Origin of the sequence: Micromonospora sp. NPDC048835 (assembly GCF_040649995.1) — a bacterium.
In the GTDB taxonomy this organism is placed as follows: domain Bacteria; phylum Actinomycetota; class Actinomycetes; order Mycobacteriales; family Micromonosporaceae; genus Micromonospora.
In genome coordinates this window covers 224423-280901 of record NZ_JBEZGM010000002.1, presented here as the reverse complement: position 1 = coordinate 280901, position 56479 = coordinate 224423, and the positions used below count along the sequence as shown (strand labels likewise).

General features: G+C 71.2%; 49 protein-coding genes, 2 tRNA genes and 1 riboswitch (2 of these 52 cut by a window edge). Of the genes, 33 read left to right on the top strand and 18 right to left on the bottom strand.

Annotation, left to right across the window (positions count from 1 at the left end; all coding sequences use genetic code 11):
• On the top strand, positions 1-918 hold the 3' portion of the coding sequence (locus tag AB0C15_RS03770) for an FAD-dependent oxidoreductase (RefSeq protein WP_357348343.1). Its footprint begins 240 nt before the window's first position; 918 of the gene's 1158 nt are visible here — the last part of the coding sequence; its start codon lies off the left edge, out of view; it ends in the stop codon at positions 916-918.
• Here AB0C15_RS03770 and AB0C15_RS03765 read toward each other — a convergent pair.
• A complete protein-coding gene (locus tag AB0C15_RS03765) occupies positions 915-2144 on the bottom strand; it encodes an MFS transporter (protein WP_357348341.1) in 1230 nt (409 codons plus the stop codon). The two genes, AB0C15_RS03770 and AB0C15_RS03765, sit on opposite strands and share 4 nt — an antisense overlap.
• Before the next feature lie 116 nt (positions 2145-2260).
• Between AB0C15_RS03765 and AB0C15_RS03760 the strand changes: the two genes are divergently transcribed.
• The 5 genes from AB0C15_RS03760 to AB0C15_RS03740 all read left to right on the top strand — a co-directional run bounded on the left by AB0C15_RS03760 (position 2261) and on the right by AB0C15_RS03740 (position 10190).
• The gene (locus AB0C15_RS03760) at positions 2261-4048 is read left to right on the top strand and encodes an HSP90 family protein (protein WP_357348339.1); all 1788 of its coding nucleotides are present in this window, start codon (positions 2261-2263) and stop codon (positions 4046-4048) included.
• A gap of 2 nt (positions 4049-4050) precedes the next feature.
• Positions 4051-6924, top strand: a complete 2874-nt coding sequence (locus AB0C15_RS03755) for a tetratricopeptide repeat protein (protein WP_357348337.1) — start codon at positions 4051-4053, stop codon at positions 6922-6924.
• Between the two features lie 102 nt (positions 6925-7026).
• Positions 7027-7626 carry a TetR/AcrR family transcriptional regulator gene (locus AB0C15_RS03750; protein WP_357348335.1) on the top strand — a complete coding sequence of 200 codons (600 nt, stop codon included), beginning with the start codon at positions 7027-7029 and terminating at the stop codon, positions 7624-7626.
• A 71-nt stretch (positions 7627-7697) separates the two neighbouring features.
• Positions 7698-9065: a biotin carboxylase N-terminal domain-containing protein gene (locus AB0C15_RS03745; RefSeq protein WP_357348333.1), complete on the top strand. Its 1368-nt coding sequence runs from the start codon at positions 7698-7700 to the stop codon at positions 9063-9065.
• A 204-nt stretch (positions 9066-9269) separates the two neighbouring features.
• Positions 9270-10190 (top strand): hydroxymethylglutaryl-CoA lyase, encoded by a 921-nt coding sequence (locus AB0C15_RS03740; protein ID WP_357348331.1) that lies wholly within the window; start codon positions 9270-9272, stop codon positions 10188-10190.
• 54 nt (positions 10191-10244) lie between these two features.
• On the opposite strand, the gene AB0C15_RS03735 is transcribed toward AB0C15_RS03740, so the two are convergent.
• Positions 10245-10805 carry a snapalysin family zinc-dependent metalloprotease gene (locus tag AB0C15_RS03735; protein WP_357348329.1) on the bottom strand — a complete coding sequence of 187 codons (561 nt, stop codon included), beginning with the start codon at positions 10803-10805 and terminating at the stop codon, positions 10245-10247.
• Positions 10806-10974: 169 nt separating this feature from the next.
• On the opposite strand from AB0C15_RS03735, the gene AB0C15_RS03730 reads away from it, so the two are divergent.
• From AB0C15_RS03730 to AB0C15_RS03720, 3 genes are all read left to right on the top strand, one after another.
• Entirely contained in the window at positions 10975-12507 is a 1533-nt protein-coding gene (locus tag AB0C15_RS03730) for an acyl-CoA carboxylase subunit beta (protein ID WP_357348327.1), read from the top strand.
• 77 nt (positions 12508-12584) lie between these two features.
• The gene (locus AB0C15_RS03725; RefSeq protein ID WP_357348325.1) at positions 12585-13733 is read left to right on the top strand and encodes an acyl-CoA dehydrogenase family protein; all 1149 of its coding nucleotides are present in this window, start codon (positions 12585-12587) and stop codon (positions 13731-13733) included.
• A 133-nt stretch (positions 13734-13866) separates the two neighbouring features.
• Positions 13867-16515: a helix-turn-helix domain-containing protein gene (locus AB0C15_RS03720; protein WP_357348323.1), complete on the top strand. Its 2649-nt coding sequence runs from the start codon at positions 13867-13869 to the stop codon at positions 16513-16515.
• 246 nt (positions 16516-16761) lie between these two features.
• Here the strand turns inward: AB0C15_RS03720 and AB0C15_RS03715 are convergent, their stop codons facing one another.
• Positions 16762-17280: a MarR family transcriptional regulator gene (locus AB0C15_RS03715; protein WP_357348321.1), complete on the bottom strand. Its 519-nt coding sequence runs from the start codon at positions 17278-17280 to the stop codon at positions 16762-16764.
• A gap of 99 nt (positions 17281-17379) precedes the next feature.
• Between AB0C15_RS03715 and AB0C15_RS03710 the strand changes: the two genes are divergently transcribed.
• The gene (locus tag AB0C15_RS03710) at positions 17380-17961 is read left to right on the top strand and encodes a YceI family protein (RefSeq protein WP_357348319.1); all 582 of its coding nucleotides are present in this window, start codon (positions 17380-17382) and stop codon (positions 17959-17961) included.
• Between the two features lie 312 nt (positions 17962-18273).
• Positions 18274-19752 (top strand): glutamate--cysteine ligase, encoded by a 1479-nt coding sequence (locus tag AB0C15_RS03705; RefSeq protein WP_357348317.1) that lies wholly within the window; start codon positions 18274-18276, stop codon positions 19750-19752.
• Positions 19753-19957: 205 nt separating this feature from the next.
• On the opposite strand, the gene AB0C15_RS03700 is transcribed toward AB0C15_RS03705, so the two are convergent.
• Positions 19958-21451: a hypothetical protein gene (locus AB0C15_RS03700; RefSeq protein WP_357348315.1), complete on the bottom strand. Its 1494-nt coding sequence runs from the start codon at positions 21449-21451 to the stop codon at positions 19958-19960.
• Between the two features lie 122 nt (positions 21452-21573).
• Between AB0C15_RS03700 and AB0C15_RS03695 the strand changes: the two genes are divergently transcribed.
• Both AB0C15_RS03695 and AB0C15_RS03690 read left to right on the top strand, forming a co-directional pair.
• Entirely contained in the window at positions 21574-22260 is a 687-nt protein-coding gene (locus AB0C15_RS03695; protein WP_357348313.1) for a PASTA domain-containing protein, read from the top strand.
• A gap of 160 nt (positions 22261-22420) precedes the next feature.
• Positions 22421-23275, top strand: a complete 855-nt coding sequence (locus tag AB0C15_RS03690; protein WP_357348311.1) for a PASTA domain-containing protein — start codon at positions 22421-22423, stop codon at positions 23273-23275.
• An 8-nt stretch (positions 23276-23283) separates the two neighbouring features.
• Here AB0C15_RS03690 and AB0C15_RS03685 read toward each other — a convergent pair whose 3' ends face one another.
• From AB0C15_RS03685 to AB0C15_RS03675, 3 genes are all read right to left on the bottom strand, one after another.
• A complete protein-coding gene (locus AB0C15_RS03685) occupies positions 23284-23748 on the bottom strand; it encodes a hypothetical protein (RefSeq protein WP_357348309.1) in 465 nt (154 codons plus the stop codon).
• A gap of 97 nt (positions 23749-23845) precedes the next feature.
• On the bottom strand, positions 23846-24130 hold the full coding sequence (locus AB0C15_RS03680) for a hypothetical protein (protein ID WP_124775688.1): 285 nt from the start codon (positions 24128-24130) through the stop codon (positions 23846-23848).
• 619 nt (positions 24131-24749) lie between these two features.
• Positions 24750-24938: a hypothetical protein gene (locus AB0C15_RS03675; protein ID WP_357348703.1), complete on the bottom strand. Its 189-nt coding sequence runs from the start codon at positions 24936-24938 to the stop codon at positions 24750-24752.
• Between AB0C15_RS03675 and AB0C15_RS03670 the strand changes: the two genes are divergently transcribed.
• The 3 genes from AB0C15_RS03670 to AB0C15_RS03660 all read left to right on the top strand — a co-directional run bounded on the left by AB0C15_RS03670 (position 24847) and on the right by AB0C15_RS03660 (position 26438).
• A complete protein-coding gene (locus AB0C15_RS03670) occupies positions 24847-25638 on the top strand; it encodes a helix-turn-helix transcriptional regulator (RefSeq protein WP_357348307.1) in 792 nt (263 codons plus the stop codon). The genes AB0C15_RS03675 and AB0C15_RS03670 overlap by 92 nt on opposite strands.
• Positions 25608-25829: a DUF397 domain-containing protein gene (locus AB0C15_RS03665; RefSeq protein ID WP_357348305.1), complete on the top strand. Its 222-nt coding sequence runs from the start codon at positions 25608-25610 to the stop codon at positions 25827-25829. The genes AB0C15_RS03670 and AB0C15_RS03665 overlap by 31 nt, the downstream gene beginning before the upstream one ends.
• A gap of 210 nt (positions 25830-26039) precedes the next feature.
• The gene (locus AB0C15_RS03660; RefSeq protein WP_357348303.1) at positions 26040-26438 is read left to right on the top strand and encodes a hypothetical protein; all 399 of its coding nucleotides are present in this window, start codon (positions 26040-26042) and stop codon (positions 26436-26438) included.
• Here the strand turns inward: AB0C15_RS03660 and AB0C15_RS03655 are convergent.
• Positions 26406-27005 (bottom strand): hypothetical protein, encoded by a 600-nt coding sequence (locus AB0C15_RS03655; RefSeq protein ID WP_357348301.1) that lies wholly within the window; start codon positions 27003-27005, stop codon positions 26406-26408. The two genes, AB0C15_RS03660 and AB0C15_RS03655, sit on opposite strands and share 33 nt — an antisense overlap.
• A gap of 217 nt (positions 27006-27222) precedes the next feature.
• On the opposite strand from AB0C15_RS03655, the gene AB0C15_RS03650 reads away from it, so the two are divergent.
• A complete protein-coding gene (locus AB0C15_RS03650) occupies positions 27223-28779 on the top strand; it encodes a S8 family serine peptidase (RefSeq protein ID WP_357348299.1) in 1557 nt (518 codons plus the stop codon).
• Positions 28780-28847: 68 nt separating this feature from the next.
• On the opposite strand, the gene AB0C15_RS03645 is transcribed toward AB0C15_RS03650, so the two are convergent.
• The 3 genes from AB0C15_RS03645 to AB0C15_RS03635 all read right to left on the bottom strand — a co-directional run bounded on the left by AB0C15_RS03645 (position 28848) and on the right by AB0C15_RS03635 (position 30916).
• Positions 28848-29654: a WecB/TagA/CpsF family glycosyltransferase gene (locus AB0C15_RS03645; protein WP_357348297.1), complete on the bottom strand. Its 807-nt coding sequence runs from the start codon at positions 29652-29654 to the stop codon at positions 28848-28850.
• Complete coding sequence (locus tag AB0C15_RS03640) at positions 29651-30766, bottom strand: NAD-dependent epimerase/dehydratase family protein (protein WP_357348295.1); 1116 nt, start codon at positions 30764-30766, stop codon at positions 29651-29653. Before AB0C15_RS03640 ends, AB0C15_RS03645 begins: the two co-directional genes overlap by 4 nt.
• 64 nt (positions 30767-30830) lie before the next feature.
• Positions 30831-30916: transfer RNA gene (locus AB0C15_RS03635), tRNA-Leu, on the bottom strand.
• 207 nt (positions 30917-31123) lie between these two features.
• Here AB0C15_RS03635 and AB0C15_RS03630 point away from each other — a divergent pair.
• From AB0C15_RS03630 to AB0C15_RS03595, 8 genes are read left to right on the top strand one after another with little or no spacing between them, the layout of a single operon-like run.
• Positions 31124-31912 (top strand): DUF3662 and FHA domain-containing protein, encoded by a 789-nt coding sequence (locus AB0C15_RS03630; RefSeq protein WP_007454122.1) that lies wholly within the window; start codon positions 31124-31126, stop codon positions 31910-31912.
• A 6-nt stretch (positions 31913-31918) separates the two neighbouring features.
• Entirely contained in the window at positions 31919-32404 is a 486-nt protein-coding gene (locus AB0C15_RS03625) for an FHA domain-containing protein (RefSeq protein ID WP_030331975.1), read from the top strand.
• Positions 32401-33882, top strand: a complete 1482-nt coding sequence (locus tag AB0C15_RS03620) for a protein phosphatase 2C domain-containing protein (RefSeq protein ID WP_357348293.1) — start codon at positions 32401-32403, stop codon at positions 33880-33882. The genes AB0C15_RS03625 and AB0C15_RS03620 overlap by 4 nt, the downstream gene beginning before the upstream one ends.
• Before the next feature lie 30 nt (positions 33883-33912).
• Complete coding sequence (locus AB0C15_RS03615; RefSeq protein WP_357348291.1) at positions 33913-35406, top strand: FtsW/RodA/SpoVE family cell cycle protein; 1494 nt, start codon at positions 33913-33915, stop codon at positions 35404-35406.
• Positions 35403-36908: a penicillin-binding protein 2 gene (locus tag AB0C15_RS03610; protein ID WP_357348289.1), complete on the top strand. Its 1506-nt coding sequence runs from the start codon at positions 35403-35405 to the stop codon at positions 36906-36908. Before AB0C15_RS03615 ends, AB0C15_RS03610 begins: the two co-directional genes overlap by 4 nt.
• A 1-nt stretch (position 36909) precedes the next feature.
• Positions 36910-38319 (top strand): protein kinase, encoded by a 1410-nt coding sequence (locus tag AB0C15_RS03605; protein ID WP_357348287.1) that lies wholly within the window; start codon positions 36910-36912, stop codon positions 38317-38319.
• The gene (pknB, locus tag AB0C15_RS03600) at positions 38316-40130 is read left to right on the top strand and encodes a Stk1 family PASTA domain-containing Ser/Thr kinase (RefSeq protein ID WP_357348285.1); all 1815 of its coding nucleotides are present in this window, start codon (positions 38316-38318) and stop codon (positions 40128-40130) included. The genes AB0C15_RS03605 and pknB overlap by 4 nt, the downstream gene beginning before the upstream one ends.
• A 15-nt stretch (positions 40131-40145) precedes the next feature.
• On the top strand, positions 40146-40841 hold the full coding sequence (locus AB0C15_RS03595) for an ElyC/SanA/YdcF family protein (RefSeq protein WP_357348283.1): 696 nt from the start codon (positions 40146-40148) through the stop codon (positions 40839-40841).
• A 40-nt stretch (positions 40842-40881) separates the two neighbouring features.
• On the opposite strand, the gene AB0C15_RS03590 is transcribed toward AB0C15_RS03595, so the two are convergent.
• From AB0C15_RS03590 to AB0C15_RS03575, 4 genes are read right to left on the bottom strand one after another with little or no spacing between them, the layout of a single operon-like run.
• Positions 40882-41532: an aminodeoxychorismate/anthranilate synthase component II gene (locus AB0C15_RS03590; RefSeq protein ID WP_357348281.1), complete on the bottom strand. Its 651-nt coding sequence runs from the start codon at positions 41530-41532 to the stop codon at positions 40882-40884.
• 2 nt (positions 41533-41534) lie between these two features.
• Positions 41535-41813 (bottom strand): hypothetical protein, encoded by a 279-nt coding sequence (locus tag AB0C15_RS03585; RefSeq protein WP_357348279.1) that lies wholly within the window; start codon positions 41811-41813, stop codon positions 41535-41537.
• 4 nt (positions 41814-41817) lie between these two features.
• Positions 41818-43392 (bottom strand): class E sortase, encoded by a 1575-nt coding sequence (locus AB0C15_RS03580; RefSeq protein ID WP_357348276.1) that lies wholly within the window; start codon positions 43390-43392, stop codon positions 41818-41820.
• On the bottom strand, positions 43389-44189 hold the full coding sequence (locus AB0C15_RS03575) for a DUF881 domain-containing protein (RefSeq protein ID WP_357348274.1): 801 nt from the start codon (positions 44187-44189) through the stop codon (positions 43389-43391). The genes AB0C15_RS03580 and AB0C15_RS03575 overlap by 4 nt, the downstream gene beginning before the upstream one ends.
• A 221-nt stretch (positions 44190-44410) precedes the next feature.
• Here AB0C15_RS03575 and AB0C15_RS03570 point away from each other — a divergent pair, with 221 nt between their 5' ends.
• The 5 genes from AB0C15_RS03570 (at position 44411) to AB0C15_RS03550 (ending at position 50690) form a co-directional block, all read left to right on the top strand.
• Positions 44411-44674, top strand: coding sequence for a cell division protein CrgA (locus tag AB0C15_RS03570; RefSeq protein ID WP_030331997.1), 264 nt, complete (start codon positions 44411-44413; stop codon positions 44672-44674).
• 211 nt (positions 44675-44885) lie between these two features.
• Positions 44886-47084 (top strand): (Fe-S)-binding protein, encoded by a 2199-nt coding sequence (locus tag AB0C15_RS03565; RefSeq protein WP_357348272.1) that lies wholly within the window; start codon positions 44886-44888, stop codon positions 47082-47084.
• Between the two features lie 105 nt (positions 47085-47189).
• Complete coding sequence (locus AB0C15_RS03560; RefSeq protein ID WP_357348270.1) at positions 47190-48515, top strand: hemolysin family protein; 1326 nt, start codon at positions 47190-47192, stop codon at positions 48513-48515.
• Positions 48508-49512, top strand: a complete 1005-nt coding sequence (locus AB0C15_RS03555; RefSeq protein ID WP_357348268.1) for a hemolysin family protein — start codon at positions 48508-48510, stop codon at positions 49510-49512. The genes AB0C15_RS03560 and AB0C15_RS03555 overlap by 8 nt, the downstream gene beginning before the upstream one ends.
• A 164-nt stretch (positions 49513-49676) precedes the next feature.
• A complete protein-coding gene (locus AB0C15_RS03550) occupies positions 49677-50690 on the top strand; it encodes an NlpC/P60 family protein (protein ID WP_357348267.1) in 1014 nt (337 codons plus the stop codon).
• Positions 50691-50746: 56 nt separating this feature from the next.
• On the opposite strand, the gene AB0C15_RS03545 is transcribed toward AB0C15_RS03550, so the two are convergent.
• Positions 50747-52726, bottom strand: a complete 1980-nt coding sequence (locus tag AB0C15_RS03545) for a peptidoglycan recognition family protein (protein ID WP_357348265.1) — start codon at positions 52724-52726, stop codon at positions 50747-50749.
• A gap of 235 nt (positions 52727-52961) precedes the next feature.
• Positions 52962-53097: riboswitch (cyclic di-AMP (ydaO/yuaA leader) on the top strand.
• Between the two features lie 13 nt (positions 53098-53110).
• Between AB0C15_RS03545 and AB0C15_RS03540 the strand changes: the two genes are divergently transcribed.
• On the top strand, positions 53111-54151 hold the full coding sequence (locus tag AB0C15_RS03540) for an NlpC/P60 family protein (protein WP_357348262.1): 1041 nt from the start codon (positions 53111-53113) through the stop codon (positions 54149-54151).
• Between the two features lie 59 nt (positions 54152-54210).
• Here AB0C15_RS03540 and dcd read toward each other — a convergent pair whose 3' ends face one another.
• Positions 54211-54789 carry a dCTP deaminase gene (gene dcd / locus AB0C15_RS03535; RefSeq protein WP_030332009.1) on the bottom strand — a complete coding sequence of 193 codons (579 nt, stop codon included), beginning with the start codon at positions 54787-54789 and terminating at the stop codon, positions 54211-54213.
• A gap of 96 nt (positions 54790-54885) precedes the next feature.
• Between dcd and AB0C15_RS03530 the strand changes: the two genes are divergently transcribed.
• Positions 54886-55443, top strand: a complete 558-nt coding sequence (locus AB0C15_RS03530; RefSeq protein WP_357348261.1) for a pyridoxamine 5'-phosphate oxidase family protein — start codon at positions 54886-54888, stop codon at positions 55441-55443.
• Positions 55444-55705: 262 nt separating this feature from the next.
• A tRNA-Gly gene (locus AB0C15_RS03525) sits at positions 55706-55779 on the top strand.
• A gap of 145 nt (positions 55780-55924) precedes the next feature.
• Here AB0C15_RS03525 and AB0C15_RS03520 read toward each other — a convergent pair.
• Positions 55925-56479: the 3' portion of an LD-carboxypeptidase gene (locus tag AB0C15_RS03520; RefSeq protein ID WP_357348680.1), read on the bottom strand. 384 nt of this gene lie beyond the right edge of the window; only the last 555 of its 939 coding nucleotides appear in the window; its start codon lies off the right edge, out of view; it ends in the stop codon at positions 55925-55927.

Below are 56479 nucleotides of genomic sequence, written 5' to 3'. Positions count from 1 at the left end.
CGGGACCGGGTGCTGCTTTCGGTGCCGTTCCACGAGTTGCCGTCCCGCTTCCCCTACGCGCTGCTGGTCTCCCAGGCGGTCACCGAGGCCGTGCTCACCGAGGCGCTGGCCGACCTCGGTGTCCAGGTACGACGGTCCCGCCAGCTCACCGGGCTGAGCCGCGCCGGGAACGGGCTGCTCGCCCAGGTGGACGGGTCGACGCTGCACGCCCGGTTCGTCGTCGGCGCGGACGGGCTGCACAGCACCGTGCGACAGTTGGCCGGCATCGGCTTCACCGGCAGCAGCGACGAGGAGTCCTTCGTGCTCGCCGACGTACGGGTACGCAGCGTGCTGCCCCGCGACGAGGCGGCGCTCTTCCTCGCCCGCCCCGGGCCGCTGGTCTGGGCGCCACTCCCCGACGGGGTGGTCCGGTTGGTCGCCGCCGTGCAGACCGCCCCGGCCGACCCGGACGCGGCGTACCTCCAGGCGTTGCTGGACGAACGCGGCCCGGCGCGACGGCCCGACCGGATCACCGAGGTGCTCTGGGGCTCCCGGTTCCGGGTGCACCACCGGATCGCCGACACCTTCCGAGCCGGGCCGGTGCTGCTGGCCGGCGACGCCGGGCACGTGCACAGCCCGGCCGGTGGGCAGGGCATGAACCTCGGCATCTGCGACGCGGTAGCGCTCGGCACCGCCGTTGCGGACGTGCTCGACGGTGGCCCGGAGACGCTGCTCGACGACTACACGGCCCGACAACGGCCGATGGCCGAGGACGTGCTGAGCTTCGCCGCCGGACTGACCAGGCTGGCCGGTGTCTCACCGGCCAGACGACCAGCCCGGGACGTGATGCTCCGGCTGCTCGGCGCCGTGCCACCGGCCCGTCGGCGGATCGCGCTGCGCCTGTCCGGGCTGTCGCACCGGGAGCGAACGCCGAGCTAGGCCACCCCGCTGCCGCTGGACACACCGGCACGGGCTGGCCGCAGGGTCCACCATGCGGCCAGGGTGACAAGCGCGAACGTGCCCGCCGCCGCGACCGCCACCGGCACCGTGCCGTACGCCCCGGCGGCCAGCCCGGCCAGCACCGCCCCGAGCGGTGCGGTGAGCAGACCGACCATCCGCTGGGCGGCACCAACCCGGCCCAGCAGATCACTCGGCACGTGCCGCTGTCCGTACGACGCGCAGAGGCTGTTCCACACCACGGTGCCGGCGGCGAAGACGGCGAGCGCAACCCCGCCCGGCACCGGATGCCGGGCCAGCGCGAAGCCGGCAAGCGCCACGGTCTCCACGGCCAGCACCGCGCGCAGCGCCGGCACCGTGCCGAGCCAACCGGCGAGCCGCCCCGCCCCGAGCGCCCCCGCCACGCCCCCGACGACTGCGGCGGCGGCGAACAGCCCGTACCCGGCCGGCGGCACCCGCAGCACGTCAAGCGCGTAGAGCACGAGCACCGCCATGATCCCGCTGATCGCCAGGTTGCTCGCGGCGGCGAGCACGGTGACCCGCCACAGGGTCCGGTGCGCCCGCAGCCAACGCAACCCCTCGACCATCTCGCTCCGCACCGAACCGCGCCGCCGCGCCGTCCCGGGGCCGACGGCGGGAGGTGGGCTGAGGGCCAGCACGAGCAGGGCGGCCGCCGCGAAGGTGACCGCGTCGAGCGCGAACGGGAGGGCCGCGGCAACTGCGAACAGGACACCTGCGGCGGGTGCCCCGAGGAAGCCACCGGCCACCGCCGACCCCGCCTGGAGCCGGCCGTTCGCCCGGGGCAACGCGTCCGGCGGCACCAGTGTGGGAAGCAGCGCGAACGAGGCGGAGTCGAAGAGAGTGCCGAGCGCGGCGAGCAGGAACGCCACCACGAGCAACACCAGGACACCAACCCGGTCGAGCGCGACCGCCACGGCCAGCGCCGCCACCACCGCGGCGCGTACCCCGTCCACCAGGGCCATCGTCCGCCGACGGTCCCAGCGGTCCGCGTACACCCCGCCGAGCAGGCCGAACAGCAACGGCGGTAGCTGACCGGCCACGGTGACCGCCGCGATCACCCGGGGATCGCGGGTCACGGTCGCGGCCAACAGGGCCAGTGCCGGGGTACGCAGCGCGTCCCCGAACCGGGACGCGACGGCGGCGGACCACAGCAGCCGAAAGTCCCGGCCCAGAGCGGAGGAGGTCATGCCGGCGACCGTGCCGGCTCGACCGGGTCGAGGGTCAAGCCGCCGGCAGCGGGACCCCGCCTGTCGGTGATCATCGGTACGGTGGGCGCCGGCACCAGAACGGGGAGAGAGCAGGCGTGGACCACACATTCCAGGTCGACCTACGTGGCGTGGTCGACCTGCTCAGTCATCACCTCTACGGCAGTCCGCGGGTCTACGTCCGCGAGCTGCTCCAGAACGCGGTGGACGCGATCACCGCCCGGCGCGGGATCGAGCCGGACGCGCCGGCGCTGGTCCGCATCGACCCCCCGGACCGCACCGGCGACGGCACCCTGCGGGTGCACGACACCGGCATCGGCCTGACCGAGGCGCAGGTGCACGAGCTGCTGGCCACCATCGGTCGCAGTTCGAAGCGCGACGAACTGGGCTTCTCCCGGCACGAGTTCCTCGGCCAGTTCGGCATCGGTCTGCTCTCCTGCTTCCTGGTGGCCGACGAGATCCAGGTGCTCACCCGGCACGGCGATCACCCCACCGTGCGCTGGACCGGGTACGCCGACGGCCGCTACGCGGTGACCGTGGCCCCGCCCGAGGCGGCCCGCGCCGAACCGGGCACCACCGTCACGTTGGTGCCCCGCCGCGACGCGGACCAGTGGTTCACCACCCCGACCGTGACCGACCTGGCCCGGCTCTTCGGTGCGCTGCTGCCGGTCACCGTCCGCGTCGGCGATGTCGTCACCACCACCGGGGAACCGCCCTGGCCGACCACGCCGGGTGCACCGCTGGACCGCGCGGCGTTGATCCGGTACGCCCGGGAGACGCTCGGCGTGGACCCGTTCGACGTCGTGCCGCTGGCCGTGCCGGAGGCCGGGCTGACCGGCGTAGCCGTCATCCTGCCGACCCCGGTGAACCCGGCGGCCCGAGCCGGGCACCGCGTCTACCTCAAGCGGATGCTGCTCACCGAGAACGCCGACGGGCTGCTGCCGGAGTGGGCGTTCTTCGCGCACTGCGTGGTGGACGCGACCGAGCTGCGCCCGACCGCGAGCCGGGAGGCCCTCTACGAGGACACTCTGCTGACCGCGACCCGAGAGGCGCTCGGCGACCAGGTGCGCGGCTGGTTGGTCCGGCTGGCACGGCACGACCCGCACCGGCTGGCCGAGTTCCTCCGCGTGCACCACCTCGGCGTGAAGGCCCTGGCGCTGCACGACGACGAGATGCTCCGACTTGTCGACAGGTGGTGGCCCATGGACACCAACGTCGGCACGCTCACCCTCGCCGAGTTCCGCGAGCGCTACGGCGTGGTCCGCTACGCGGCGAGTCTCGACGAGTTCCGTCAGCTCGCCGCGGTGGCCGCCGCGCAGGACCTGGCGGTGGTAAACGCCGGCTACACGTACGACACCGAGCTGATCGAGCGGCTGCCGGTGGTGGACCGCTCGGTGCTCATCGAACGGTTGGAGCCGAGCGACCTCACCACCCGCTTCGAAGCGCTCGACCCGCAGGTGGAGTTGGCGCTGCGACAGTTCCTCGCGGCGGCGCAGCGAGCCGTCGAGCGTTCCGGCTGCGAGGTGGTCATCCGGGCGTACGACCCGGTCTCGCTGCCCGCGCTCTACCTGGTCAGCCGGTCGGCGGCGTTCAACGACCAGTTGACGGCCAGCCGGGACCGGGCCGACGAGCTGTGGGGTGGGGTGCTCGACGCGCTCGCCGCCACCGCCCCACCGGACCGTCCCCAGTTGGTGCTCAACCACCGCAACCCGCTGGTACGACGAGTGGCCATGCTCAGCGACCCGGAGCTGGTCGGCCTCGCCATCGAGGCGCTGTACGGGCAGGCGCTGCTGCTCGGCCACCACCCGATCCGCGCGGCCGACGCCGCGCTGCTCAACGATTCCTTCCTCGGCCTGCTCGGCCGGGCTGTCCCGGGACGGGAGTGAGCATGACCGACGAGGATCTCTGGCGGGTGCTGCGCGGCATCACCGACATGCCGTACGGGGCGGGGCAGATCGCCGCCCTGGAGCAGTTGCTGCGCCGGGTGGACGCCTCCGACGACCGGCACCTCGCGTTCGCCAGCCGGATGCAGGCCACCATCGGCTACATCTACGGTGGTGAGCCGGCGAAGTCCTTCGTGACGTTCTCCTGGTGCCTGTCCGAGTTCGACCGGGACCCGCAGCCCTACCACGAGCGCCACCTGCACCAGTTGCTGTGGCACTTCAAGTACATGGCCTCCGGCCTGCTGAAGTTCCCCGAGGTCCCGCTGGACCGCACGTACGCGGTGCTCGACGACATGGAGCGGCGCTACCGGGCCGGCGGGCACAGCCTGCAGGTCGTCTACAAGCACCGTTTCCGGGTCGCCGACCATGTGGGCGACGCCGAGACCGCAGCCCACTGGTACCGGCTCTGGCAGACCACCCCCCGTGACCAACTCTCCGACTGCGCCGGCTGTGATCCGACGAGCCAGGTGGGCTATCTCGCCGACACCGGGCGGGACGCCGAGGCGGTGGCGCTCGCCGAGCCGGTGCTCGCCGGTCGCCTCACCTGCATCGAGCAGCCGCAGGCGATCCTCACCGCGCTGCTCCTGCCGTACCTGCGCAGCGGCCGGGCCGAGGACGCGCGGGACGCGCACCGGGAGGCGTACCGCCGGCTGCGCGGCAACCTCGCCGACCTGTGGGACATCGGCGACCACATCGAGTTCTGCACGCTCACCGGCAACGAGGCACGGGCCGTCGAGCTTGTCGAACGGCACCTGGACTGGCTGGACCGTCCGCCGTCGCCGGCCGCCGCCATGCACTTCGCGGCGACCGCCGCGGCGGCGCTGCGCCAGGCCGGCACGTCGACCCTCTATCGCCGGGCCGCGGAGGGTCGGCCGGCGGCCGAGGTGACGGCGGCGTCGTTGGCGGACGAGCTGACCGAGACCGCCGCCGGTCTGGCCGCCCGCTTCGACGCCCGTAACGGCACCTCCCACCAGTCGGAGTGGATCGGCCGCCGGTTGGCGGTGCGGGCGAGCGGTGAGCACGTCCCGTTGTCGGCGAGCGTGCGCCGCCGGGCGACCCGCCCGACCCGTCCGGCCGGGGACGAGCCGGTCGTCGAGTCGGGCCGGGCCGCGCAGCCGCGAGTCGACCCGGGTGGACGACCCGCCGTGCCGCTGCCGGCCGACGCCAGCCCGGACGACCTGCTGGACCTCGCGGAGCAGAGCTGGGGTCGGCACGACCGCGCCACCTTCCGGGCGGCGCTCGTCGCGTTCGACGATCGGTTCGGCTCCGCCGAGCTGCCCGCCCGCACATCCGCGCACCGGCTCGCGCTGCGGGCAGCGGAGCGTGGCGACGAGGACGACATCGAGGGTGCCGTCAAGCTGAGTCGGGCGGCGTTGGAGCTGTACCAGGAGGCGGGCGAGGAGGTGCCCGCCCAGACGGTCGCCGGGCGGCTCGGCGTGCTGTTGACCCGGTCCGACGAGGACGGCGAGGAAGGGCTGCTGCTGGTCCGCGAGGCGGCCGAGGTGCTGGACCGGCTCGGCGACACCCAGCAGCGGGCGGCCGGACACGACCGGGTGGCGTTGGCGCTGCTGCACCGCGAGCGGTGGGCGGACGCCCTCGCCGCGCTGGACCGGATACCTGCCGAAGCGGGCGGTGATCGGCACCTGGCGGCCCGGGTCGCGCTGCACCGAGGGCACGTGTTGGAGCAACTGGACCGGTTCGACGAGGCCCGTACCGCCGTCGACGAGGCCCGCCGGATCGGTCGGGAGCTGGGCGTCGACGAGGTGGTCACGGGCGCCTGCCTGGCGTACGCGCGGCTTGTCGACGATCCGGCGGACGCCGTGGCCGCCTGCGACGAGGCGTTGACGGTGGCACCTGCGGACGCGGAGCTGCCCATCCGGGTCGCCCGCGCCCGGGCGCTGCTCTCGGCCGGGCAGGCCGTCGACGCGGTGGACGACTTCGTCGAGGCGGTGACGCTGTGCGTGGAGCGGGGCGCCGAGGGGGACGCGTTCCTGCGTTGGGAGCTGGCGAACGCGTACCGGGTGGTGGGCCGGCTCGCCGAAGCCGCCGAGGTCGCCGAGGAGGCGGTGCTCGGTCTGGACCGGCTGGGCGCACAGGCGGAAGCCGACCGTTGTCGACACCTGCTGGCCGGTGTCTACGCCGGGCTTGGCGAGATCGACCCGGCGTTGGCCCTGCTGGAGCAGCTGGCCCGCAATCTGGACGGGCCGGACAACCTCCCGCACCGGGCGCAGGTGCTCGAGGAGGCCGGCGGCGTCCTCTACGACGCCGACCGGGACGCGGCGGCCGGCGAGCGGTTCGCCGCCGCGGCTGAGGCGTACCGGCTCGGCGACCTGCCGCTTGACGAACTGCGTGCCCGCCGGCGGGAGGCGTACGCCTGGTTCTGGGCCGACGACCGCGACGCGGCGTTGCGCGCCGTCGCGGTGGTGGACGGGTTGGCGGCGAAGCTGGCCGGGCAGGCCGAACCGGCGGTGACGTACGAGCTGGCGCTGGCGGCCGAGACCGGCGCGCGGGTGCTCATCGGGGAGGACCGGCTGGACGAGGCGTTGGGCCGGCTCACCGGGGTGCCGGAGCGGTTTCGGTCGATCGAGGCGTTCGGTGAGGCCGCCCAGGTGGAGGCCCTCGCCGGTGAGCTGCTGGTGCGCCTGGAACGGCCGGCCGAGGCCGAACCGCTGCTGCGCCGCGTACTCGGTGGGATGCCGGCCGGCTCGCGGCAGGTCCGTCAGACGGCCTGGCTGCTGGCGCGGGTGCTGGACCTGCTCGATCGGCCGGCGGAGGCCACCGCACTACGGTCGGAGCACGACCTGGACGAGGACGACTGACCGTCGCGGGCCGCCCCTGGCCAGGTCAGGGGCGGCCCCGGTCGGCGGCGGACGGAACTGACCGGCAACCAACGCGGGCCTCTCGCGGTCTAGGCTTGCCCGGTGACGGTGGAGCAGCAGGCACGGGGTACGGCGGGTGCGGGCCGGCGCAGGTCCCGCAAGGACGAGATCCTGGAGATCGCGGTCGGTCTGTTCGCGGCGCGTGGCTACCACGGCGTGTCGATGGACGACATCGGCGCGGCCGCCGGGGTCACCGGTCCGGCGCTCTACCACCACTTCGCCGGCAAGGAGGCCATGCTTGCCGCCGCGTTGATCCCGGTGAGTGAGGGGTTGCTGGCCGGTGGGCGGGAACGGGCCGCCGGGCGCTCGGACGACCCGCGCGGCGTGCTGGAGTCGCTTATCGACTTCCACGTCGAGTTCGCGCTGGCCAACCCGGCGGTCATCGCGTTGCACCTGCACGAGCTTGACCGCCTGCCCGAGGAGCCGCGTCGGCGGATCCGTCGCCTGCAACGGCTCTACGTCGAGGAGTGGGTGACGGTGCTCACAGCGCTGCACCCGGGCATGCCCGACGGCGAGGCGCGGGTGCTGGCGCACGCCGCGTTCGGCCTGATGAACTCGACCCCGTTCCTCGGTGGTGAGGTGGACCGGCGACGCCGCGCCGAGCTGCTGCGCGGCGCGACACTGGCCGCGCTGCTCGCCTGAGCCGACTCGTCAGAAGCGTGTCGGTCGTGATTTCCTGACGGCGTCCCACCATCCGGACGCCGGGAGGAAAAATGATCGAGTCACTGCTTGTCGCCAATCGGGGCGAGATCGCACGCCGGATCATCCGGACCGCCAAGCGGCTCGGGATCCGCGCGATCGCGGTGCACTCGGAGGCCGACGCCGATCTGCCGTTCGTCGCCGAGGCGGACGAGGCTGTCCTGATCGGCCCACCGAATCCGGCGCTGAGCTACCGCAACACGGAGGCGATCCTCGCCGCTGCGAAGGCGACAGGTGCACAGGCCATCCACCCCGGGTACGGCTTCCTGTCGGAGAACGCGGAGTTCGCCCGTACCGTCGAGTCGAGCGGCCTGATCTGGGTCGGGCCCGGCGCGGACGCGATCACCGCGATGGGCGACAAGATCAATGCACGGAACCTGATGGCGGCGGCCGGCGTTCCGGTCGCGCCCGGCACCAGCGACCCGGCCGCCGACCTGGACGCGGCGGTCACGGCCGCCGCCGAGATCGGCTACCCGGTGATGGTCAAGGCCGCCGCCGGTGGCGGCGGCATGGGCATGGGCGTGGCCGTCGACGAAGCCGCGCTGCGCACCGAGTACGACAAGGTGCGCGCGTTCGCCGAGCGGATGTTCGGGGACGGCTCGGTGCTGATCGAGCGGTACTTTCCCCGGGTACGACACGTCGAGGTGCAGATCCTCGGCCTGGCCGACGGTCGGGTGGTGGCGCTCGGCGAACGGGAGTGTTCGGTGCAGCGCCGCAACCAGAAGCTTGTCGAGGAGTCCCCGTCGCCGGCGGTCTCGCCGGAGCTGCGGTCCCGCCTCCTGGCCGCGGCGGTGCGGGCCGGCGAGGCGGTCGACTATCGCAACGCGGGCACGGTGGAGTGTCTGTTGGTCCCGCGTCAGCGGGACGCTGCCGGCGCTGCTCCCGGTTCCGAAGACTTCTTCTTCCTGGAGATGAACACGCGGTTGCAGGTGGAGCACCCGGTGACCGAGTACGTCTACGGCATCGATCTGGTCGAGGAGCAGCTACGGGTGGCCTCCGGGTTGGCGCCGACGTTCGACCCGGACGCGTTGACCCCCCGTGGCCACGCCATCGAGATGCGGATCAACGCGGAGGACCCGAAGCGCTTCCTGCCCGGCCCGGGTGTGATCAGGACGTGGGTGGAGCCGACGGGTGAGGGCGTCCGGGTGGACTCGGGCTACACCGAGGGCAACACGGTCACCCCGTTCTACGACAGTCTGCTGGCCAAGCTGATCGTCAGCGGCGACACCCGCGAGCAGGTGCTCGACCGCGCCCGGGATGCGGTCGCCGCCTTCCAGATCGAGGGTCCGAAGAACAACGTTCCCTTCTTCGCCGAGCTGCTGACCAACGAGGAGTTCCGCTCCGGCGCCTACGACACGGGCATCGTCTCCCGGATGCGCTGACCGGCGTCCCGCCGCCGGTCTGGTGGCTTGGCGGCCCGGCGGTCTGGCGGCCTGGCAAGGCAGACTGGTTCACCCGCCCTTTGCTCTGCTGCCCTATACGCGCCAGCGGTCGTCCTGGATGACGGACAGTGACTGGTGCATATTCGGCAGCAGAGCAAAGGGGCCAACACCCTGTCCCGATCCGACGTCACAGCGAGGTGACCGATGAGTCAACTGCCAGATTTCGTCTCGATCCGTGAGGTGGGGCCACGGGACGGGTTGCAGAACGAGGACCCGATCCCGACCGATGCCAAGGTCCGGCTGCTCGACGCCCTCTCCGGCACCGGCGTACGCCGGATCGAGGCAGTGTCGTTCGTGCACCCGAAGGCGATTCCGCAGATGGCCGACGCCGACGAGGTGTGGCAGCGGGCGGTCAAGGCCGACGGAGTGCGGTACTCCGCGCTGGTGCCGAACACCCGGGGCGCCCAGCGCGCCCTCGCGGCCGGCTTCACCGAGATCGAGGTGGTGGTGTCGGCGAGCGACACGCACAACCGGCGCAACGTCAACCGGTCGACCGACGAGTCGCTGGACGACATCGCCGAGTTGATCGACCTGCTGCACGGCGCGTCCGCGCGGGTCGAGGTGATCGTGGCGACCAGCTTCGGCTGCCCGTACGAGGGGGACATCGCCCCGAAGCGCGTGGCCAGCATCGTGGACCGGGTGGTCCGCGACGGCGCGGACCGGGTCGCGTTCGGTGACACCACAGGCATGGGCACCCCACGCCGGGTCCGCGAGCTGCTGACCGCGGTACGCGACCGCAACGCGCAGGTGCCGGTCCTGCTGCACTTCCACAACACCAGGGGTACGGCGCTGGCCAACCTGTTGACCGCCCTGGAGCTGGGGGTGACCGAGTTCGACGCCAGCGTCGGTGGCCTCGGTGGCTGCCCGTACGCCCCCGGAGCCAGCGGCAACCTGGCCACCGAGGAGGCCGTGCACATGCTGCACGACATGGGCATCGACACCGGCATCGACCTGGCGGCTCTGGTCGAGGCGGCCGAGTTGGCCGAGGAGTTGCTCGGTAAGAAGCTGCCGTCGGGTGTGCTCCGGGCCGGCCCGCGTACCCGGCTGACTCCGCTGCCGAGCTGAGGACGCGGCGAAGGGGCCGGCGAACGCGCCGGCCCCTTCCCTGTGTCAGGTTCGTCAGCTCACCGGGGTGAGCGCGCCCGGCCAGCTGTCGCGGAAGATGTCCGCGCTGCGGTCGGTGGCGCTGAACGTGCCGGCGAAGAGGTTGCTGACCCGGTTCGCCTCGGCGCTGCTCGGGTACGGGTTGGTGCAGCTGGTGCCGGCGCTGCCACCGGACATCAACAGCGAGCAGTTCCCGTTGTAGTTGTCCGGCAGGCCGAGGATGTGCCCGATCTCGTGCGTCATGATCCGCAGCGGGCTGTACTGCGCCGCCTGCTGGGTGTCGATGTAGACCCGGCCGTTGCCGAGGCTGGTCCGCACGGCGTACGAGCCGCCGCCGGTGATCTGGTAGATGCGCAGGTTGGAGCCGCAGTTGGCGGAGAGCGTCAGGTTGACGGTGGCGTTGTTCCAGATCGAGGCGGCCTGGTTGGCGGTGCCGGCGTAGTTGCCCGCCTGGCTGGTGTTGTAGCAGATGGTCATGGCGGCGGACGCGGGCGACGGGTTGGCGACCGTGACACCGAGGGTGGCGAGTGCCGTCGCGAGCATCGCGACGGCGAGCCGATTGAGTCGTGAGGTCATCGCTGACTCCAATCCGGGAGGAGGGGGTGTCAGGAGCCTAGCGACAAGTATTCATGTTTTTCAATGTCTTGCTCTCGGTCCGGCTGTCTGGTTCGCTCGTAGGTCGCCGACAGTCGTACCCATGCGCTAGCCTAACGATCGTTCAGGTCAGTATGGCGGAGGAGTCGGCGTGACGCTCGACGGTGAGGCACTTGAGCAACTGCGCAAGCGGGCCCGGTCCGGCGGCGCGGACAAATACCACGCGGCCAACGCCGCCAAGGGCAAGCTCTTCGCCCGGGAGCGGGTCGCGCTCCTGGTCGACGAGGGCTCCTTCGTCGAGGACGGCCTCTACGCCAACGCCCTCGCCGACGGGCTTCCCGCCGACGGTGTGGTCACCGGCACCGCCACCATCGACGGTCGGCAGGTCTGCCTGATGGCCAACGACTCCACCGTCAAGGCCGGCAGTTGGGGCGCCCGCACGGTCGAGAAGATCATTCGAATCATCGAGCGCGCGTACTCCACGAGTGTTCCGATGGTCTACCTGGTCGACTCGGCCGGCGCCCGGATCACCGATCAGGTCGATCTGTTCCCGGGCCGGCGCGGCGCCGGCAAGATCTTCTGGAACCAGGTCCGCGCGTCGGGCTCGATTCCGCAGGTCTGCGCGCTGTTCGGTCCGAGCGCCGCGGGTGGGGCGTACATCCCGGCGTTCTGCGACGTGGTGGCGCTCGTCGACGGCAACGCGAGCATGTATCTCGGCTCCGACCGGATGGTCGAGATGGTCACCGGCGAGAAGACCACGCTGGAGGCCATGGGCGGGGCGAAGGTGCACACCGCCGAATCCGGTGTGGGGCACTTCCTCTGCAAGACCGAGGCCGACGCGCTCGACGTCGTGAAGACCTACCTGTCGTACCTGCCGGCGAACTGGACCCAGGCGCCGCCGACCGCGCCAGCCGTCCCCGCGCCCGCGAAGGCCGACCTGGCGGCGTTGGTGCCGGCGAGCGAGCGGCAGGCGTTCGACATGCGGCGGTACGTCAAGGGTCTGCTCGACGAGGGTTCGTTCTTCGAGATCCAGGCGCTCTGGGCCAAGGAGCTGACGATCGGCTTCGGCCGTTTGGACGGTCACGTCGTCGGGGTGGTCGGCAACAACTCGATGTTCAAGGGCGGCGTGCTCTTCGTCGACTCGGCCGACAAGGCCACCCGGTTCGTGCAGCTCTGCGACGCGTTCAACGTGCCCCTGCTGTTCCTCAGCGACGTGCCCGGCTTCATGGTCGGCAGCGCGGTGGAGAAGCAGGGCATCATCCGGCACGGCGCAAAGATGATCACCGCGATCTCCGAGGCGACGGTGCCGAAGATCTGCGTGGTCGTCCGCAAGGCGTACGGCGCCGGTCTCTACGCGATGGCCGGTCCCGGGTTCGAGCCGGACGCGACCATCGCGCTGCCGACCGCGAAGATCGCCGTGATGGGTGCCGAAGCCGCCGTGAACGCGGTCTACGCCAACAAGATCGCCGCCATCGAGGACGAGGCCGAGCGGGCCGCCTTCGTGGCCGCCAAGCGCGCCGAGTACGAGCAGGACATCGACGTCGTCCGGCTCGCCAGCGAGCTGGTGGTGGACACCATCGTCGAGCCGCACGACCTGCGCGCCGAGCTGGTCCGTCGATTCGCGGCGGCGGCCACCAAGGATCGGCAGTTCTCCCGCCGTCGGCACGGCGTCACCCCGGTCTGATCACCGACCCGGGCCCGCACAGCGATCCGCCCCGGCGTCACGAGCGCCGCGGCGGACCGTCCTTACAGGAGGATGAGATGGACTTCCGGCTCACCGACGAACAAGCGGCGCTGCGCGAGAGCGTGCGGGACTTCGCCCGAGAGGTGGTCGCCCCGGTCATCGCGGAGCACTACGAGCGGCACACCTTCCCGTACGAGGTGATCCGGCAGATGGGCAAGATGGGCCTGTTCGGCCTGCCCTTCGACGAGGAACACGGCGGGATGGGCGGCGACTACTTCGCGCTCTGCCTGGTCCTGGAGGAGTTGGCCCGGGTCGACTCAAGCGTGGCCATCACCCTGGAGGCGGCGGTCTCGCTCGGCGCGATGCCGATCTACCGTTTCGGCACCGAGGAGCAGAAGGCGACCTGGCTGCCCCGGTTGCTCAGCGGCGAGGCGTTGGCCGGTTTCGGGCTCACCGAGCCGGGCACCGGCTCGGACGCCGCCGGCACCCAGACGCGGGCGGTGCTGGACGGCGACGAGTGGGTGATCAACGGTTCGAAGGCGTTCATCACCAACTCGGGGACCGACATCACGGCGATGGTGACCGTCACCGCGGTGACCGGCACGAACCCGGACGGCTCCAAGGAGTTGTCGACGATCATCGTGCCGACCGGCACGCCCGGGTTCACCGTTGCGCCCGGCTACTCCAAGGTGGGGTGGACCGCCTCGGACACCCACGAGCTGACCTTCGACGACTGCCGGGTGCCGGCCGCCAACCTGCTCGGCGAGCGCGGTCGGGGCTTCGCCCAGTTCCTGCGCATCCTCGACGAGGGTCGGATCGCCATCGCCGCGTTGGCCGTCGGCCTGGCCCAGGGCTGCGTCGACGAGTCCATCAAGTACGCCAAGGAGCGGCACGCCTTCGGTCAGCCGATCGGCGCGAACCAGGCCATCCAGTTCAAGATCGCGGACATGGAGCTGAAGGCGCACACCGCTCGGTTGGCCTACTACGACGCCGCCGCGCGGATGCTCGCCGGCGAGCCGTTCAAGCGGCAGGCCGCCATCGCGAAACTGCACGCCAGCACGATCGCGGTGGACAACGCCCGGGAGGCCACCCAGATCCACGGCGGGTACGGCTTCATGAACGAGTACCCGGTTGCCCGGTTCTGGCGGGACTCCAAGATCCTGGAGATCGGCGAGGGCACCAGTGAGGTGCAGCGCATGATCATCGCTCGGGACCTGGGTCTCTGAGCGGTCCAGCCGGACTGATCGGTCAGTCGTTCCGGGCGGGCTGCCCGTACGGCTGTCGGGTTTCGGCGAGCGGGCGTCAGTAGCCCGACGTTCGACTGCCGATGGTCGGAGTCGATCCGTACTCTTCGTGCCCATGACTCCGGATCATGACCGGTCGCGGAGCCCGGCTGGGCGTACCACCCTCCCGGAGCTGCTCCGCGGGCATCGACGCGCCGCCGGCCTGACCCAGGCCGAGTTGGCGTCCCGGGCCGGGGTGGGTGTGCGGACGGTGCGTGACCTGGAGCGTGGTCGGTCAGTTCGACCGCAACGCACCACAGTCGAGTTGCTCGCCGGGGCGCTGGAGCTGACCGGCACCAGCCGGGCGGCGTTCATGGCCGCGTCCCGCGGTGCCGATCCGACCGCACCGGACGGCACCTCGACGACGACGTTCACGGTCAGCGGCACCGTCACCTCGGCGGCCGCTCCCGCCGATCCGTCGGTCCCGCTTCCGCCGCCGGTCGCCCTGATCGGCCGGGAGCGCGACCTCACCGAGTTGGCCGGAATGCTCACCGCGGCGCGAGGGCCCCGGTTGGTGAGCCTCGTCGGGTTGGCAGGTGTCGGCAAGACCGCCCTGGCGACGTCGGTGGCGCACCTGGTGGCCTCCGCCCATCCGGCCGGTGTCGCCGGGGTGCTGGTCGGCGAGGGCTCGGATGGTCCGGATGTGCTCGCCGCATCGATGTCCGTGCTCGGCGCGGCACGCCTCTCCGAACTCGTGGCTCTGCTCGCCGGACGGCCGGCACTGCTGGTGATGGACGCGGTGGAGCGGGCGCCGGGCCCGGTGGCCGCAACCCTGCACCGATTGCTCGGCGCACTGCCCGCGCTGCGGGTGCTCGTCACCGGGCGGCACCCGGTCGGGTTGCCCGGTGAGCGGGTCTGGCCGGTCGCGCCGCTCGACGTGCCACCACCGGAGGCTGAGCACGACGACCTCGAGTCGTGGCCGGCGGTCGCGTTGTTCACCGCCCGGCTCGCTCAGGTCCGCCGGGAGCCGCCCACCTCGGCGGAGTTGCCGGCGCTCGCCGCCCTGGTCCGCCGGTTGGGCGGGCTGCCGTTGGCCATCGAACTGATGGCCGCCCGGGGTCGGCTCCTCGACCTCACCGAACTGCTGGACCGGTACGGCGACCGGGTGCTCGACCTGGCCACTCCTGCGGAGTCGTCCGCCCAACCGGGCTGGGACGCGCCGGAGGTGCTCCCCGGTCGGGCGAGCGGACCCGACACCCCCACGGCGGTCGCGGTCACCCTGCGGGACGCGGTGGCGTTCAGTTACCGACTGTTGGCGCCGGACGAGCGGGCCGCGCTGCGGCAGCTCGCCGTCTTCGGTAACCGCTGGTCGGTCGAGTTGGCCGAGGAGATGCTCGCCGACGAGGCCGACCGGGACGGCACGGTGGCGATCGACCCCGTTCCGCTGTTGGACCGCTTGGTCGAGTTGGGGTTGCTGAGCGTACGCGGAACCGGGTCGTTCCGGTTCCGCCTGCTCGACGCGGTCCGTGACTACGCCGTCGAGCAGGCGGTCGGTGGTGGTGAGCTGACCTGCATCCGGCGTCGACACGCGGAGGTCATCGCGCGCCTGGTGGCACGGACCGCGGGCGATCTGGTCGGCCCACGGTTACCCGACGCGGTGCGCCGCCTGGACCAGATGAGCAGTGACATCAGTACGTCGTTGGCCCACGCGGCCACCGACGACCCGTTGACCGCACTGCGGCTGGCGGCCTGCCTGACCCGCTGGTGGCGGTTCCGCGGGCGCGACGTCGTCGGGCGGCAGTGGCTGCGGCGCCTGCTCGCGGATCCGCGTACCGCTGACGCCGATCCTCTCCTGCGGGGCTGGGCGGCCCTCGGGGTCGCCAGGCTCGCGGCCGAGCACGGCGCGGGTGCCGAGGAGCTGTCGACGGCGCAAGCGGCGTTGGACACCTTCCGACGGGCCGGCGACGTCACCGGCGAGTTGGAGGCGCGGAACGTGCTCGGCACCCTGCTGATCTCCGTCGGGCGGCAGGACGAGTCTCGCGAGCAGGCCGAGGCGCTGCTGCGGTTGGCGGCCCGTAACGGTCGGACCCGGGACCTGGCGGTGGCTCAGAACAGCCTCGCCTGGCACGAGATCCGCGCGGGTGAGCTGGCTGCGGCCCGCCGTCGGCTCGCTGCGGTGGACCGACTCGCCGCCGAGAGTGGGGAACAGCGACTGCGGGTGCTCGGCTGGGCCAATCGTGCCGAGGTCGCCCGCCTGGAGGGCTGGTACGCGGACGCCATCGACCGTGGCCGGAGGGCGATGGCGGCGCTGTCCGAGCTTGGTGATCCCGGGGGCCGCCGTCGGGTGCTCGGCACCGTGGGGCTGGCGCTCGCCCAGGACGGGCGGGTCGCGGAGGCGACCGAGGTGCTGATCGAGTTACGCGCCGGGGGTGTGGAGGCGCTGCCGGCCCGGCCTACCGTGCCGCGTCCGCGTCAGTCGGACGACGCGGCGCTGGCCTGGGGCGGGCCGGAGGCCGGGCTCTGCGCCCTGATCGAGGGGAACGTGGCGCTGCACCGGGGTGACCGGGAGTTGGCTGCCGAGTGGTTCGCTGCTGCGGCCGACCACGCGGGGCCGGATCGCCGCGACGTGGTGGAGGCGCTTGTAGGACTGGCTGCGAGCACTGCGGACCCGGCGGTGCTCGATCGCGTGGACCGGGTCTGTGTGGAGAGCGGCATCAGGTTGTTGCCGCACGAGTCGGGCCTGCTCTACGCGCTGAACGCGGCCCGGGGTGGACCGACTCGGTAGTTGCGGTGGATCGGTGCCCGTTCGGGTGCCGCGAGGATCGTGACGGGGGAGTGGCGCGGGCGAAGAGCCCCCTTTGGTGCTACCCCTCGCTGATCGCCCGCGCCGTCACCCCCCGGTGATCCCCGGTGTTGGAAGCCTGCCACCGGGGCGGTGACAGAAAGTCGGCTTGGACCGAATCCTCCAGCTTGGCGGGGCCAGTTCTGCCGGTCTTTCTGCCGCTGTCACCATCTGGCAACGGGTGCTCGCTCAGTGTCGTCGATTGGCGCTGTCGGTGGCGGCGGCCTGCTCCGGGTCGGCGTCGTCACTGCCGGCGGTGGCGCACGGGTGGGCGGCGTCGCGGACTCGGCGCAAACCGTCGAGGAGGGCCGCCAGCGCCTCGGGGTCGAGCTGCCCGGTGAACCACTGCTCGATCATCTGCAGGTGCCCGGGCAGCGTCTCGTTGAGGCGTTGCATTCCAGCGGCGGTGACCACCGCGTACGAGCTGCGGCGGTCGTTCGGGCAGGCCCGGCGGGTGAGCAGCCCGTCGCGTTCCATCCGGTCCACCACCCGCGTCACTCCGCTTGTCGACAGTGAGGTCTGCGCGGCGAGGTCGGTCATGCGTAGTTGGTTGCCCGGCGAGCGGGCCAGTCGGGTGATGACCTCGAACTCGACCGCGGAGAGGCCGTGCTCCTCGAGTTGGGCGTTGAACCGGGCTGACAGCCCGGCGTGCGCCTCGAAGAGCAGGCCGACGGCGGTGATCCGGGGATCGTCGAAGGCGTTGGTCACCCGTTCATCATACCAGTGCTTGACACGGGGAATGTTGTTGTAGTTATAGTTGTTCAAGCAGTCGTTGGGCTATTCAACAATCTTCCGGAGGGCAGCAGCATGACCAGCAGCATCGAAGCGGTTACCCGCGACTGGGACGGCCTCACCATCCCGGCGGCCGGCACCTACGCGCTCGACGTGGCGCACAAGCGGGTCGGCTTCGTTGCCCGGCACATGATGGTGAGCAAGGTCCGCGGTGAGTTCAACGAGGCGACCGCCACGATCACCGTCGCCGAGGACCCGCTGCAGTCGTCAGTCGTCGCGACCATCCAGGCCGCAAGCGTCGACACCACCCAGGCCGACCGGGACGCGCACCTGCGCAGCCCCGAGTTCCTCGACGCCGAGAAGTTCCCGACGCTCGAGTTCCGCAGCACCGGGGTCAAGTCCCGTCGTGGCGGCGAGTTCGTGCTCGCCGGTGAGCTGACCATCAAGGACGTCACCCGGCCGGTCGAGCTGGAGGTGGAGTTCGAGGGTGTCGGCCGCAGCCCGTTCGGCCAGGACATCTTCGGTTTCTCCGCGAGCACCGAGATCGACCGTGAGGAGTTCGGCCTGACCTGGAACGTCGCCCTGGAGACCGGGGGCGTGCTGGTCAGCCGCAAGATCAAGATTGAGATCGAGGGCGAGGCCGTCCGTCAGGCCTGATCGCCTTGGATGGCCGGAGGGCCCGGGGGGACCCTCGCGGCGATCCGGTACGCAGGGCCCGCGCCGTACGTCGGCGCGGGCCCTGCGTCGTCTCCGCCCGTGGTAATTGTCACGACTTGTTCGTACCGCCATCGGGTCCAGCCGGGCGGTGACGGGGTAGTGATGGCGCCACGAGCGCGTCCGCGCCGGCCGAGGTCGGATCACCGCCGTCGGCCTCTGGCCCCGGTCAGGTGGGCGCTCTTACCGTGGATGCTTCACAAAGCGCTTCCGGGACGGCATGATCCCGAACCGCGCCGGCCGTCGGGAGGACACATGGGCAGGGACGTCTCAGAGGGCGCCTTCACCCGGGACGATCGCGTCCGCTATCGGCAGAAGGTGCGGCGCTGCCTGGACGTCTTCGCCCTGATGCTCGACGACTTCGGCTTCGACGCCGACCGCCCGATGACCGGCTTGGAGATCGAGCTCAACCTGGTCGACTCGGCCGCCGAGCCGGCGATGCGCAACGAGGAGATCCTCGCCGACATCGCGGACCCCCTCTTCCAGACCGAGCTGGGGCAGTTCAACCTGGAACTCAACGCCGAGCCCCGACTGATCGAGGGCGCCGGCTTCGCCGACTACGAGCACGACCTGCGCGGCAGTCTGTCCCGGGCCGACGAACGGGCCGCCCGGTCCGACGCGAAGATCGTCCTGGTCGGCATCCTGCCCACCCTCACCGAGGGGCACCTGGTCGAGGACAATCTCTCCACCAACGAGCGCTACCGGGTGCTCAACGACCAGATCGTCGGCGCCCGGGGCGAAGACATCGAGTTGGACATCCGCGGCGTCGAGCAGTTGCGGACCCACACCGACTCGATCGCCCCCGAAGCTGCCTGCACGAGCCTCCAGTTCCATCTCCAGGTCGCCCCGGACAGCTTCGCCGACTACTGGAACGCGTCCCAGGCCATCGCCGGCGTGCAGGTGGCGGTCGGAGCGAACAGCCCCTTCCTGTACGGGCGGCAACTGTGGGCCGAAACGCGTATCGCCCTGTTCCAGCAGGCCACCGACACCCGCCCGGACGAGCTGAAGGCTCAGGGCGTACGCCCACGGGTGTGGTTCGGCGAACGGTGGATCACCTCGATCTTCGACCTGTTCGAGGAGAACGTCAGATACTTTCCGCCCCTGCTGCCGATCTGCGAGGACGAGGACCCGGTGGAGGTCCTGCACGCCGGTGGTGTGCCTCAGCTCGGGGAGCTGCGGCTGCACAACGGCACCGTCTACCGGTGGAACCGTCCGGTCTACGACATCATGAACGGCCGCCCCCACCTGCGGGTGGAGAACCGGGTGCTGCCAGCCGGTCCGACGGTGGTGGACATGCTTGCCAACGCGGCCTTCTACTTCGGGCTGGTGCGCGGTCTGGCCGAGGCGGACCGCCCGATCTGGAGTCAACTGACCTTCAGCTCGGCCGAGGAGAACTTCCACGCCGCCGCCCGACGTGGCCTCGACGCCGTGCTGCACTGGCCCGGGCTCGGTGACGTGCCGGTCACCAAGCTGGTCCTCGATCAACTCCTGCCCACCGCCGCCGCCGGCCTGGACGGGTTCGGTGTCGCCCCCGAGCAGCGGGACCGGCTGCTCGGCATCATCGAGCAGCGCTGCCGTACCGGCCGCAACGGTGCCGTCTGGCAGACCGAGACGGTCTGGGCGGCGGAGCGGCGTCAGGGCATGGACCGAGCGGCCGCCCTGCACCACATGGTTCGGCGCTACGCCGATCTCCAGCGCACCAACGAACCCGTCCACACCTGGCCAACCCTCTAACCGCACCCGCACCCGCACCCGCCCTGCCCGGCCCTGTGCCCGACCCCCGTGCGCGCCGACCCCATGCGCGTTGATCATGAAATTGTTGTCCGGACACGACGGGTGGGCAGGCAACAACTTCATGATCAACGAGGCGGGCGGCGGTATGGGCAGTGGGGTGGGCAGCCGGGCGGGTGGCCGGGTGAGGGTTGGGTGGTTTGTGCGGTTAGTCGGTGGGGGTTCGGCGGGCTGCGCGGGTGCGGCGGCTGCCGGGGGCCGGGTCCTCCGGCGTGGCGTCGGCGCGAAGGGCTGGATCCGTGCGCTCTGGGGCCGTGCGCTCCGGGGCCGTGCGCGGTCCGGGCACCTGCGGTCCGGGCACCTGCGGTCCGGGCACCTGCGGTCCGGGCACCTGCGGTGCGGCGGTGCCCTCCTCGGGCAGCGGACCCGTTCTGGGTAGCTGCGACGGAACGGTGGCCTTCCTGCGCCGACCCGCGGTGCCGGTCGTCGAGGCTACGGTCCCGGTGGGGGGCTCGGACGGTGCGGTGGAGGGTTCGGCCGACGAGCCGGCGGCCGGCGGCACGGGTTCGCTCTCGGCGACCGGTGTCGGATCGGCCGTTTGCACCCGAGCAACCGCACTCCGTTCAGCCGGGTTGGTCCGCTCGGCTCGCTCGGCGAGGAGCGCGGCCAACACCGAGCCGCCGACGCCGGCGATCACCGCGTACGGGGCGATCAGTTGGGTGGAGAGCTGCGCCGGCCCCAGTGTCGACCAGTGCGGCAGGGTGCTCAGGTAGGCGAGCGCGACGAGCACCGGGCCTGCCGCGCCCGAGGCCGCCGCACCCACCCGGTGCCCGCCCGAGCGGGCCGATCGCCGGGCGGCAAGCACGCCGATCAGTATCGCCGGTACCAGCGCCAGCAGCGCGCCGGGCCAGTAGAGCTGGCCCCCGATCCAGTAGCGGGCGTGGTCCGGGTCGAACTGCCAGGTGCCGAGTTGCGCGCCGGTGAGCCCGCGTCCGACGCGTACACCGTCGATGACCGAGACCACCGCGAGCAGCCAGAGCCAGGCGGCCGTCGCGGTCACGTTGACCGCGGCGGCTCGGGAGCGAAGCGCCCAGAGCGCGACGAGGACGCCGATCAGGATGCCCACGGTCGCCTGTACGGCGGCCGTCCGTTGCGGTGCGCCGGTGTCCGCGCCGGTCGCCACCCGCGCGGGTACGGCGATCAGCAGCACCGTGACCAGCCCGCCCAACCCGGCGCCGAGTGCCAGGGCCACCCGGCGCAGCAGGCCACCGCGGTCCTGGACCGGCGGGTTGGCCACCGGTTGCGGGGTGCCCGCCATCTCCGGCCGGGCAGCGGCGGCGGCCGGTGAAGTCCCGTCGACCGATCCCGGTGCCCGATCACCGACGTGCGGGCTCTCGTGGCGGGCCACTTCGTCAGGCGCGGTCTCCACAAGCATCGAGGTTTCCGCAGAGGAGGCGGTCCTTGCCGGGGCGTTCCGTTGGTGGAGCCGCTGCGCGCAGACCGCGCCGAGGACAGTCGAACTGGCGGCGAGCCAGGTGGCCCAGGCGAGGCCGTCCGCCCAGGCGGTGTCGGTCGCTGCGGCATCGGTGGGCGTCCAGGTGATGACGCCGAGCCCGTAGCCGAAGCCCAGTTGTGCGGCACCCGCACCGGCAGCGACCCCGATCGCCGTCGCGATCGACACTCCCCAGCCCTGTCTGGCCATGCCGGGCAGCGTAACGTCCCGTCGTCGGCGCGGCGAGTCGCAACGACCCGCCGGTGTGGACCACAGGTGCGGCGGATTGGGCGGCGGGCGGTACGGTCGCCGGTGATGAGGCGGTGGGCGTTATGACGGACACGAACACGGGCCAGCAGAATGCCGCCGGTGGCGGCGCGGGCCGGGCCAGCGTCGTGCTCGGTGGCGGGTTGGCGGCGGTGCTGCTCGCCGCCGTCGGCGCGACGGGTGGCTGGCTGCTGGCCGGCGAGGACGACACACCCTCTGGTGACCCGCTGGCCGTCGCGACCACGGCTGGCGCGCCGACAACTCGAGCCACCGCACCACGACCGAGCACCGGGCGGCCGACACCGTCGGCGGTCCAGACCTCCGCCACCTCCACCAAGGGTGCCGGCCTGACCGTGCCGCCGGTGATCGGCACCGACTTCGAGCAGGCCCGGGACACCCTGCGCAAGCAGCGGCTTGGTTGGCGGTTGGTCTTCGGCGGCGGCGTCGGCCGTACGGTCGAGAGCACCACACCGGACGTGGGCACCGAGGTCGCTCGGGGGACGACCGTGCAACTACAGGTCGCCGGGCCGGCGCCGGCCGCCGAGGTGCCCGACGTGGTCGGCGAGCGCTGCGCGGAAGCCGCCGACGAGTTGGTCGACGCCGGCCTCTACCCGCGCTACGTCAGCGGACGCAGTGGGAAGGTCAACCGGCAGGAGCCCGCCGAAGACGGCCCGGCCCGGTGGAACGACCAGGTCAGCATCTGGTGTGGGGCGGACTCCGACGACCAACCGTCTCCGAAACCCACGCTCTGATTCCTGGCCGGCGGGTCGGGCCTTCGAGCGCGTACCCGCCGCTCTGCCTGGCCGACGACCGGCGCGGCTCGCAACGCTGATCCCCACCGATGGCCCGGTGGGCGGTTAGGTTGGCGGTCGAGGGCCAGGACGCCCGCCCGGGTTCGGGAAAGGACGTGCGATGAGCGACGACCGCCAGGAGCCTCCCGCCGACGAGCACGACGACGACCGGACCCGCCCGCTGCCGACCGGAGCCGCCACTGACCGGCCGCTGCCGAGCGAAGCCGCCGGCGACCGGCCGGAGTTGCGGCAACCTTCGCCAGCCGCCACCGACCCGGATGAGACGGCACCGATCGACCGGACTGTCCCGGCCCGTCCCGAACCGTCGCCCGACCAGACCGTGGCGATCGACAGGTCCGCCGGCGGCCGGCCGGGTACGCCCGCCGACCGGACTGCCCCGATACCGCCGGCGTGGTCCGGCCGCGCCGAGGTGCGCTCGGCCCGGCCGGATGACGCCGGCGAGTGGTACGTCGAGGAGCAGGGCGGTCGGCGGTGGTGGTTGCCGATCCTCTGGGGCGTACTGGCGTTGCTCCTCGCCGGCCTGCTCGGGGGCGCGCTCTGGGTGGTGCTCGCCCAGCAGGATGACGACCGGGACGATCCGGGGTCCACCCCGTCGGTCCCGCCGACAAGCGCCCCCAGCGCGCCGCGGACCAGCGCAGCCCCCACGTCGGCGTCGCCGAGCAGCGAGTCGCCGAGCAGCTCGGCGACCACTGATGCCCCGGCCGAGGTGCCGGTGCCACCGCTCGCTGGCGTGCCGCAGGCCACCGCCGAAGGGCTGTTGACGCGGCTCGGTCTGGGCTACCGGGTGGTGTACCGCCCGTCGGAGCTGCCACCTGGGACGGTGGTGGGCACCGAGCCCGAGGCCGGCACGTCGGTGTCGACCGACGACGAGGTGTTGTTGATCGTCTCTGCGGCCCAGCCCTCGACCACGCCGAGCCCGACCACGCCGAGCGCCACGGTGACCGGCACGCCCTGACCGCCTTCTCACCACATCCGGCGGCGGGTGCCGACGAGGCCGATGCCGGCCAGCGAGATGGCGAGGCCGAAGATGCCGGACCAGAAGAGGGAACGGCGGATGTCCGTGGCGCTGTGCCCCCCGGCCGGAGCTGCTTCGGCGAGTGTCTGACGGCCGTCGGACTGACCGCCGGCTCCCAGGCCGGACGCCGGCCCGGTCGGATCGACGCCACCGGTGTGATCGGCAGGTGCGTCGGTGTCGATCCAGCCGGGTTGCTCGTACACCGACTGGCCGTCGCCTGTCGGCGGGTCGGAGTCGAGCACGGTGATCTCCGGCGCGGGCACCGGTGTGGTCAGCCGGGTGGACGACATCGCCGGGTCGCGGACGAGGACCAGGAGTGCCGCCATCGCCCCGAGGAGGGCGAGGAGTCCGAAGGTGGAGGCGATACGGGAGCGGTGGTGCCGCCGCAGGGCGGGCTGATTGACCATGACCATCCCAGGGTCAGGGTCCTTGACGAGCGGGTGGAACGTGCCGGGGTGGGCGTACCGATTCTATGGCGACGGCACGCCCACCGGCGGCGGATCGGGTCGGTCAGCCCACCCGGACCGGGGTACGCGCGACCGGGCGGCGGGCCCGCACGGTGTGCGGGCGGGGTTCGGGAGCGGCCTGCAGCTGTTGCAGCCCTTCCCGCTGGACGAAGATCGAACGTCGGGTGACCGCGTCGCCCGCGGCGTTCAACTCGTAGCCGTCGAGCCAGAGCCAGCCGTCATAGGTAGGCCAGTCGAGCACCCGGATCACCCGGAACTTGATCGGCCTGAGGAACTGGACACTCGCCGCGCGAGTCACGTGCAGTACGTCACCGGTGCGGGGAAGCACATGGGCTCCTGGGGAGGATCGGCCGGCATGGGGCCGGCGGTGCCTGAACGGGGGACGTCTCGGCCGGTGACGGGGTCGTGCCTCGTGAACCGGTGGTGCGGATGGCGGTGGTCGGGCCGTACCCCGCTGGTGGCGTGCCGCCACCCGACCACCACCCGGTTGCTTCCGGGAACCGCGCCCGCCGCCGCAGCTTGCCGGCTTGCAGCGGCGGGGTCCTTACCCCGGAGCAGGTCTCGGGGTCGTCGGCCCGGTCGGCGTCGTGCCCGGCACCCTCGGATCGGTGGGGTCACCACTCCGAGGGACCGGAAGGAAACGCTGAGTGACCCGGGCCATACGGACAGAGTGCATCAGGGACGTGCTTCATGCAAGTTGCACGTCGACTTTTGCCAATACGTGAGTGTGTTGCGCGAAAGGCCTATTGAAGCCATCCGCGTCCGGACGGCACACTGAGGGACGGTTTCGCCCGTCGCGGCCGGCCGAGGACCGGCACCACCCCCTTTCGTCGCGAACGCTCGCCGGTCGACGGTCGCGCCCGCGGCGGGTGTCACCCAGTGGCGCGTTACCGGAGGTAGCCCGAGTGGGGTCGAGCAACCAGCGGCGGGGACCAGTGACGGACGGCTCACGCGATGAGTGAGCGGCGCAGTCCCACCATCAGACGGCGGCGGCTCGGGGCCGAGCTGCGCCGCCAGCGGGAGTCCGCCGGGATCACCATCGAGGTGGTCGCCGAACAGTTGGAGTGCTCGGCGTCGAAGGTCTCCCGGATCGAGACCGGGCACACCACGGCCACCCCGCGCGACGTACGCGACATGCTGCGGATCTACGGCGTGGTCGGCGCCGAGAGCGACGAGCTGGTGCAGATCGCAAGGGAGGCCCGGCAAAAGGGCTGGTGGCATCCGTACAGCACGGTGCTCGTCGGCGCGTACGTCGGGCTGGAGGCGGCGGCGAGTTCGATCCGGGCGTACGAACAGCAGGTGGTTCCGGGCCTGCTGGAGACCGAGGAGTACGCCGGGGCCATGATCCGCGCCGCTCGGCCGGACTTCACCGCCGATCAGGTACACCAAAGAGTGCGTGTCCGATTGGGCCGTCAGTCGTTATTGACCCAGGACGATCCGGTCGATCTGTGGGTGGTGCTCGATGAGGCGGTGGTAAGTCGGCCGGTGGGCGGGGACGAGGTGATGCGCGGTCAACTCAAGCGGTTGGTCGAGGTGGCCGAGTTGCCGAACGTGACGCTGCAGATCCTGCCCTTCGAGGTGGGTGCGCACGCCGGCATGGACGGCACGTTCACGATCCTCAGCTTCCCTGAGCCCGGTGATCCGGATGTTGTGTACGCGGAGAACGCCACGGGTGGGCTTTTCCTCGAGAAGAGCGACGAACTACAGAAGTACAGCTTCATCTTCGATCACATCCGCGCTGCGGCCATACGTCCGGAGGAGTCCGTCGCACACATCGCAAAACTGGCAGAGGAGCCGTTGTGGAAATGGCGACCAAAGGGTTCCCCATGGACCTGACGCAGGCAGCTTGGTTCAAGAGCTCGAAGAGCGGGCCGAACTGTGACAACTGCGTGGAGGTGGCGTACGTGACGGGAGCGGTCGGAGTGCGGGACTCGAAGGACAAGGCGGGCCCCGCCCTGGTCTTCGCGCCGGGTGACTGGCACGCCTTCGTCGCCGGCACCCGGGGCGGTGTGTTCGGCGCGGTCTGACCGACTGGTCAGTGGAGTCCCCGTCCGGTTCGCCGGACGGGGACTCTGCCGTGTCCGCGGCAGTCGTGCCGGACGGTCGTGGGGCGGCGGCCGGCGAGGTTCCGTCGGGATTCCCGTCGCCACAGCGCCCCCGTCTCGTTGAACCGGTCGGTACGGCGCTGGTCGACGACCCGCCGGACCGACCCGCAACCGAGCGAGTAGGCGAGACGGATGACGACGATCGGTTCAGAAAACCTCACCACCGGTCCGGCGAAGCCGGAGCGGTTCGGTGGCAAGTACCGCGGTGCTCGTCGGGACACGGTTCTGACCGAGGTGGTCTCGACCGACCAGGAGCTGAGTGGGCGGGAGGGCGCATCCGAGACGGCGGATCCCCCGCTCTCGCTGCCCTCGTTGGACCCGAACCCGCTGATCGAGCCGTCGTTCCCGCCGACAGGCTGGCCGATGGAGCCGGCCGAGTCCCTGGCTGACCACCCGCTGCTGCGTGGTCTGCTGATGGAGTTGCCGCCGAAGGGCACGGTGCCCTCGCAGGACTGGCTGGACCGCTGGTTCGAGGCGACCAGGTCGATCCTGGAACTGCTATACGTGCAGAGCGCCAGCCGTAGTCGTTGACGGTGCGGCGGCCGGCCGGGCACGCTCGGCGAAGCGGCTGTGGCGCAGCGCGTGTCGCACCCCGATGGCCACCACCGTGAGTGCGCCAACGGTGATCGCCGGTCCGGCAACGCCGGGGTCGGCCCCGAGGTCGGTGCCGGCCGCCGCGATCACGGCCGGCAGGGCGGCCAGGGCGGTCACCTGCAACGGCAGCCCGACGAGCGGGTGGGCTGCGGCAGCTCGCAACCCGTACGGGGTGGGTGTGGCGGGGGCGCTGGCGAATGCGCCCGCCCCGGCCCACAGTCGGCGGATCCGTCGGAGCGAGCAGGCCGCCGCCACCAACGCCGGACCTGCGGCGAGGATGAGCGCGGATGCGGCGCTGTCGACGGGCGCACCGCCGGCACTGAACAGCCCACCACCGAGGACCACCGCGATGAGCGCCACGCCGGTGAGGCACAGCACCAGCAACCACCCGGCGCGCCGGCGCAGCATGCGGGTGTTACGCAGCCGGGGAAGGCTGTCGGCAACGACGCCGGCGGCCAACCAGACGGCGGCGACCGGGAGCAGGATGGTGAGCTGACTCTCCATGTTCGAGAGTCTTTCCCGAATCACGGCGCAGCGAATCCGGGCCCGTCCCCCGTTCGCCCCGGACGCCAGGCCCGTAGGGGGCCATCACTCCAAGGTTATGGACGATTCGGCATGTTCAACCGGCCGACGGCTGACTTACCCTCAGCTAGATCGGCGAATGTCGATTGAGGTTGGGGCCGGCGCTCACGTTCCGCCGCCGGTCAGAGGGAGGTAGGAGATGGGTCTTCCACGAAGGTCCGTGCTGATCGGGGTTGCCGCGGCGACCGTGCTGGCCGTCGGCACCCCAGCCCTGGCCGCAGAACCCGTGGGTGTGGTTCGGGCCGCCGGCGGCGCCACCGCCGTGCCGGACAGCTACATCGTCGTACTCAAGGACAGCGCCGTCGCCCGGGACAAGGTCGGCGACACCGCGAAGCGGCTCTCCGGCCGCCACGGCGGCACGGTGGCCCGCACCTACGGCGCGGCACTGCGTGGCTTCGAGGCCAAGGTGAGCGCGAGCGCGGCCGCGCGGATCGCGGCCGACCCGGCGGTGGCGTACGTCGAGCAGAACCACACCGTCTCGATCTTCGGCACGCAGGCCAACCCGCCCTCCTGGGGCCTCGACCGGATCGACCAGCGCAACCTGCCGCTGGACAGCTCCTACACCTATCCCAACACGGCGAGCAACGTGCACGCCTACATCATCGACACCGGCATCCGGTTCTCCCACAACGACTTCGGCGGTCGGGCCACCTCCGGCTACGACGCGGTCGACGGCGGGTCGGCCGACGACTGCAACGGGCACGGCACGCACGTGGCCGGCACCGTGGGCGGATCCGCGTACGGGGTGGCAAAGGCCGTCCAGCTCGTCGGCGTGCGCGTGCTGAACTGCTCCGGCAGTGGCACCAACGCCGGTGTGATCGGCGGCGTCGACTGGGTCACCGCGAACGCGATCAAGCCGGCGGTGGCGAACATGAGCCTCGGCGGCGGCGCGAACAGCTCTCTGGACAACGCCGTCCGCAACTCGATCGCCTCGGGTGTCACGTACGGCCTGGCGGCCGGCAACGACAACGGCGCGAACGCCTGCAACACCTCGCCGGCGCGTACCACGGAAGCCATCACTGTGGGCTCGACGACCAGCTCGGACGCCCGTTCGTCCTTCTCCAACGTCGGCACCTGCCTGGACATCTTCGCGCCCGGCTCGTCGATCACCTCGGCCTGGTACACGAGCAACACCGCGACCAACACGATCAGCGGCACCTCGATGGCCACGCCGCACGTGGTCGGGGCGGCGGCCCTGGTGGCGAGCGCCAACCCGAGCTGGACCCCGGCTCAGGTGCGCAACCAACTGGTGTCGAACGCGACCCCGAACGTGGTGTCGAACCCCGGTTCGGGCTCGCCGAACCTGCTGCTCTACGTGGGCAGCGGCGGCACCACCCCGCCGCCCACCGGCTGCACCGGCACCAACGGCACCGACGTGTCGATCCCGGACGCCGGCTCGGCGGTGACCAGCTCGATCACCATCTCCGGCTGCGGCCGCAACGCCTCCTCGGCCTCCACCGTGGCGGTGAACATCGTGCACACCTACCGCGGTGACCTGGTCATCGACCTGCTCGCCCCGGACGGCAGCGCCTACCGGCTGAAGAACAGCAGCACCTCGGACAGCGCCGACAACGTGAACGCGACCTACACGGTCAACGTGTCGGGTGAGGCCGCCGACGGCACCTGGCGACTTCAGGTGCGCGACACCTACTCGGCCGACACCGGCTACATCAACACCTGGACCCTCACCGTCTGACCCGGTCCCGAACGAAGGAGGCCCCACCCGGTGCGCCCGGGTGGGGCCTCGCGTCGTACCGATGGGGCTCAGACCGAGAAGGTGGCCGGTCGCTCCGTGGCCGGTGCCGGCGGACGGGCCTTCCACAGGCCGACCTTCTGCGCGGCGAGCCGGCTCAGGTAGGCCGGGTTCAGGATGACGTAGCGGCGCCAGAGCCTCTTCGGCTCCAGACCGAGGCGCCAGAACCACTCCAGGCCGGCACGCTGCATCCACGGCGGGGGCTGGCGCAGCAGCCCGGCGTGGTAGTCGAACGCCGCGCCGACCGCCATCAACGGCATGTCCAGCAACGGCCGCATGGCGTACGTGAAGACCTCCTGGCGCGGGCAGCCGAGCCCGACAAGCACCAACCGGGCACCGCTGGACCGGATCCGGTCGGCGATCTCGGCATCCTCGCCAGGCTGGACGGCACGGAACTTGGACGGCTCCACCCCGGCGATCTTCAGCGCCGGGAACATCCGCTCCAGCGCCGGGATCAACCGGGCGAGGGTCTCCTCGGTGGAGCCGTACAGGTAGACCGGCAACCCCTCGTCGGCGAAGCGCGACAGCACGTGCAGGGTGAGCGTCGGCCCGTACACCCGGTCGCTGAGCCCGGCGTGGTGCAGCAGGTTCAGCGCCCACCGCACCGGCTGCCCGTCCGGCGTGACCACGTCGAACGAGTTGAGCCGCGCGTTGTGCGCCGGGTCGAGCACCCCGGTCATCACACCGTGCACGGCCAACGCGGTCAGGGCGAGAGGGCGCCGGTCGTGGGCCGCGCTCACCACCGCGTCGGTCGCCGTGGCGTAGTCGGTCGCGTCGACGAGGACGCCGAGCACGTTGCGCTTGGTTCGGGCGCTCATGACTGGGCCACCCACTTGTCCACGTTGGCCTCGTAGATCTCCCGCAGGATCATCGGCACGTCGTAAGTGATCTTCCAGTCCGGGTACTGCGCCTCGAACCGGGCCATGCTGCTCACGTACCACTGATGGTCGCCGGTGCGGTTCTGCTCGACGTAGTTGATCTGCGCCTCGCGGCCGGTGATCTCTTCCGCGATCCGGAACGCCTCGATGTGGGAGGTGTTGGAGTGCCGGCCACCACCGAGGTTGTAGACCTCCGCGGAGCGGGGGGCCCGGAAGAACGCCTCGAACGCGGTCAGCACGTCGTGCGAGTGGATCGCGTCCCGGACCATCTTGCCCTTGTAGCCGAACAGGTTGTATGTCCTGCCCTCCATGACGCAGCGCATCAGGTAGGCCAGGAACCCGTGCAGCTCGGCGGCCGAGTGCGCCGGGCCGGTCAGGGTGCCGCCCCGGAAGCAGGCGGTCTTCATGTCGAAGTAGCGGCCGTATTCCTGGACCATCACGTCCGCGGCGACCTTGGAGGCACCGAAGACCGAGTGCAGCGAGTGGTCGATCGACATCTCTTCGGTGATGCCCTGGTACCAGCGGTGGTCCTCGGGCAGCTCGTACCGGGTCTCCAACTCGACGAGCGGCAGGCTGTTGGGCCGGTCGCCGTAGACCTTGTTCGTCGAGCAGTGGATGAAGGCGGCGTCGATCGCGTGCTGGCGGGTGTTCTCCAGCATGTTGAGCGTGCCGCCGGCGTTCACGTCGAAGTCCGTGTACGGCTCCTTGGCCGCCCAGTCGTGGCTCGGCTGCGCGGCGCTGTGGATCACCACGGCGATGTCCGAGCCGTACTTCTTGAACACCTGCTCCAGGCCGTCCCGGTCCCGGATGTCCACCGCGAAGTGGGTGTACGCGCCACCCAGGTCCCGGCCGAGCCGTTCCAGACTCCACGAGGTGGAGCCGTCCTCGCCGAAGAAGTACCGGCGCATGTCGTTGTCGATGCCCACGACATCCAGACCGAGGCCGGCGAAGTGCCGGACCGCCTCGGAGCCGATCAGACCACCCGACCCTGTCACCAACGCGACACTCACACGCCACTCCTGGTCCATCGGAGGCAGAATCCATCGGAGCATAGCGTGACGTCCGGCACGCCCCGATATGACGGAAGGGCCCCGCATCAAGCGGAGCCCTCGTCGGTGGTGGGGATGGGGGGAGTTGAACCCCCACGCCCTTTCGGGCACACGGACCTGAACCGTGCGCGTCTGCCATTCCGCCACATCCCCGTGGCACGACCCGGAACACTGTAGCCGCCCCGGCCCCGCTGTCTCCAGCGGGCCCCGGGAATACTACGCTGTCCCCGGCACTCGCCACGAGCGGTTACCGTTCGTGGCGGACGAAAGATTAGCACGACAATCCCGGCCCTTCCGAACGGGCCGAGAGCAGCCGGCCGAGCGGCGTGTGAGCTGCGCGCGCGCCGGCCGGATACCATCATGTCCTCGGGACCCGAGGAGGAGCCGGTGAGCGTGCTGCAACGCTTCGAGAAGCGTCTGGAAGGCCTGGTCGAAGGGGCCTTCGCCAAGGTCTTCAAAGGGGTGGTCCACCCCGTGGAGATCCTCAACGCCATGCAGCGGGAGGCCGAGGCGCACAAGGCGATCCTGGCCGGTGGGCGCACGTTGGTGCCCAACCGCTACGTGATCGATCTCTCGCCGTTCGACCACAGTCGGCTGGCGCCGTACGCCGCCGCGCTGGCCCAGGAGTTGGCCCAGTCGCAGGCGGAGTTCATCGGCGAGCAGGCGTGGACGGTCTACGGTGACGTGATCGTCGAGATCGAGCGAGGCGAGGGTCTGGACACGGGCATGTTCCGTGTCACGGCCGAGGTCTACACCGGCGGCGAGGTCGCCCCGGTGTCGGCACCCGGCTACGACGCCGGCCCGCCCGCCTACCCCGCGTACGACCAGGGTGGTGGCTACGGCCCTCCGCCCGGGCACGGTGGCGGTCGCAACGTGCGGCTGGTCTCCGGCGACGGTCGCACCTACCCCCTCCAGATGGGGTCGACGGTGATCGGTCGTGGCGACCAGGCCAACCTGCGTCTGCCCGACGTCGGCATCTCCCGGCGACACGCCCGGCTGGATTTCGACGGCGGCCAGGTCGTGCTGACCGACCTGGGTTCGACCAACGGCACCATGGTGAACGGGCAGCGGGTCTCCGCCGTCGCCCTCAACCCCGGTGACATGGTCCAGCTCGGCACGACGACGCTGACCTTCCGCGTGGACGGCTGACCCGCCTTGCCGGAACTGGTCATCACCGTTGCCCGGTTCGGGTTCCTGATCCTGCTGTGGATCTTCGTGTTCACGGTGGTCGGGGTGATCCGCCGGGATCTCTTCGCGGGCGCCCGCTCCGGTCGCCTGGTGGCCGCGCCGCGCGCGGTGGGCGCCTCGACGGGGCAGGCGGCCAAACCGGCGAAGGTGAAGCGGGGCAGGGCAGCCCACCAGTTGGTGGTCACGGCCGGTCAGCTGGCCGGCACCAGGATCACTCTCGGTGAAGCGCAGATCACCATCGGTCGGGCCGAGGACTCCACCCTGGTCATCACCGACGACTACGCCTCCGCGCGACACGCCCGGCTCGTGCCGCGTGACGGGCAGTGGTACGTCGAGGACCTCGGCTCGACTAACGGGACGTACCTCGATCGCGCTAAGGTCTCCGGACCAACCCCCGTCCCCCTCGGCGTGCCGATCCGGATCGGCCGCACTTCCCTCGAATTACGGCCATGACTCTGACCCTGCGCTATGCGGCCCACAGCGACCGCGGTCTGATCCGAGACGGCAATCAAGACTCCGTCTACGCCGGGCCGCGGTTACTCGCCGTTGCCGACGGCATGGGCGGTATGGCCGCCGGTGACGTCGCCAGCAACATCGTCATCGGTGCCATGGCGCCGCTCGACGAGGACGTCCCGGGGGACGCTCTCGTCGATGCGTTGCGTTCGGCCGTGGGCACCGCCAACCAACAACTCCGCGACACGGTGGACGCCAACCCCCAGTTGGAGGGGATGGGCACCACACTGACGGCGACCCTCTTCACCGGCAGCAAGCTGGGAATGGTCCACATCGGTGACTCGCGGGCCTATCTGCTGCGCAACGGCGAGTTCGCGCAGATCACCAAGGACGACACGTACGTCCAGATGCTCGTCGACGAAGGCCGGATCAGCGCCGAGGAGGCGAGCAGCCACCCGCAGCGGTCGCTGCTCACCCGTGCCCTCGACGGTCGGGACATCGACCCGGAATACTCGGTCCGCCAGGTCATGCCCGGCGACCGGTACCTGATCTGCAGCGACGGCCTCTCGGGCGTGGTCAGCGCCGAGACCATCGGCGAGACCCTGCGGGAGTACGCCGACCCGCAGCAGTGCGTCGAGCGGCTGGTACAGCTCGCGCTCCGCGGCGGTGGGCCGGACAACATCACGGTGATCATTGCCGACGCCACCGATCAGGACATCGTCGAGGCGACCCCGATCGTGGGCGGCGCCGCCGCCCGGGACCGGGGCATGGCGACCTCTGCCGACGACTCGACCCCGGCCGCCCGAGCCTCGGCGCTCTCCGCGCCGCGTCCGGCCGCGCCGGAGGAGCCGGCGGCATCCGACGAGGACGCCGACGGTCCGAAGCGACGCCCGGTCCGGACCGCCGCAATGGCACTGGCCCTGCTGGTGATCGTCGGCGGTGCGGCGTTCGGCGGTTGGACGTACACCCAGCGGCAGTACTACGTGGGTGCCACCGAAGAGGGCCAGGTCGCCGTCTTCCGCGGCGTCCAGGGTCAGATCGCCGGGATGGACCTGTCCAGCGTGCACCGTCGCAGCGGCACCCGCCTCGACGACCTCACCGTCGCCGCACAGGACACCGTCAAGGTCGGCATCCGGGCCAAGAGCGAGCCGGACGCCGAGCGTCAGCTCGCCGAGCTGACCAGCGACACGCCGAGCAACCCCAACCTGAAGCCGCTCTGCCCGCTCGACCCGACCGTCACCGGGGGCAACACCCCGACGCCCACGCCGACGCCGACGCCGCTCGGTTCGACACCGACCCCGAACGGCAGCCCGAGCGCCAACGCGTCGCCGACCCCCAACGGGGTCGTCAGCGCGAGCCCGACCGTCGGTGCCACCACCGCTCTCGGTGGGGCCGGCGCGACCACCACGCCCGACGTCACGCCCTCAGACTCGGCACCGCCGGCGCTCGACCCGGCCGGTTGCCGGTCTCCTGAGTGAGCGTCGGCTGAGATCCTGAGGACTCCACCCGTGACCGTAGCGGCCACACCGGCACCCTCGCCCGCCACCGCGGGCGAGCAATCCGGCGTACGCCTGGCGCGGTCGCGCCGCAACGCCGAGCTGTCCCTGTTGCTGCTCGCGATGGTGCTGGTGGCCGCGTACGGGGCGACCGTCGAGGCGAACCTGCTGGACACGGTCACCTCGGACTTCTGGATGCCGGCCGCCGCGCTCGGCGCGGTCTTCCTCGGCCTGCACCTGGTCATCCGGTTCCTCGCCCCGTTCGCCGACCCGGCGCTGCTGCCGGCGGTGGCCCTGCTCAACGGGCTCGGGGTGGGCTTCCTGCGCCGGATCGACCTGGGCGACGCCCCGGTGGCCGAGCGGGAGAGCCTGGCGATCTTCGCGGGGCAGGGCGGGCGCCAGTTGGCCTGGACGCTCCTCTCGGTGATTCTTGCCGCCGCTCTGCTCGCCATCATGCGCGACCACCGTTCGGTCTCCCGGTACGCGTACACCCTGGGGTTGGCCGGCATCGTGCTGGTGATGCTTCCGGCGGTGCTGCCGGCGAGCATCTCCGAGAAGAACGGTGCCAGGCTGTGGATCGATGTCGGCCTGTTCTCCATCCAGCCGGGTGAGTTCGCCAAGCTGGCGCTGCTCGTCTTCTTCGCCTACTACCTGGTCCGCAAGCGCGAGGTGCTCTCGCTGGCGAGCCGGCGGTTCCTCGGCATCGACTTCCCGCGCGGGCGTGACCTCGGCCCGGTGGTCGGCGTCTGGCTGATCAGCCTGCTGGTCCTCGTCTTCGAGAAGGACCTGGGCACCTCGCTGCTCTACTTCGGCATGTTCGTGGTGACCCTCTACATCGCCACCGAACGGGTGAGCTGGCTGCTGATCGGCCTGGTCCTCTTCTTCGGCGGTGCGTACCTCGCCTACGTCCTCGGGTCGACCGTCGGCGGGCCGTTCGCCAACTTCTACCTGCGGGCGGAGATCTGGCTCGACCCGTTCGCCGACCCGACCGACAAGGGTTACCAACTCGTGCAGGGTCTGCTGGCCCTGGGCACGGGTGGGCTCTTCGGTGCCGGGCCGGGCGGCGGTCAGCCGGAGATCCTGCCCGAGGTGCAGAACGACTTCATCTTCGCCGGCATCGGTGAGGAGATCGGGCTCTTCGGCCTCTCCGCGCTGCTCGTCGTCTACCTGCTCATCGTGGAGCGCGGGCTGCGCGCCGCGCTCGCGGTACGCGACTCGTTCGGCAAGCTGCTCGCCGGCGGTCTCGCGTTCACCCTCGGCCTGCAGGTGTTCGTGATCGTCGGCGGGATCAGCAAGCTCATCCCGCTCACCGGTCAGACCACCCCGTTCCTGTCCGCCGGCGGGTCGTCGCTGATGGCCAACTGGCTGCTCATCGCGGTGCTGCTGCGGGTCTCCGACGGTGCCCGCCGGCCGGTGACCGGCGGAGGCGGTGGCAAGGCGGCTCGTCCCAGCGGTGGCCCGCCCGAGCAGCTGCACGGTGCTCCCACGGAGGTGATCAAGCCGTGAACGCACCCCTGCGCCGCGTCGGCGTCGTCGTCATGGTCCTGTTCGGTCTGCTCTTCGCCAACCTCAACTGGATCCAGGCCTACAAGGCCGACGAATACCGCACCAGCGACTACAACGGTCGGGTCCAGGTCGCCGAGTACGACCGCAAGCGCGGCAACATCGAGGCTGGCGGCACGGCCCTGGCCACCAGCAAGGAGACCACCGGCAACCTCAAGTTCCTGCGCACCTATCCGAGCGGTGCCAAGTACGCCCACGTGCTCGGCTACAAGCCGGTCAACCTGGCCGACCAGGGCATCGAGAAGGTGGAGAACGACTTCCTGGCCGGCACCAGCGACCAGCTGATCGGCGACCGGGTGAAGGACATGTTCACCGGCGACGACAGCGGCGGCGGTAACGTGCTGCTCACGCTCTCCAAGCGGGCCCAGGACACGGCGTACGACCAGTTGCGCAACAACGAGGTGGGCGCGAAGAGGGGCGCGGCGATCGCCGTCGACCCGCGTACCGGTGCGGTGCAGGCGCTCGTCTCCATGCCGAGCTTCGACCCGAACCCGCTGGCCAGCCACGACAGCAACGAGGCGGCGGCGGCGTACAACAAGCTGGAGCAGGACCCGGACGGTCCGCTGAAGAACCGCGCGCTCTCCGAGACGCTGCCGCCGGGCTCCACCTTCAAGATCGTGGTGGCCGCGGCGGCGCTGGAGAACGGCATCGGCAAGAGCACCCAGATCCCGGCGGGTTCGAGCTGGACCCCGCCCACCTCGGGCACCCCGATCCGGAACGCCGCCGCCTCGATCTGCCCGGAGCCGAAGGTCACCCTGCTGGAGGCGGTCACCGAGTCGTGCAACACCGGCTTCGCCCAGCTCGGCGTACGACTCGGTGCCGAGACCCTCAAGGAGAAGGCCCGCCAGTTCGGGTTCGAGCAGGACGACCTGACCGTCGGCCAGCTCGGCGAGGGCGGCCTGACCACGGCGGCGAGTCGCACCGGCGACATCCAGAACCCGGACGGCACCACCGACCAGGCCGCGCTGGCCCAGTCCTCGATCGGCCAGAACAACGTCCGGATGACGCCCCTCGAAGGCGCCATGATCGCCGGAGCGATCGCCAACAACGGCAGCCAGATGCGGCCGTACCTGGTGCGGCAGCTGCTCGCACCGGATCGGACCACCAGTTACTACACCGCGAAGGCGCGGGAGCTGCGCCAGCCCGTCCAGCCGCAGGTCGCCGCCGACCTGCGCGAGATGATGACGAGCGTGGTCCGGAACGGCACCGGCAGGAACGCCTCGATCAGCGGCTACACGGTCGGCGGCAAGACCGGCACCGCGCAGTCCGCCCCGGACCGGCCCGACCACGGTTGGTTCATCGGCTTCGCCCTGGACAAGAACGGCAACCCGGTCTCCGCGGTCTGCGTGATGCTGGAGCAGGCCGGCCCCGGTGGCAGCGCCGAGGCGGCCCGGATCGCCGGCCAGATCATGAAGGCCGCCATCGCCGACCCAGGGGGTCGCTGACATGCTCAGCCCCGGCGTGCAGCTCGGCAACCGCTACCGCCTCGACGAGCGGATCGCCAGCGGCGGCATGGGCGACGTCTGGCGCGGCACCGACCAGGTGCTCGGCCGGACGGTCGCGGTGAAGAGCCTGCTCCCGGCCCTGCTCGACGACCCGGACTTCGGCGAGCGGTTCCGCGGCGAGGCCCGCACCATGGCCACCATCAACCACCCCGGCGTGGTCGACGTCTACGACTTCGGCAACGACCAGCAGATCGCCTTCCTGGTGATGGAGTACGTCGAGGGTGACGCCCTGTCGTCCACGTTGAGCCGGGTCGGTCGGCTCACCCCGGCCCGGACGATGGCCCTCGTCGCGCAGGCCGCAGACGCGTTGCACGCCGCCCACGAGAAGGGCATCGTGCACCGCGACGTCAAGCCGGGCAACCTGCTGGTCCGGCCCAACGGCACGCTTGTGCTCACCGACTTCGGCATCGCCCGCTCCGATCTGGTGGGCCAGCTCACCGCCGCCGGTTCGGTGCTCGGCACCGCCTCGTACATCTCGCCGGAGCAGGCCACCGGCGGCGTGGCCACCCCGGCGTCCGACGTCTACGCCCTCGGCGTGGTCGCCTACCAGTGCCTGGCCGGTCGGCGGCCGTTCGAGGGCGACAACCCTCTCGACATCGCGATGCGGCACGTCCGGGAGACGCCCCGGCCACTGCCGGCCGACATCCCTCCGCAGGTGCGCGCCCTCGTGGAACGGGCACTGGCGAAGGATCCGGCGGCCCGCTGGCCGAGCGCCGCCGCACTTGCCGGTGCCGCCCGCCAGCTCAAGGCCGCGCTCTCCCAGCAGGCCCGGGCCGCCGGCAACTCCGGCCCGGTCTCCGCGGCCCCCGCCTCGCCGGCCGCGCCCGGCCGGGCCCAGGTGCCGCAGGCGCACCAGATGCGTCCGCCGGCGGCCCGCCCGCCGGTGGCCGGGCCGAGGCCGACCGCGGTCGCGCCCGCCCAACAGCCTCGCCCCACCGCCGTCGCGCCGGCCGTCCAGCCGGCCCGGCCGCCCGGCGCTCCGAACGGCTACCCTCGCGGTGCGGCAGCGGTGCCGTCCGGGCCGCCCCGGCAGGAACACCAGCCGGCGTACGTCCGGCAGGCCGGCCCCGCGACGCCGCCACCCCAGCCGCAGCGATCCCGGCCCGGAATGGTGCTTCTCGCCATCCTGCTGGCCGTGCTGGTCCTGCTCTGCTCCGGCGTGATTTCCTACAACCTGCGGAAGAATTCGCAGTCCGGTGCATCCGCCGGGCTGGCGCCGCGCACCGTGGCGTCCGGCGCGCTACGACTCGACGGGCGCGACGATCCGACCCGGACGTCGTACCGTCGGGAGGTACGACTCCAGCCGGGCGACGGCGGGGCGACGACGAGCGAAGGACGACAGACGCGATGACAGCGCAGGCCCGCCTGCTCGGTGGCAGGTACCAGGTCGGCGAGCTGCTCGGCTATGGCGGCATGGCCGAGGTGCACCGTGGTCGCGATCTCCGGCTCGGTCGGGACGTCGCGATCAAGATGCTCCGCACCGACCTCGCCCGGGACGCGACGTTCCAGATGCGGTTCCGTCGGGAGGCGCAGAACGCCGCCTCGCTCAACCACCCGGCCATCGTCGCGGTCTACGACACCGGCGAGGAGACCGCGCCGACGGGCGAGACGCTGCCGTTCATCGTGATGGAGTTCGTCAACGGGCGGACGCTGAAGGAGGTCCTCGGCGCCGAGGGGCGGCTACAGCCGCGCCGGGCGCTGGAGATCTGCGCCGACATGTGCGCCGCACTCGAGTTCAGCCACCGGCACGGCATCATCCACCGGGACATCAAGCCCGGCAACGTGATGCTCACCCAGACCGGTCAGGTCAAGGTGATGGACTTCGGCATCGCCCGCGCGCTGGCCAGCGGTGCGACCACCATGACGCAGACCAGTGCGGTGATCGGCACGGCGCAGTACCTGTCTCCGGAGCAGGCCCGCGGCGAGGCCGTCGACGCGCGCTCCGACGTCTACGCCGCCGGCTGTGTGCTCTTCGAGCTGGTCTGCGGGCACCCGCCGTTCGTGGGGGACAGCCCGGTCAGCGTCGCGTACCAGCACGTGCGGGAGACGCCGCCGACGCCGAGCGACATCAACCCGGACGTCACCCCGGCCGTCGACGCGATCGTGCTCAAGGCGCTGTCGAAGAACCCGCTCAACAGATACCAGAGCGCCGGCGAGATGCGTGCCGACCTGCTCCGCGCCGCCGCCGGCCGGCCCGTGCTGGCCACCCCGGTGCTGCGCGAGGCGGAGACGGTGGCGATGGCCCCGGCCGGCGGTGGTGGCTATCCGGTCGGCGGCCGCGGGCCGCAGACCGGGCAGATGCCGGCCCGGGTCGGTGACCCGCGCCAGCGCAAGGCGTCCTCCCTGCTGATCGCGTTGTTCAGCGCGGTCGGCGTGCTGGCGGTGATCGCCCTGGTCGCCGCCCTGCTCTGGAGCCAGCGGGCCGAGGACCTGAAGTCGGTGCCCACCCTCACCGGCAAGACCCGGGACGTGGCGATCGCCGACATCCAGAAGGCCGGTCTGTCCGCGCAGGTGGGCGAGCCGGTGCGGGCCAGTGACTGCACCGAGGGCACGGTCGTCAAGCAGAGCCCGGTGCCGAGCACCCAACTGGAGCAGAACCGCACGGTCACCATCCAGATCTGTGGTGGCAAGCCGGAGACGCGGATTCCCGCCGGGCTCAAGGGCAGCAAGCAGCAGAGCGCCATCGCCAGGCTCACCGAGGCGAAGCTCAAATACGAGATCAAGACGGTCAACGACGAGGCGAGCGAGGACGAGGTTCTCAAGGTCGAGCCGCCCGAGGGCGAGAGCGTTCCCGAGGGCACGAAGGTGACGCTCACGGTCTCCAGGGGCAATGTCCGCGAGGTGCCGGATGTCGTCGGGCTGGGCCAGGAGGAGGCCACCCGGTTCCTCCAGAACGCGGGCTTCACGGTCAGCGTGCAGGACGGGCCGGAGGTGCCGATCGCCGAGGCGGGCAATGTCACCGACCAGAGCCCGAACGGCAAGGAGAAGAAGCCCACCGGCACCAAGGTGACCATCAAGGTGAGTCAGCCGGAGCCGGAGACCGACCCGACGCCGTCGAACACGCCGTCCGGCACGCCGTCCGGCACGCCGTCCACTCCTCCCGGTGGCGGCGGTGGCATCGGTCTGCCGTTCCCGCCCCCGCCGAGCCGATCCCAGGACTAGGACCAGCGCACCGGCATGACTGAGCCGGAGGCGTCCCCGGTCGGTCCGGTGCGGCGGTGGCCCCGACGCGTTCGACGTCTGGCCGTCGCGGGCCTGGCCGTGCTGGTCCTCGTCAGTGTTCCGTGGCTGTGGACGACGCTCGCCGCCCGCGGCCACGTGTACGCCGTCGCCGACGCGCCGACCGCCGACGTGGTGATCGTCCTCGGCACCGAGGTGGCGCCCGATCGGCAGCGGCCGGGCGACCGTCTCGCCGGCCGCCTCGACACCGCAGCCGAGTTGGTGGCAAGCGGGCGGGCCAGGGCCGTCCTGGTGTCGGGCGACGGTGGCGGGGCGTCCGGCGACGAGCCGGCGGTGATGACGGCGTACCTCGTCGAGCGGGGTGTCGACAGGCGTCGGGTGGTGGCCGACCCGTTCGGCCTGGACACCTACGACAGTTGCGCGAGAGCGCGCGAGGTGTACGGCGTCGAGCGGGCCCTGATCGTCACCCAGTCCTTCCACCTGCCCCGGGCGGTGACGCTGTGCCGGCATCTCGGCCTCGACGTCGACGGGGTGGTCGCCCGCTGCGACGGGTGCAGCGCCGCCCTGCTCGCGGAGAAGTCGGTGCGGGACTACCTCGCAAGTGGCAAGGCGGCGTGGGACGCGGTGCGCGACCGACCCCCGGCGGTGCGCTCCGCTGCGGATCCCGCGATCCAGGAGGCGCTGCGGGGCTGACCGGGCCGGCAGCTGCCCCCGGGCCCGGACGGTTGGTCGCTCAGGTGGTGGCGAAGGCCGCGCGCCGGCGGGCGTCGACCTCGGCGGCGAGCGCGGGAGCGCGGTCCAACGCCTCGGGGTGACCGCAACTGGCCACCCAGTTGGCAAGCATCAGGTGACCGCCCTCGGTGAGCACCGACTCCGGGTGGAACTGGACGCCCTCGATGGGCAGCGTCCGGTGCCGCATCGCCATCACCACGCCGGAGCCGGTCCAGCCGGTGACCTCCAGCTCGTCGGGGAGCGTCTCGGGTAGCACGGCGAGCGAGTGGTACCGGGTCGCGGTGAACGGGTCGGGCAGGCCGGCGAGTACGCCTGCCGAGTTGTGGCGCACCTCTGAGGTCTTCCCGTGCAGCAACTCCGGGGCGCGCGTCACGGTCGCCCCGAACGCCTCGCCGATCGCCTGGTGGCCGAGGCAGACACCGAAGATCGGAAGCTTTCCCGCGTACTCGCGGATTACGTCGAGGCAGATGCCGGCGCGGTCCGGGCTGCCCGGCCCAGGCGAGAGCAGGATGCCGTCCGCGCCGACCGTGCCCACCTCGGCGAGGTCGATCTCGTCGTTGCGACGGACCTCGCAGTCCACGCCGAGCTGGCCCAGATACTGCACGAGGTTGAAGACGAACGAGTCGTAGTTGTCGATCACCAGGACGCGCATGGTCACCTGCTCGGGGAGGGGGGCGCGGGGTTGTTCTGGTCGGTGTCGTACGGCAGTTCGTGTTCGTCGCCGGCCGGGGTGTCCCCGGTCACCGGGTCGCCCCCACCCGTCTCGGCGGGTACGCCGGACTCGACCTGCACGTCGTCGAAGGGCAGCAGCGGCTCGGCCCAGGGGAAGGCGACATACCACAGCAGGGCCACCGTGGCGGCCAGCAGCAGCACCGAGCCGGTCAACTTGCCGACCACGCCGAACGGCAGCTTGCGCCAGATGAACGCGTACATCAGGTCAGCCTCCCAGCTCCGCCGGGCGGCCCGCGGACTTGGGTTGGGTCCGGTCCAGTTCGGCGTGGATGATCAGGCGCTGGTAGTTGTCGAACTTCGGGTTGCACGTGGTCAGAGTGAGCATCCGCTTGGTCGCCTTCTTGTCCGGCTCGCCGGGCACCGGCGCCACCACCTCGACCTGGGTCGGCCGGACGATTCGAGACTGCGACACCCGGTAGACGTACCAGTCGGTCTTGCTCTCGACCACGATTGGGTCGCCGTCGTCCAGCTCGTCCAGCCGCCAGAAGGTGGCCCGGTTGCGGTGCCCGGCGACGGAGAAGTTACCGACCTGGCCGGGGAGCGCGCTGGTCGGGTAGTGGCCGGGGGCGAAGCGGATGTCGTCCTGGGTGACGCCCTCGACGACGACCCAGTTCTTGTCCAGCTTGGGGATGTAGAGGCCGGCGAGCGGCTTCCCGCGTACCGGTGGGGACGGTTTGACGCTCGGGCCCGCCGACGGCGCGACCGTGGGGTCGTCGCTCGGGGCCCACGCCTGCGCCAGCTCGTTGGTGAGGTCGTTCTGGTGGGCGTCGACGATGGCCGACTTGCCCCAGACCTCGTAGCCGGCGAAGAGCATGACCACCAGGCCGAAGGTGATCAGGACTTCACCTGTCACGCGAACGCCGGTGCGCAGCCGCGAGCCGAATGACGGGCGGGTGAGCTCGGAGTAGACGCTCTTGTAGCCCTCGCCGGTCTGGTGCGGCCGCAGTTGGACGACCCGCTCGCCGCGTCGGGGTTGGGGAGTGTCGGCGGGGTTGCCGCCGGTCGGCTCCTCGGGGACCGCCGTGCGCGGGACGGCACCCATCAACGCGGTGGAGTCCATGCTCGGGGGCCTGGTGGCGGGCGTGGCCGGAATCAGCGCGGTGGCGGCCGGGTCCGCGGCGCGCTCGGGGGCGGCCGGGGAGACCGGGGTGGTCGGGGAGCTGGTGGGGCGTACCGGCCGAGCGGTGAGCTGCGGGATGTACGCGGTCGGCGAGTCGGCGAGCGGCGAGGTCGAGGGGCCGGACCGACTCGGCGTGCCGGAGGTCGTCGGCCGGGCCGGCATCGGCGGTACGTCGGGCGTGGCCGGACGGGTCGGGGCGGCGCCCGGCGGATTGCCGGTGGTCGGCGGGCGGGTCGGGCCGGCGCTGGGCGCGGCCGGTCGGGTGGACGCGGCGCTGGGCGCGGGAGGTCGGGTCGGGGCGTTGCCGGGGGTGGCGGGCCGAACCGGGCCCTGGTCGGTGCCGGTGGGGCGGCCGGGAGTGGTCGCGGGGGGAACCCCGGTGCCGCGGTGCGGGCCCAGGGCGGCAGCCGCCGAGCCCGGCCAGGGCGGCGGGGCCTCGACGCTCGGACGGCCCGGGGTGCCGGTCGGCTCGGGTCGGCTGGCGCTCGGCCGCGTCGGTTGCTCGGCACGCGGAGTCTGTGGCACCGGCTCGGGCCAGTTGCCGGCCGAGGTCGGTCGGCCGGGTGCCGACTCGGGCCGGTCGAGCGGGGGCAGGAAGGCGGTCGGCTCGTCGGTCTGGTCCCGGTGCCGCCCGTCGCGGCGCTCGTCCGGCCCGCTCACCTGGGCACCGTCGCCGAGCGCAGGGCGGTGGAATCCTCGAATGCGGGAACCCGCACCGTGGAGGGCGTCTCCTTGTAGCCGAGCTGGTAGTCGTCGACCGCGTCCTTGAACAACCGGACTCCCTGAGAGCTGGCGAGGGCCTGCTGGAGGGCAGCGGGATCGCCAATTGCTACGATCTTGAACGGTGGGGAGTACACCCGGCCATGAAGTAGCAGGGTGTTACCGACGCAGCGTACCGCGCTGGTGGTGAGCACGCGGACGTTCATGATTGACATTGCCTCGGCTCCGCCGGCCCACAGCGCGTTGACCACCGCCTGCACGTCCCCCTGATGCACCACCAGGTCGTCGTTGCTGGCGTCCGACTGGGTCTGGTCGAGCTGGGGGGCGTCGTTCAGCTCGACGGTGACCCCGGGCCCGCTGAGAGCGGTGAACCCGGCGTCCTGGAGGCTGCCCTGGGCGCGATTCTGCTGCTCCTTGATCGGGGCGTCCGAGCCGGCCAGGGTGTTCGTCCGCTGCTGGACCTCGCCGCGCAGCGTGGCGGCCCGACGTTCGCTTGCCGCGACCTGCTCGCGTCGGTCCTCGATGAGCTGGTTGAGCTGGGGTCGCCGGTCCTCCCGCAGAGCGGTGCCGCCCGCGGTGGTCGCGGTGGTGGTGAAGAGCAGACCGGCCGCCGCGGCGATCAGGGGCACCCCGATCGACCAGCCGGGACGGCGCTGACGCGGTCGCCGGGGCAGCAACCCGGCGGCGGCCCGTCGGAGGACCTTCTGCCAGGAGGTAGCGCCGGATGTGTACTCCACCGAGCGTTCCTTCCGCGTGTCGGGGATCGGTCCGTGCCGGCTGCGCCGGTGATGCGAACAGTCCCGCCTCTTTCGGTCACTCCGTGCACTGGCCTGACCCCATTCGTGGTCCGGGCGGCCAATCGGGACTACGCTAGCTCTCGAACATTATTGGCCATGGACCGTCGCCCCCGCGCCCGGTTGTCAGGCCGGACGAGGTCGTCACCCCTCTGGAGAGCGCCGTGCCCAAGTCTCAGGTCCGTAAGAAGAAGGTGTACACCCCGCCGACGGACGTCCGTCCGACGACGACGGCGTCGTCGCGCAAGCCTAGCCCGGTGTGGTTGCCGGTCACCGCGGTCGCCCTGATCGTCGTCGGGATCGGCTGGCTGGTGCTCTACTACCTGTCCGAGCAGGAGTACCCGGTCATGGCGTGGGGTTACTGGAACCTCGCCGTCGGCTTCGGCGCGATGGTCGCCTCGCTGGCGTTGCTCTCCCGCTGGCGCTGACTCGCCTCGACCGCCGCCTCGTCGACGGTCCCACGTCACCCCGTCGAGCCCCCTGCCCGGCAGGACCGGGTGGGGGCCCCTATGGTGTCCGCAGGCAGCGTGGCCTACTGCGAGATGACTCACGTTACCGCTGGGTAACCTTCGCGTAGGCTGCACTGCATGACCGAGCTGGTGCGAGGTCATCAGGCAGCAGACCGGGGAGGCCAACTCGATGGGCAGCGTCCAGATCGTCACCACGATCCTCGCGGCCGCCATCACCGCCGTGGCGGTGTGGCTTGCGGTGCGTGCGGTCCAGAAGATGGTGGCAGTCATCCGGCTCGGGCAACCCGCGCCGGAGCGGTTCAGCGACAAGGTCACCCGGGCCAGGACGATGCTCGTGGAGACGGCTGGCCACACCCGGATGCTCAAGTGGGGCGTGGTGGGTGCCGCGCACTGGTTCGTGATGGTCGGCTTCGTCGTGCTGTCGCTGCTCGTGCTCGAGGCGTACTTCGAGGTGGTCACCCCGACCGGCGGGCTACCGATCATCGGGCACTGGACCGTCTTCGGGTTGGCCACCGAGATCATCACCGTGCTGGGCCTGATCGGCATCGTGGTGCTGATGGTGATCCGACTGCGCAACCGGCCGAACCGGCCCGGCGGGCGGTCCCGGTTCACCGGCTCGACCATGTGGCAGGGCTACTTCGTCGAGTGGATCGTGCTGCTGGTCCTGATCTTCGGGCTGCTGATCCGCGGCTTCAAGGTCGCCACCGACCACTTCGAGTACCCGCTGTGGGCCACCCCGGTCAGCCACGCGGTCGGCGCGGTGCTGCCGAACTGGTCGGACGGGGCCAGCGTCGCCGCGCTGATCAAGATCGCCATCTCGATGACCTGGCTGATCGTGATCTCCCTGAATGTCACCATGGGCGTCGCCTGGCACCGCTTCCTGGCGTTCCCCAACATCTTCTTCAAGCGTGAGCCGGCCAAGCCGGCCGGTTCCGGTCTCGGCCCGCTGCGCCCGATGACGAGCCAGGGCAAGCCGCTCGACTTCGAGGAGGCGGACCCGGAGAAGGACCAGTTCGGCGTCGCCCACGTCGAGCAGTTCAGTTGGAAGGGTCTGCTGGACTTCAGCACCTGTACCGAGTGCGGTCGCTGCCAGTCGCAGTGCCCGGCCTGGAACACCGGCAAGCCCCTGTCACCCAAGCTGCTCGTGCTGAGCCTGCGTGACCACGCGTACGCGAAGGCGCCCTACCTGCTGGCCGGCGGCGGCAAGGACCTGACCGGTGAGGAGAAGGCCACCCAGGCGCAGCTCGCCCACCTGGACGTGCTGGCCCTCGCCGAGGCCGACAAGCCGTTGATCGGCACCGCCGAGGAGGGCGGCGTCATCGACCCGGACGTGCTGTGGTCCTGCACCACCTGCGGTGCCTGCGTCGAGCAGTGCCCGGTGGACATCGAGCACGTGGACCACATCGTCGACATGCGCCGCTACCAGGTGTTGATCGAGTCGAGCTTCCCCTCCGAGGCCGGCGTGATGCTGCGCAACCTGGAGAACAAGGGCAACCCGTGGGGGGCTCCGCAGAACACCCGCGAGGACTGGACCAAGGGCCTGGACTTCGAGGTGCCCCGGGTCGGCGAGGTGGACGACTTCGAGTACCTGTTCTGGGTCGGCTGCGCCGGTGCGTTCGAGGACCGGGCCAAGAAGACCACCCGGGCGGTGGCCACCCTGCTCAACGAGGCGGGCGTGTCGTTCGCGATCCTGGGCGAGGGCGAGACCTGCTCCGGCGACCCGGCGCGACGCATCGGCAACGAGTTCGTCTTCCAGATGCTCGCCCAGCAGAACGTGGAGACCCTGAACGAGGCGTTCGAAGGCCGGGACAAGGCCAAGCGCAAGATCGTCGCGACCTGCCCGCACTGCTTCAACACCCTTGGCAACGAGTACGGGCAGCTCGGCGGCGAGTTCGAGGTGGTCCACCACACCCAACTGCTGGCGCACCTGGTCGCCACCGGCAAGCTCACGCCGGTGCAGCCGGTCGACGGTGGCGTCACCTACCACGACCCCTGCTACCTGGGCCGGCACAACCGGGTCTTCGCGGCCCCGCGGGAGGTCCTCGGCGACTCCATCGCGGGTGACCTGACCGAGATGCCGCGAAACAGCGAGCGCTCCTTCTGCTGTGGTGCCGGCGGTGCCCGGATGTGGATGGAAGAGAAGATCGGCAAGCGGATCAACGTGGACCGGGTCGAGGAGGCCATGGCCACCGGGGCGAAGACGGTGGCGGTCGGTTGCCCGTTCTGCTCGACCATGCTGAACGACGGGGTCAACGGTAAGGGCGCCGGCGAGCAGGTCGAGGTGATCGACGTGGCAAGTGTGCTGCTCCGTTCGGTCAAGCCCGAGCAGCCGCAGGGCGGCAGGGAGACCGCGCCGATCGGCGGCTGAGTCGCGTACCCCCGGGTTCTGTGACATCGACGGCGGTGGCCCCCTGAGGGCCACCGCCGTCGTGCAAGAATCTCGCCGAGGTGAGGCGACATCGACGGCCTACTCTTGACGACGCTGTTGCCCCTGGTCGGCTTCGTAGCCCTGACCGCGGGCAACGCGTTCTTCGTCGCGGCCGAGTTCGCACTGGTCACAGTGGACCGGCCGGAGATCGATCGGCGGGCCGCCGCGGGCGACCAGGCCGCCCTGACGGTACGCGCCGCGTTGCGCGAACTCTCCTTCCAGCTCTCCGGGGCGCAGCTCGGCATCACCATCACCGCGCTGCTCACCGGCTACCTGGCCGAGCCGGCCCTGGCGCGGCTCTTCACCCCGCTGCTGCACCCGTTGGCCGGTGACAACACCGGGCGGATCACCCCGTTCCTCGCGTTGGCCCTGGCCACGCTGATCTCGATGCTCTTCGGCGAGTTGGTGCCGAAGAACGCCGCGCTGGCCCGGCCGATGCCGGCGGCACTGGCCACGGCCGGTCCGATGCGCACCTTCTCCCGGACTCTCGGCTGGGTGATCCGAGGGTTGAACGACTCGGCGAACCGACTGGTCCGGGCGCTCGGTGTGGAGCCGCAGGAGGAGTTGGCAAGCGCCCGTTCGCCGGAGGAGCTGGGCCTGCTGGCCGGCATCTCGGCCCGTGCCGGCGCGTTGCCCACGGACACCGCGATGCTGCTGCGCCGCACCATCCGCTTCGGCGACAAGCGGGCCGCGGAGGCGATGACCCCCAGGGTGGACGTGGTCGCGCTGCGCGTCACGGCCACCGTCGCCGAGCTGCTGGAGCAGTCGCGGCGGACCGGGCGGACGCGGTTCCCGGTGTACGAGGAGACCCTGGACCTGGTGACCGGCGTGGCTGGTGTGCCCGACGCCCTGGGCGTGCCGCTAGCCGACCGGGCGTCGACGACTGTCGGTGCGGTGGCTCGCGAGCCGGTGTACGTGCCGGAGAGTCTGAACCTGGACGGCGTGCTGGCCGCGCTGAAGGCGGCCGGAGCCGACCTGGCCATCGTGGTCGACGAGTACGGCGGCACGGACGGCGTGGTGACCGTCGAGGACCTCGTCGAGGAGCTGGTCGGGGAGATCGCCGACGAGTTCGACCCGGCGAGCGTGGACGACGACGCGTCGGTCGAGCTGACCGTGCCGGGCGGCGAGCGCACCGTGCTCGTCGACGGTGTGCTCCGCTCCGACGAGGTGGCCGAGCAGACCGGCTTCCGCCTGCCCGAGGGGCCGTACGAGACCCTGGCCGGGTTTCTGATGGCTCAGCTCGGGCACATCCCGCTCCCCGGCGAGACGGTCGAGACGGACGGCTGGGAGTTCACGGTCGTCGAGGTGGAGCGGCACCGGATCGAGCAGGTTCGGGTGTTGCGCCCGGCGGATCCGGACGACGATGACTGAACTGCTGGTGACCGTGCTGCTGCTGCTCGGCAACGGGTTCTTCGTGGGCAGCGAGTTCGCGCTCATCGCGTCCCGCCGGACGGTGATCGAGCCGCTGGCCGTCGGGTCGAAACGCGCCCGCCTGGCGTTGTCGGCGATGAACCAGATCCCGTTGATGATTGCCGGTGCCCAACTCGGCATCACGGTCTGCTCGTTGGGTCTGGGCGCGATCGCCGAACCGGCGCTGGCGCACCTGCTGGAGCCGCCGTTCCACGCGGTCGGCCTGCCGGAGCGGGCGGTGCACCCGGTGGCGTTCGTGCTGGCGCTCGGCGTGGTGGTCTTCCTGCACACGGTCGTCGGCGAGATGGTGCCGAAGAACATCACGCTCGCCGGTCCGGAGATCTCCGCGCTGTGGCTCGGCCCGGCGATGCTGGCATTCTGCGTCGCCACCAAACCGTTGTTGCTCGCGATGAAATGGGCGGCCCGGCGGGTGCTCGCGTTCTGGCGGATCGAGGCGTCCGAGGCGGTGAAGACGGTGTTCACCGCCGAGGAGTTGGCAGGTCTGGTCTCCCAGGCGCGGACCGAGGGTTTGCTCGACGCGGAGCAGCACGCGCGGATCACGGGCGCGCTGGCGTTGCACGCGCGTACGGCGGCGGACGCGCTGCAACCGTGGTCGACGGTGGTGACGGTGGCCGAGGACGTCTCGCCGGCGTCACTCGAGGTGCTGGCCACCCGGACCGGGCGGTCCCGGTTCCCGGTGGTCCAGCGGTCGACTCGTCGGGTGCTCGGGTTCGTGCACGTCAAGGACGTGCTCGGGTACGCCGGGCAGGGGCGCCGGTCTCCGGTGCCGGCCGGCGTCTACCGACCGCTGGCGGTGGTACCGCCGGAGCGTACGCTCGCCGATCTGCTGCTGGCCATGCGTCGCGAACGGCGACACATGGTGCTGGTCAGCGACGGGCGTCGGCCTCTCGGAGTGGTCACCCTCGACGATGTATTGACCGCAATCGTTGGTCCATAAATCAATACCCTTGGTGTGCAAGCGGTTGCACGACAGTGATGGTTACTGCGCTCACCTTGATTACCGCTCCGAGCTTCCCTAATGTGGGGCACCGACCGCTGTGGGTCGTCTGCCTCGGCCCTTCCCTCACGCGAGGCGCCCGGCGGTCGGTTGCAAAGGAGTCGGTGCCGGTGGCAACCATGCCCCCTCATCGTCACGACCCGTCTGCGTCGGCTCGCTCCGGTGGCCTGCGGCGCGCCGCCCACCGGGTGCTGGTCCTGGTCGCTGCCGCGGCGGTCGGCGCCGGTCTGCTGACCGCGCCGGCACATGCCGCGCCGACGGTCGACGAGATCGAGGCGCAGATCGACAAGAAGTGGGAGCAGTTGGAGCCCACCATCGAGCAGTACAACAAGGTTCGGGCGCAGTTGAAGGTCAACCGGAAGAAGTCGGCGGACCTGCAGAAGAAGATCGAGCCGCTGGCGCTGCAGAGCGAGCTGGCGCTCAACCGGGTCGGCGACCTCGCCTCCCGCTACTACATCTCGGGCCCGTCGCACGACATCGGCGCGCTGCTCGTCAGCGCCAAGCCGGACACGCTCACCGAGCAGCTCACCATCCTCGACCGGCTCGCTTCGCAGGAGCGCAAGGAGGTCGAGGGTGTGCTGGCCGTGCGGGCCAAGTACGACGGCGAGAAGCAGAAGCTCGACGCGCTGATCGTCACCCAGACCAAGCAGCAGAACGATCTGGCGGCCAAGAAGAAGCAGATCGACGGGGAGATCAAGAAGCTCGAGGCGTCGATGCCGAAGACCACGGTGGTGACCGCGGCCTGCCCGACCATCAACGGAGTGGTCAGCGCGGCGGCCCGCACCGCCATCAAGACGGCCTGCGGCAAGGTCGGCAAGCCGTACGTCTGGGGTGCCACCGGGCCGAACTCGTTCGACTGCTCGGGGTTGACCCAGTTCGCCTACAAGGCGGCCGGCATCTACCTCACCCACCACACCGGTGACCAGTGGAACGAGGGCAAGGCCGTCTCGCGGGCCGACGCTCGCCCCGGTGACCTGGTCTTCTTCTTCTCCGGCCTGAGTCACGTCGGGCTGTACCTCGGCAACAACCAGATGGTGCACGCACCACGTGCCGGCAAACCGGTGCAGGTGTCGAGCATCACCACCATGCCCATCGCCGGGTTCCGCAGACCCGGCTGATCCACCTCGTACGACGCGACGGCCCCCGGTCACCGACCGGGGGCCGTCGTGGTTCTTCAGCGGGGCGCGCCCACCGGGGACGGCAGCAGCCGCACGTCGGCGAGGTCGACGTACATGATCCGGTGGCCGAACTGGATCTGCGCGTAACGGTTCTTGCCGCGGATCACCGTCCAGTCGCCGGGCGAGGAACCGTCGAACGTGCTGGCCCGGTAGTACTCGCCGGCCAGCACCGCGCCGACGGCGTACCGCTGCCCGGCGGCCAGGGTGTACTGCAGCGGCGAGATCGCCTGGTAGGGCACTCCGTCGGGGTACGCCGACTGCTCCGGGTACGCCCGTCCGTAGACCGGGATCGTGGTTCGGCCGGGCTTCGGCGTGGCCACCACGCCGACGGTCCAGCTTGCGGTCGGCGCGGACGTCGGGTTGTGGAACCAGGCCCGCTGCCCGAGGTACCAGATCGCCGTCCAGTCGCCCTGCCGCCCGGCCAGCGCGTAGGTCTGCCCGGCGGATGCCCGGGCCCCGTGGTCCGACACGACCATCGTGTTCGGGGTGCCGTCCGGACGCAGCGCGATGTCGTTGACGAGCGGCGCGTCCGCCGACGGTGCGCTGCGCAGGACCACCGCCGAGGAGCCGCGCGGCGTGCAGGGCACCCCCACGGTGACGCAGTCGGTGAGGGCCGGCCGGTTGGTGGCGTAGTCGGGATCGATCCGGACCATTCCGGTGGCCGGGGTGCCGGTGTCCAGCCGAGGGGCGTGCAGCAGGTCGAAGTAGTGCGTCCAGTCCCAGTACGGGCCCGGGTCCCAGTGCATTCCCCGCACTGTCGAGGGGATGGTGCCGGGCACGTTGTCGTGGCCGATGATGTGCTGACGGTCAAGTGGGATGCCCAGCCGCAGCGCCAGATGCCGGACCAGCTTCGCCGAGGTCCGGTACATCGCCTCGGTGTACCAGGTGCCCTGCGCCGCGAAGCCCTCGTGCTCCAACCCGATCGCCTTCGCGTTGACGTACCAGTTGCCGGCGTGCCAGCCGACGTCCTTCGTCTTGACGTGCTGGGCGATGTGCCCGTCGACCGAGCGCAGCGAGTAGTGCCAGCTCACGTAGGTGGGGTCCTGGACGAGTTGCAGGGTCGTCGCCCAACTCGCCTCGGTGTCGTGGATGACGATGTACTCGATCTTCTGCCGCGCGGGCCGGTCGGAGAGGTCGTGGTTGCCGTAGTCCTCGCCGAACGCCTCGTAGGGCGCCGGGATCCACTCACAGGAGATGGTGCGCGGGCACTCCACTCCGTCCGGGCGGGTGAGTCGGCGCAGGCCCAGGCGGTCCAACCAGGAACGCTCGGGCCGCACCGCGCGGGCCGCCAGGGTGATCCGCTGGCCGTCGTCGGTCACCCGGGACTCGCCCGCGCCGATGGTGGTGAACACCTCGTCGGCGAAGGCCGCCGCGGCGTCGGCGCTGTCCGCGCCGGAGTAGCGGGCCACCGCGCCGTACCAGGCCGCCGGGTCGGTGCCGGCACCGACCGGAGCGCCCAGATCCCTCTGGTACGCGCCGAGCAGCGCGGCCCCACCCCGGATGTTGAGGCCCGGGTCGGTGCGCAGTGCCTCGGGGGTGGCACCGGTGAGCGTGGCGGCGGCGTCCACGGTCTGCAACGCGGCGGCAGCCGGCGCGGAAGGCTCGACCGGCCGGGGGGCGGGCACCCGGGCGGCACGAGAGTCGTCGCCGCGGGGATCCTCGGCACCGGCGTCGTGGTGACCGCGCCCGGGTAGGGCGGCCACGTGCCGCGCATCGGTCAGGTGCATCGGGCCGTAGCCGCCGCTGGTGCTCGGTGTGCCGGCGTTGGTGTCCCAGCGCGACTCCAGGAAGGAGACGCCGAGCAGCACGACGGCGGGCACGCCGTACTCGGTCGCCGCGGCGGCGTACTGCTGCTGACGGGTGGTCGTGGGCGCGGCGGCGGCCGGGCCGACGGTGAGCGGAACCGTGGTCGCGGCGGCGACCACGGTGGCGGCGAGCAGCGCTCGCGCGCCGGTCGACAGGGTTGGATGGTGCATCGAACCCCCTAGATTCTCGCGGAGTGCGGTCAGGTCACCATCGCGCCGCCCGGGAGGTTGCGTCAATACCTTTCCATCTATCGAAGTATCTGGAAGAATTTTTTCACGTACCTTCAGTGACCTCCTCCAATCGGTACGGAGTGTCACGGCCGCGCGGGTTGCGGATCGGTAACAAGCGTCTCTACTCTGGTCATTCGTCGGCCCGACAGCAGCTCCGCTCAGCCCGGGCGGTAACGGACCGACACCGCCGAGTCGTTTCCGAGCGAACCGGGGACCCAGGTCCCTCGGGGTGAATCCGCAGCCACTGCGGTAGGGCGCCGACTTCCCGCCCGAACCCGTCAGCTAACCCGGTAGGCGGTCAGGAAGAAGGAGTACGGAACCCCGGTGGCACTCCATGCCCCGCGGCCGTCGTCCGAGCGGTCGGCAACAGCCGGCCCGGCGACGATCGTGCCGCGCCCACGCTGGTCCCGCTTCACCACCGCCCTCGCCGCGCTGGCCGGCGTCGCCGTCGTCCTGACCGGCAGCGCCACGGCAGCCCACGCCGACCCGTCGGTCGCCGAGATCGAGCGCCAGATCGACGCCGACTGGAACAAGCTCGAACCGATCATCGAACGGCACAACGCCACCCGCACCGACCTCGCCGCGAAACGCAAGCAGGCCGACGCGCTGGCCGCCCGGATCACCCCGCTGGAGCGTCAGGTCGACGCCGCGATGGACAAGGTCAGCGCCCTGGCCGTGCGCGCCTACAAGGGTGAGAACGTCTCGACCGTCAACGCGGTGCTGGGCAGCCGGTCGCCGAGCGAGGTGGTCGACCAGCTCGAAATGCTCGACCGCTTCGCGCACAACCAGCAGAAGGACGTACGCCAGGTGGCCGACCTGCGCGACAAGCTGGCCGCGCAGAAGGCCCCGCTGGACGAGATGGTGGCCCAACTGACCCGCACCGAAGCGCAGTTGGCGGCGAAGAAGAAGCAGATCAACGAAGAGATCGACCGCCTGCAGAAGCTGCGCCTCAAGGTGTACGGCAGCGGCGGCGGCGGTCCGCTGCGCCCGGCGCCCTGCCCGGGCAGCTACCCCGGCGGCGGCGCGGGCACCGCGGTCAAGTTCGCCTGCGCCCAGATCGGCAAGCCCTACGTCTGGGGTGCCGAGGGTCCGAACTCGTACGACTGCTCCGGGCTGATGCTCGCCGCCTGGGCCAAGGCCGGCGTGTCGCTGCCGCACAACGCCGCCGCGCAGAGCCGCGTCACGAAGAACGTCAGCAGGGGTGACCTGCGCCCCGGTGATCTGGTCTTCTACTACAGCGACATCCACCACGTCGGCATGTACGTCGGCGGCGGCTGGGTGGTGCACGCCTCGCAGGCAGGTCAACCGGTCAAGATGAAGAAGGTCGACGACGGCCCGATCCACAGCTACGGACGCCCCGGCTGACCCCGGGTGACCGAGGGCCCGCCGCGATCCGTCGCGGCGGGCCCTCGTCGTCCCTGGTTCTAGCGGGTCGGCCAGGTGCGCCAGTGTTGCCAGGCGCGGCTGGGCGTCGGCCCGCGCTGGCCCTGGTAGCGCGAGCCGTAGACCACCGAGCCGTACGGGTGCTCGGCCGGCGAGGAGAGCCGGAAGATGCAGAGCTGCCCGATCTTCATGCCCGGCCACAGGGTGATCGGCAGGTTGGCCACGTTCGAGAGTTCCAGCGTCACGTGACCGGAGAAGCCCGGGTCGATGAAACCGGCGGTGGAGTGCGTGAGCAGCCCGAGCCGGCCCAGGGAGCTCTTGCCCTCAAGTCGGCCGGCGAGCTGGTCACCGAGCGAGATGACCTCGAGCGTCGAGGCGAGCACGAACTCCCCCGGGTGCAGCACGAACGGCTCGCCGTCGGGGACCTCGACCGCCGAGGTCAGGTCGTCCTGCTGCATCGCGGGGTCGATGTGGGTGTAAAGGTGGTTGTTGAAGACCCGGAACAGCCGGTCGAGTCGGACGTCGATGCTGGAGGGTTGGACCAGAGTGGGCTCGAACGGCTCCAGGCCCAGCGTGCCGGCCTTGATCTCGGAGACCAGGTCGCGGTCGGAGAGCAGCATCGGACAACCATAGCCTTCCCGGAGACGGCTGGATTCGGTGCCGGTGACCAGCGCGTCGAGGTCGCTGCTCGTACATTTGTTCGATAGAATGCCCACATGGCTTCCTGGTCCGAATTCGCCGCCGACGAGCCCCGACTCGCCGACGGGATCCGCGTTCTCCTTCAGCAGTACGGGCCGGGCTTCGGCTATCTGGCCACGGTCCGTGCCGACGGCGGGCCCCGCGTCCATCCGGTCTCCCCGGTGATCACCGCCGAGGGGCTGTTCTGCTTCGTCATCGACTCGCCCAAGCGTCGTGACCTCGAACGTGACGGCCGCTACGCGCTGCACTCGTTCCCCGCTGAGGAGAGCGACGACGAGGCGTACGTGGCGGGGCGCGCCCGTCCGGTTACCGACCCCGCGCGGATCGCGCGGCTGGCGCAGGGTGCCCGGGCCGAGCCGCAGGTCGACTGGCGGCTCTTCGAGTTCACCGTCGACGTGGCGATGCTCACCCGCCGCGAGCAGCACATCGCCGGCATTCCGGGCCTCGCGTCGGGCCAGCCGGCCGTCCGGGTGTGGCTCGACCCAAACGCCCCGTCGGCGGTGGCCACCCCTCTGGCCGTCCCGTCGACGCGCCCGACCCGCCTCAGCCGTGACGTCCAGTGCACCGCCGCCTGACCACGCCTCCCGGAAGACCACCGGCGCCGGCTCCGTCATGACGGAGCCGGCGTCCGGAGTGCGCCCCAGCCCGCCCGCCGCCTGCGATGATCAACTCGGATTCGGTGAAGCCGCGGTGTCCCGGCGCCTCGGATGCCCCGACTTTCAGAAAACCGAGTGGATCAACCGGTCCGAGCCGGGCGGAACGGTACGCGCGTAGCAGCGGCCGGCAGGGGGTGCCTGGGTGCAGAGGCTCGACGACTCGGGTACAGTGGTGCCGCTTGCGGGTGTAGTTCAATGGCAGAACATCAGCTTCCCAAGCTGACAGTGCGGGTTCGATTCCCGTCACCCGCTCCACCGCGAAGGCCCTGGCCAGGACGTCAGTCCCAGCCAGGGCCTTCGATGTTCCACGGTCAAGGACCACGCCACCTGCCGTCAGCCGGCGTGTCGCAAGGTCGCTCCTCCCCGAAGCCCCGGTACGCGCCGGACTCGGCGTGGCGCCCTACCGGTAGTCGGCGAAGATTCGGCGTTCCACGCCGTCGACGGTGACCGGGCCGCCGTGCGGGAGGATCCACTGCGGTCGGGTGTGACCGAACGGCACGCCGACGCAGACGACCGCCTCGGGGTTGTAGCGGGTCACCACGTCGACGACGGTGTCGCGCTGCTGCTCGCGTAGCCGTGCCCGGTCTGCCGTCGAGGGGCGGCGGGTGTGGTCGGAGGTCGGCGGGCGGGCGACCAGGACCGCGTCGACGGCGCTGAGGAGACCACGCTCACCAAGTGATCGGACGATCCAGCCGACCTCGCGGGCCGGGAGAAGCTCCTCTGACGTCTCGATGATCAGCACCCCGCCGTGCAGAACGTCAGGTGGGAACGGGAAGCGCCCCGCCGTCAGGATCCACTGGATGACCTCCAGGCAGCCACCCCAGGTGCGCCCGGTGACCGTGCGGGAGGGCCCGTGCCAACTCCACGGCTCGGTCGGTTCGCGCTCTCCGAAGGACTTCAGTGCCTGCGGGTCGGCCCAGTCGAGCCCGACGTCCTCGGACTCACCCGGATCGGT

What these genes read in the sequence shown, in the direction of transcription:
- AB0C15_RS03765 (WP_357348341.1), bottom strand. Translation starts at nt 2,144, where the DNA reads ATGACCTCCTCCGCTCTGGGCCGGGACTTTCGGCTGCTGTGGTCCGCC.
- AB0C15_RS03755 (WP_357348337.1), top strand. Translation starts at nt 4,051, where the DNA reads ATGACCGACGAGGATCTCTGGCGGGTGCTGCGCGGCATCACCGACATG.
- AB0C15_RS03745 (WP_357348333.1), top strand. Translation starts at nt 7,698, where the DNA reads ATGATCGAGTCACTGCTTGTCGCCAATCGGGGCGAGATCGCACGCCGG.
- AB0C15_RS03740 (WP_357348331.1), top strand. Translation starts at nt 9,270, where the DNA reads ATGAGTCAACTGCCAGATTTCGTCTCGATCCGTGAGGTGGGGCCACGG.
- AB0C15_RS03735 (WP_357348329.1), bottom strand. Translation starts at nt 10,805, where the DNA reads ATGACCTCACGACTCAATCGGCTCGCCGTCGCGATGCTCGCGACGGCA.
- AB0C15_RS03725 (WP_357348325.1), top strand. Translation starts at nt 12,585, where the DNA reads ATGGACTTCCGGCTCACCGACGAACAAGCGGCGCTGCGCGAGAGCGTG.
- AB0C15_RS03720 (WP_357348323.1), top strand. Translation starts at nt 13,867, where the DNA reads ATGACTCCGGATCATGACCGGTCGCGGAGCCCGGCTGGGCGTACCACC.
- AB0C15_RS03710 (WP_357348319.1), top strand. Translation starts at nt 17,380, where the DNA reads ATGACCAGCAGCATCGAAGCGGTTACCCGCGACTGGGACGGCCTCACC.
- AB0C15_RS03705 (WP_357348317.1), top strand. Translation starts at nt 18,274, where the DNA reads ATGGGCAGGGACGTCTCAGAGGGCGCCTTCACCCGGGACGATCGCGTC.
- AB0C15_RS03700 (WP_357348315.1), bottom strand. Translation starts at nt 21,451, where the DNA reads ATGGCCAGACAGGGCTGGGGAGTGTCGATCGCGACGGCGATCGGGGTC.
- AB0C15_RS03695 (WP_357348313.1), top strand. Translation starts at nt 21,574, where the DNA reads ATGACGGACACGAACACGGGCCAGCAGAATGCCGCCGGTGGCGGCGCG.
- AB0C15_RS03690 (WP_357348311.1), top strand. Translation starts at nt 22,421, where the DNA reads ATGAGCGACGACCGCCAGGAGCCTCCCGCCGACGAGCACGACGACGAC.
- AB0C15_RS03685 (WP_357348309.1), bottom strand. Translation starts at nt 23,748, where the DNA reads ATGGTCATGGTCAATCAGCCCGCCCTGCGGCGGCACCACCGCTCCCGT.
- AB0C15_RS03675 (WP_357348703.1), bottom strand. Translation starts at nt 24,938, where the DNA reads ATGTCGCGTACGTCGCGCGGGGTGGCCGTGGTGTGCCCGGTCTCGATC.
- AB0C15_RS03665 (WP_357348305.1), top strand. Translation starts at nt 25,608, where the DNA reads ATGGCGACCAAAGGGTTCCCCATGGACCTGACGCAGGCAGCTTGGTTC.
- AB0C15_RS03660 (WP_357348303.1), top strand. Translation starts at nt 26,040, where the DNA reads ATGACGACGATCGGTTCAGAAAACCTCACCACCGGTCCGGCGAAGCCG.
- AB0C15_RS03655 (WP_357348301.1), bottom strand. Translation starts at nt 27,005, where the DNA reads ATGGAGAGTCAGCTCACCATCCTGCTCCCGGTCGCCGCCGTCTGGTTG.
- AB0C15_RS03650 (WP_357348299.1), top strand. Translation starts at nt 27,223, where the DNA reads ATGGGTCTTCCACGAAGGTCCGTGCTGATCGGGGTTGCCGCGGCGACC.
- AB0C15_RS03645 (WP_357348297.1), bottom strand. Translation starts at nt 29,654, where the DNA reads ATGAGCGCCCGAACCAAGCGCAACGTGCTCGGCGTCCTCGTCGACGCG.
- AB0C15_RS03640 (WP_357348295.1), bottom strand. Translation starts at nt 30,766, where the DNA reads ATGCTCCGATGGATTCTGCCTCCGATGGACCAGGAGTGGCGTGTGAGT.
- AB0C15_RS03630 (WP_007454122.1), top strand. Translation starts at nt 31,124, where the DNA reads ATGTCCTCGGGACCCGAGGAGGAGCCGGTGAGCGTGCTGCAACGCTTC.
- AB0C15_RS03620 (WP_357348293.1), top strand. Translation starts at nt 32,401, where the DNA reads ATGACTCTGACCCTGCGCTATGCGGCCCACAGCGACCGCGGTCTGATC.
- AB0C15_RS03605 (WP_357348287.1), top strand. Translation starts at nt 36,910, where the DNA reads ATGCTCAGCCCCGGCGTGCAGCTCGGCAACCGCTACCGCCTCGACGAG.
- pknB (WP_357348285.1), top strand. Translation starts at nt 38,316, where the DNA reads ATGACAGCGCAGGCCCGCCTGCTCGGTGGCAGGTACCAGGTCGGCGAG.
- AB0C15_RS03595 (WP_357348283.1), top strand. Translation starts at nt 40,146, where the DNA reads ATGACTGAGCCGGAGGCGTCCCCGGTCGGTCCGGTGCGGCGGTGGCCC.
- AB0C15_RS03590 (WP_357348281.1), bottom strand. Translation starts at nt 41,532, where the DNA reads ATGCGCGTCCTGGTGATCGACAACTACGACTCGTTCGTCTTCAACCTC.
- AB0C15_RS03585 (WP_357348279.1), bottom strand. Translation starts at nt 41,813, where the DNA reads ATGTACGCGTTCATCTGGCGCAAGCTGCCGTTCGGCGTGGTCGGCAAG.
- AB0C15_RS03565 (WP_357348272.1), top strand. Translation starts at nt 44,886, where the DNA reads ATGGGCAGCGTCCAGATCGTCACCACGATCCTCGCGGCCGCCATCACC.
- AB0C15_RS03555 (WP_357348268.1), top strand. Translation starts at nt 48,508, where the DNA reads ATGACTGAACTGCTGGTGACCGTGCTGCTGCTGCTCGGCAACGGGTTC.
- AB0C15_RS03545 (WP_357348265.1), bottom strand. Translation starts at nt 52,726, where the DNA reads ATGCACCATCCAACCCTGTCGACCGGCGCGCGAGCGCTGCTCGCCGCC.
- dcd (WP_030332009.1), bottom strand. Translation starts at nt 54,789, where the DNA reads ATGCTGCTCTCCGACCGCGACCTGGTCTCCGAGATCAAGGCCGGCACG.
- AB0C15_RS03530 (WP_357348261.1), top strand. Translation starts at nt 54,886, where the DNA reads ATGGCTTCCTGGTCCGAATTCGCCGCCGACGAGCCCCGACTCGCCGAC.